This is a genomic window from Kitasatospora phosalacinea, from assembly GCF_000717185.1.
Taxonomy (GTDB): domain Bacteria; phylum Actinomycetota; class Actinomycetes; order Streptomycetales; family Streptomycetaceae; genus Kitasatospora; species Kitasatospora phosalacinea_A.
Window position 1 is genome coordinate 1 of record NZ_JNYE01000041.1, and the last position, 55,404, is coordinate 55,404.

Annotated in this window: 50 protein-coding genes and 1 pseudogene; 24 read left to right on the forward strand and 27 right to left on the reverse strand. The window is 75.6% G+C overall.

What is annotated here, in order from left to right; translation table 11 throughout:
* Positions 1-890 (forward strand): annotated as a pseudogene (locus OO57_RS18665) (hypothetical protein); the annotation flags it as partial.
* 145 nt (positions 891-1,035) lie between these two features.
* On the opposite strand, the gene OO57_RS18670 reads toward OO57_RS18665, so the two are convergent.
* Both OO57_RS18670 and OO57_RS18675 read right to left on the reverse strand, forming a co-directional pair.
* A complete protein-coding gene (locus tag OO57_RS18670) occupies positions 1,036-2,481 on the reverse strand; it encodes a hypothetical protein (protein ID WP_051777934.1) in 1,446 nt (481 codons plus the stop codon).
* 32 nt (positions 2,482-2,513) lie between these two features.
* On the reverse strand, positions 2,514-3,077 hold the full coding sequence (locus tag OO57_RS18675; RefSeq protein ID WP_033253674.1) for a GNAT family N-acetyltransferase: 564 nt from the start codon (positions 3,075-3,077) through the stop codon (positions 2,514-2,516).
* 71 nt (positions 3,078-3,148) lie between these two features.
* On the opposite strand from OO57_RS18675, the gene OO57_RS43935 reads away from it, so the two are divergent.
* Both OO57_RS43935 and OO57_RS18685 read left to right on the forward strand, forming a co-directional pair.
* Positions 3,149-3,706 (forward strand): hypothetical protein, encoded by a 558-nt coding sequence (locus OO57_RS43935; RefSeq protein WP_158715163.1) that lies wholly within the window; start codon positions 3,149-3,151, stop codon positions 3,704-3,706.
* Positions 3,707-3,959: 253 nt separating this feature from the next.
* A complete protein-coding gene (locus OO57_RS18685; RefSeq protein WP_234337398.1) occupies positions 3,960-4,346 on the forward strand; it encodes a hypothetical protein in 387 nt (128 codons plus the stop codon).
* Positions 4,347-4,362: 16 nt separating this feature from the next.
* On the opposite strand, the gene OO57_RS18690 is transcribed toward OO57_RS18685, so the two are convergent.
* The 17 genes from OO57_RS18690 to argC form a co-directional block, all read right to left on the reverse strand.
* Positions 4,363-5,166 carry a TrmH family RNA methyltransferase gene (locus OO57_RS18690; protein ID WP_033253676.1) on the reverse strand — a complete coding sequence of 268 codons (804 nt, stop codon included), beginning with the start codon at positions 5,164-5,166 and terminating at the stop codon, positions 4,363-4,365.
* Between the two features lie 44 nt (positions 5,167-5,210).
* Positions 5,211-6,443, reverse strand: coding sequence for a uroporphyrinogen-III C-methyltransferase (cobA, locus tag OO57_RS18695; RefSeq protein WP_051777936.1), 1,233 nt, complete (start codon positions 6,441-6,443; stop codon positions 5,211-5,213).
* A gap of 160 nt (positions 6,444-6,603) precedes the next feature.
* The gene (cobT, locus tag OO57_RS18700) at positions 6,604-10,143 is read right to left on the reverse strand and encodes a nicotinate-nucleotide--dimethylbenzimidazole phosphoribosyltransferase (protein ID WP_081973785.1); all 3,540 of its coding nucleotides are present in this window, start codon (positions 10,141-10,143) and stop codon (positions 6,604-6,606) included.
* Positions 10,144-10,569: 426 nt separating this feature from the next.
* Positions 10,570-11,808 (reverse strand): precorrin-6y C5,15-methyltransferase (decarboxylating) subunit CbiE, encoded by a 1,239-nt coding sequence (gene cbiE / locus OO57_RS18705; RefSeq protein ID WP_033253677.1) that lies wholly within the window; start codon positions 11,806-11,808, stop codon positions 10,570-10,572.
* An 89-nt stretch (positions 11,809-11,897) separates the two neighbouring features.
* Entirely contained in the window at positions 11,898-12,524 is a 627-nt protein-coding gene (locus tag OO57_RS18710) for a GNAT family N-acetyltransferase (protein WP_033253678.1), read from the reverse strand.
* A gap of 145 nt (positions 12,525-12,669) precedes the next feature.
* The gene (locus OO57_RS18715; RefSeq protein ID WP_033253679.1) at positions 12,670-13,506 is read right to left on the reverse strand and encodes a MetQ/NlpA family ABC transporter substrate-binding protein; all 837 of its coding nucleotides are present in this window, start codon (positions 13,504-13,506) and stop codon (positions 12,670-12,672) included.
* A 75-nt stretch (positions 13,507-13,581) separates the two neighbouring features.
* Positions 13,582-14,322, reverse strand: a complete 741-nt coding sequence (locus OO57_RS18720; protein WP_033253680.1) for a methionine ABC transporter permease — start codon at positions 14,320-14,322, stop codon at positions 13,582-13,584.
* A complete protein-coding gene (locus OO57_RS18725; protein ID WP_033253681.1) occupies positions 14,319-15,344 on the reverse strand; it encodes a methionine ABC transporter ATP-binding protein in 1,026 nt (341 codons plus the stop codon). Before OO57_RS18725 ends, OO57_RS18720 begins: the two co-directional genes overlap by 4 nt.
* A 429-nt stretch (positions 15,345-15,773) precedes the next feature.
* Positions 15,774-16,268 (reverse strand): GNAT family N-acetyltransferase, encoded by a 495-nt coding sequence (locus OO57_RS18730; RefSeq protein WP_033253682.1) that lies wholly within the window; start codon positions 16,266-16,268, stop codon positions 15,774-15,776.
* Between the two features lie 286 nt (positions 16,269-16,554).
* A complete protein-coding gene (locus tag OO57_RS46830; RefSeq protein WP_033253683.1) occupies positions 16,555-17,919 on the reverse strand; it encodes an FAD-binding oxidoreductase in 1,365 nt (454 codons plus the stop codon).
* Positions 17,920-18,170: 251 nt separating this feature from the next.
* Positions 18,171-19,592, reverse strand: coding sequence for an argininosuccinate lyase (argH, locus tag OO57_RS18740; protein WP_033253684.1), 1,422 nt, complete (start codon positions 19,590-19,592; stop codon positions 18,171-18,173).
* Positions 19,593-19,686: 94 nt separating this feature from the next.
* On the reverse strand, positions 19,687-20,880 hold the full coding sequence (locus OO57_RS18745; RefSeq protein ID WP_033253685.1) for an argininosuccinate synthase: 1,194 nt from the start codon (positions 20,878-20,880) through the stop codon (positions 19,687-19,689).
* Between the two features lie 111 nt (positions 20,881-20,991).
* Positions 20,992-21,543: an arginine repressor gene (locus OO57_RS18750; protein ID WP_033253686.1), complete on the reverse strand. Its 552-nt coding sequence runs from the start codon at positions 21,541-21,543 to the stop codon at positions 20,992-20,994.
* Positions 21,544-21,568: 25 nt separating this feature from the next.
* On the reverse strand, positions 21,569-22,771 hold the full coding sequence (locus OO57_RS18755; RefSeq protein ID WP_033253687.1) for an acetylornithine transaminase: 1,203 nt from the start codon (positions 22,769-22,771) through the stop codon (positions 21,569-21,571).
* The gene (argB, locus tag OO57_RS18760; protein WP_033253688.1) at positions 22,768-23,700 is read right to left on the reverse strand and encodes an acetylglutamate kinase; all 933 of its coding nucleotides are present in this window, start codon (positions 23,698-23,700) and stop codon (positions 22,768-22,770) included. Before argB ends, OO57_RS18755 begins: the two co-directional genes overlap by 4 nt.
* Before the next feature lie 24 nt (positions 23,701-23,724).
* Entirely contained in the window at positions 23,725-24,903 is a 1,179-nt protein-coding gene (gene argJ, locus OO57_RS18765; RefSeq protein ID WP_033253689.1) for a bifunctional glutamate N-acetyltransferase/amino-acid acetyltransferase ArgJ, read from the reverse strand.
* Positions 24,900-25,928 carry an N-acetyl-gamma-glutamyl-phosphate reductase gene (gene argC, locus OO57_RS18770; RefSeq protein WP_033253690.1) on the reverse strand — a complete coding sequence of 343 codons (1,029 nt, stop codon included), beginning with the start codon at positions 25,926-25,928 and terminating at the stop codon, positions 24,900-24,902. The genes argJ and argC overlap by 4 nt, the downstream gene beginning before the upstream one ends.
* A gap of 104 nt (positions 25,929-26,032) precedes the next feature.
* On the opposite strand from argC, the gene OO57_RS18775 reads away from it, so the two are divergent.
* The gene (locus tag OO57_RS18775; RefSeq protein WP_051777937.1) at positions 26,033-27,196 is read left to right on the forward strand and encodes a hypothetical protein; all 1,164 of its coding nucleotides are present in this window, start codon (positions 26,033-26,035) and stop codon (positions 27,194-27,196) included.
* Between the two features lie 11 nt (positions 27,197-27,207).
* Complete coding sequence (locus OO57_RS18780; RefSeq protein WP_158715164.1) at positions 27,208-27,849, forward strand: hypothetical protein; 642 nt, start codon at positions 27,208-27,210, stop codon at positions 27,847-27,849.
* Positions 27,850-27,874: 25 nt separating this feature from the next.
* Here the strand turns inward: OO57_RS18780 and OO57_RS18785 are convergent, their stop codons facing one another.
* On the reverse strand, positions 27,875-28,873 hold the full coding sequence (locus OO57_RS18785; RefSeq protein ID WP_033253691.1) for a LacI family DNA-binding transcriptional regulator: 999 nt from the start codon (positions 28,871-28,873) through the stop codon (positions 27,875-27,877).
* 282 nt (positions 28,874-29,155) lie between these two features.
* Between OO57_RS18785 and OO57_RS18790 the strand changes: the two genes are divergently transcribed.
* The 7 genes from OO57_RS18790 (at position 29,156) to OO57_RS18820 (ending at position 35,259) form a co-directional block, all read left to right on the forward strand.
* Positions 29,156-30,058 carry a ribokinase gene (locus OO57_RS18790; RefSeq protein ID WP_033253692.1) on the forward strand — a complete coding sequence of 301 codons (903 nt, stop codon included), beginning with the start codon at positions 29,156-29,158 and terminating at the stop codon, positions 30,056-30,058.
* Positions 30,059-30,105: 47 nt separating this feature from the next.
* Positions 30,106-31,452, forward strand: coding sequence for an NtaA/DmoA family FMN-dependent monooxygenase (locus tag OO57_RS18795; protein ID WP_033253693.1), 1,347 nt, complete (start codon positions 30,106-30,108; stop codon positions 31,450-31,452).
* Positions 31,453-31,494: 42 nt separating this feature from the next.
* Entirely contained in the window at positions 31,495-32,109 is a 615-nt protein-coding gene (locus tag OO57_RS18800) for a flavin reductase family protein (RefSeq protein ID WP_267884969.1), read from the forward strand.
* The gene (locus OO57_RS18805) at positions 32,102-32,521 is read left to right on the forward strand and encodes a riboflavin kinase (protein WP_033253694.1); all 420 of its coding nucleotides are present in this window, start codon (positions 32,102-32,104) and stop codon (positions 32,519-32,521) included. Before OO57_RS18800 ends, OO57_RS18805 begins: the two co-directional genes overlap by 8 nt.
* Before the next feature lie 190 nt (positions 32,522-32,711).
* Positions 32,712-33,404, forward strand: a complete 693-nt coding sequence (locus tag OO57_RS18810) for a nicotinamide mononucleotide transporter family protein (RefSeq protein WP_033253695.1) — start codon at positions 32,712-32,714, stop codon at positions 33,402-33,404.
* A 146-nt stretch (positions 33,405-33,550) separates the two neighbouring features.
* Positions 33,551-35,011, forward strand: coding sequence for a hypothetical protein (locus OO57_RS18815; protein WP_033253696.1), 1,461 nt, complete (start codon positions 33,551-33,553; stop codon positions 35,009-35,011).
* Positions 35,008-35,259, forward strand: a complete 252-nt coding sequence (locus OO57_RS18820; protein ID WP_033253697.1) for a hypothetical protein — start codon at positions 35,008-35,010, stop codon at positions 35,257-35,259. Before OO57_RS18815 ends, OO57_RS18820 begins: the two co-directional genes overlap by 4 nt.
* Before the next feature lie 26 nt (positions 35,260-35,285).
* Here OO57_RS18820 and OO57_RS18825 read toward each other — a convergent pair whose 3' ends face one another.
* Positions 35,286-36,794 (reverse strand): hypothetical protein, encoded by a 1,509-nt coding sequence (locus OO57_RS18825; RefSeq protein WP_033253698.1) that lies wholly within the window; start codon positions 36,792-36,794, stop codon positions 35,286-35,288.
* A gap of 197 nt (positions 36,795-36,991) precedes the next feature.
* Between OO57_RS18825 and OO57_RS18830 the strand changes: the two genes are divergently transcribed.
* Positions 36,992-37,366: a hypothetical protein gene (locus tag OO57_RS18830; RefSeq protein ID WP_033253699.1), complete on the forward strand. Its 375-nt coding sequence runs from the start codon at positions 36,992-36,994 to the stop codon at positions 37,364-37,366.
* Between the two features lie 6 nt (positions 37,367-37,372).
* On the opposite strand, the gene OO57_RS18835 is transcribed toward OO57_RS18830, so the two are convergent.
* Positions 37,373-38,605 (reverse strand): erythromycin esterase family protein, encoded by a 1,233-nt coding sequence (locus OO57_RS18835; RefSeq protein WP_033253700.1) that lies wholly within the window; start codon positions 38,603-38,605, stop codon positions 37,373-37,375.
* An 81-nt stretch (positions 38,606-38,686) separates the two neighbouring features.
* Here OO57_RS18835 and OO57_RS18840 point away from each other — a divergent pair, with 81 nt between their 5' ends.
* The gene (locus tag OO57_RS18840) at positions 38,687-39,451 is read left to right on the forward strand and encodes a MerR family transcriptional regulator (RefSeq protein ID WP_033253701.1); all 765 of its coding nucleotides are present in this window, start codon (positions 38,687-38,689) and stop codon (positions 39,449-39,451) included.
* Positions 39,452-39,771: 320 nt separating this feature from the next.
* Positions 39,772-40,989: a beta-ketoacyl-[acyl-carrier-protein] synthase family protein gene (locus OO57_RS18845; RefSeq protein ID WP_033253702.1), complete on the forward strand. Its 1,218-nt coding sequence runs from the start codon at positions 39,772-39,774 to the stop codon at positions 40,987-40,989.
* A 103-nt stretch (positions 40,990-41,092) separates the two neighbouring features.
* Here the strand turns inward: OO57_RS18845 and OO57_RS45690 are convergent, their stop codons facing one another.
* The gene (locus OO57_RS45690) at positions 41,093-42,049 is read right to left on the reverse strand and encodes a helix-turn-helix transcriptional regulator (RefSeq protein WP_033253703.1); all 957 of its coding nucleotides are present in this window, start codon (positions 42,047-42,049) and stop codon (positions 41,093-41,095) included.
* 63 nt (positions 42,050-42,112) lie between these two features.
* Here OO57_RS45690 and OO57_RS45695 point away from each other — a divergent pair, with 63 nt between their 5' ends.
* The 4 genes from OO57_RS45695 to OO57_RS18870 all read left to right on the forward strand — a co-directional run bounded on the left by OO57_RS45695 (position 42,113) and on the right by OO57_RS18870 (position 46,217).
* Positions 42,113-42,508, forward strand: coding sequence for a VOC family protein (locus OO57_RS45695; protein ID WP_033253704.1), 396 nt, complete (start codon positions 42,113-42,115; stop codon positions 42,506-42,508).
* A 430-nt stretch (positions 42,509-42,938) separates the two neighbouring features.
* The gene (locus OO57_RS18860; RefSeq protein WP_033253705.1) at positions 42,939-44,093 is read left to right on the forward strand and encodes a methyltransferase; all 1,155 of its coding nucleotides are present in this window, start codon (positions 42,939-42,941) and stop codon (positions 44,091-44,093) included.
* Between the two features lie 110 nt (positions 44,094-44,203).
* Complete coding sequence (locus OO57_RS18865; protein WP_234337399.1) at positions 44,204-45,163, forward strand: hypothetical protein; 960 nt, start codon at positions 44,204-44,206, stop codon at positions 45,161-45,163.
* 124 nt (positions 45,164-45,287) lie between these two features.
* Complete coding sequence (locus OO57_RS18870) at positions 45,288-46,217, forward strand: rhomboid family intramembrane serine protease (RefSeq protein WP_033253707.1); 930 nt, start codon at positions 45,288-45,290, stop codon at positions 46,215-46,217.
* Between the two features lie 54 nt (positions 46,218-46,271).
* Here OO57_RS18870 and OO57_RS18875 read toward each other — a convergent pair whose 3' ends face one another.
* Complete coding sequence (locus OO57_RS18875; protein ID WP_033253708.1) at positions 46,272-47,657, reverse strand: PLP-dependent aminotransferase family protein; 1,386 nt, start codon at positions 47,655-47,657, stop codon at positions 46,272-46,274.
* Between the two features lie 250 nt (positions 47,658-47,907).
* Here OO57_RS18875 and OO57_RS18880 point away from each other — a divergent pair, with 250 nt between their 5' ends.
* The 3 genes from OO57_RS18880 to OO57_RS18890 all read left to right on the forward strand — a co-directional run bounded on the left by OO57_RS18880 (position 47,908) and on the right by OO57_RS18890 (position 50,858).
* On the forward strand, positions 47,908-48,783 hold the full coding sequence (locus OO57_RS18880; protein WP_051777940.1) for a DMT family transporter: 876 nt from the start codon (positions 47,908-47,910) through the stop codon (positions 48,781-48,783).
* 186 nt (positions 48,784-48,969) lie between these two features.
* Positions 48,970-49,827 carry a polysaccharide deacetylase family protein gene (locus OO57_RS18885; RefSeq protein WP_033253709.1) on the forward strand — a complete coding sequence of 286 codons (858 nt, stop codon included), beginning with the start codon at positions 48,970-48,972 and terminating at the stop codon, positions 49,825-49,827.
* Positions 49,828-49,862: 35 nt separating this feature from the next.
* Positions 49,863-50,858, forward strand: a complete 996-nt coding sequence (locus OO57_RS18890; protein ID WP_033253721.1) for a ketopantoate reductase family protein — start codon at positions 49,863-49,865, stop codon at positions 50,856-50,858.
* A 35-nt stretch (positions 50,859-50,893) separates the two neighbouring features.
* Here the strand turns inward: OO57_RS18890 and OO57_RS18895 are convergent, their stop codons facing one another.
* Positions 50,894-51,712, reverse strand: a complete 819-nt coding sequence (locus tag OO57_RS18895; RefSeq protein WP_033253710.1) for an SDR family NAD(P)-dependent oxidoreductase — start codon at positions 51,710-51,712, stop codon at positions 50,894-50,896.
* A gap of 239 nt (positions 51,713-51,951) precedes the next feature.
* On the opposite strand from OO57_RS18895, the gene OO57_RS18900 reads away from it, so the two are divergent.
* A complete protein-coding gene (locus tag OO57_RS18900; RefSeq protein WP_081973786.1) occupies positions 51,952-52,818 on the forward strand; it encodes a 3-hydroxybutyryl-CoA dehydrogenase in 867 nt (288 codons plus the stop codon).
* Between the two features lie 129 nt (positions 52,819-52,947).
* Here OO57_RS18900 and OO57_RS39565 read toward each other — a convergent pair whose 3' ends face one another.
* Positions 52,948-53,343, reverse strand: coding sequence for a hypothetical protein (locus OO57_RS39565; RefSeq protein WP_051777941.1), 396 nt, complete (start codon positions 53,341-53,343; stop codon positions 52,948-52,950).
* A 242-nt stretch (positions 53,344-53,585) separates the two neighbouring features.
* Here OO57_RS39565 and OO57_RS18910 point away from each other — a divergent pair, with 242 nt between their 5' ends.
* The gene (locus OO57_RS18910; protein WP_033253723.1) at positions 53,586-54,077 is read left to right on the forward strand and encodes a GNAT family N-acetyltransferase; all 492 of its coding nucleotides are present in this window, start codon (positions 53,586-53,588) and stop codon (positions 54,075-54,077) included.
* On the opposite strand, the gene OO57_RS18915 is transcribed toward OO57_RS18910, so the two are convergent.
* The gene (locus OO57_RS18915) at positions 54,058-55,308 is read right to left on the reverse strand and encodes an MFS transporter (protein WP_033253712.1); all 1,251 of its coding nucleotides are present in this window, start codon (positions 55,306-55,308) and stop codon (positions 54,058-54,060) included. The genes OO57_RS18910 and OO57_RS18915 overlap by 20 nt on opposite strands.
* Positions 55,309-55,404 lie beyond the last annotated feature (96 nt).

Genomic DNA, 55,404 nt, shown 5'->3' on the forward strand with positions numbered 1-55,404 from the left:
AGGCTGCGGCGGGGGGCCGGGCGGTGGCCGCCCCGGCGATGCCCCGGCAGGACGCGGCGCGGCCGGAGGGCCGTCCGGGCGGCCCCGGGGTCCGGCGTCCGGCCCGGGACGGGGACACCGTCCGGGAGCGCCGCCCCGCGGCCGGGCGGGAGCGCACCCCGGTGCCCGGCCGGGACCGCACTCCCCCGCCTGGGCGCGCCCCGCACACCCTGGGCGGGCGGCCGACGCCCCGGCAGCGGCTGCTGCGGCAGCGGCTGGTGGTGTTCGTGACGGTCACCCTGGGCGTGGCGCTGGCCATCGCCGTCGCGCAGGGCTGCGAGAACCGCGGCGCGCAGGGCCTGGGCCCGCAGCCCACCGGGGTGGCGACCGCGCCGGTCGAGTCGGCCAGCGGGACGACGCTGTCGGTGGACGGCGCGAACGCCGCCGGGCACGGCGGCACCGGGCTGGCCCCGTCGTTCGGCACCCCGCCGCAGGTCGACTGGCCCAACCTCAGCTACCCGGACCCGTCCGGCGGCCCGGCGATCCGGCTGCGCGACGGGCGCTCCGCCGAGGGCGGCAGCCCGCCGGTCTCGCTCTCCGCGGTGCTGCCCGCCCGCTACCGGGACGCGCAGGCCACCCTGGTGGTGCTGCGCCGCCTGGAGGGCGCGGTGCCGGTCGACCTGGTCCAGCTGTACGGCTTCACCGACGGCTCCCCCGTCCTGCTGGCGGACCGGGCCTCGGCGGCGAACCCGGAGGCGGGCGCGGTGTGGCGGGTGGAGAACGGCGCGCTGATCCGCGAGGAGAAGGTCGACCGGACGGGCGCGGTCTCCTCCACCCGGTACACCGTCCGGGCGGACGGCGGGCTGGAGGAGTCCTGGCCGGGCTCGGGCGTCTCGGGGTCGGCGGACTGAGGCAGCGGCTCGCCGGGCGGACGTCGGCGGCGGGCTCCCCTGCGGCAGCCGCCGGTGCGAACGGAGCACAGCGGCCGGCCGTCGGCGCGTCCCCGTGGTGGCGCACTCCCGGGTGGACGCCCCTTCCCCCGCCGGGGCCGGAGCGTCACAGGCCAGCGGCGTCCAGGCGGGCCCGGGCCTCGTCGGCCGGGAGGGCCGGGTTGGCGGCGGCGGCCCGGTGGACGGACGGGGACGGGTCGTCGAGCAGGGCGCGCAGGAGGGCCGGGGCGAGGGCGGGGTGGCGCGCGGCGGCGTGGCGGACGTGTGCCTCGGGGTCGGTGGCGAGGCGTTCCAGCAGGTGGGCGGGCAGCTCGGGGTCGCGCAGGGCGAGCAGCCGCATCCGGGGCGCGGGGTCGGCGGCAAGGCGGCGGAGGGCCTCGACGGGCAGCGGGAACTCGTCGGCGGGGCGCCAGGACATCGGCTTGAACGGGCGGTACTCGCGGTCGAGGCGTTCGGCGGTGGTCGGGTCGATCGGGTCGGGGCTGCTGCCCGCGGCGGCGAGCGCGACCTCGTTGTCGGGGTCGGCGAGCAGCCGGGCGCGGGCCGCGGCGGGCAGGTCGGGCGAGGCGGCGGCGGCGCGGCGGAGGACCGGGTAGGGCGAGTCGAGGTGCGGCAGCGGGTCGGCGGTGACCCAGGGCAGGTGGAGCATCCAGAGCTCGATGCCGACCTGGATGTGGTCGATCTCCAGCTCGATGGCGGTCTCCTCGTCCACGTCCTCGCCGGGCGGTTCGAACGGGCCGGTGACCGAGGCGTACAGCGCGGCGCGGTCGGCGGCGGGGGTGTCGGGGCGCGCGAAGACGGCGAGGCGGACCCGGGCGCCGGGGTCGGCGGCGAGGCGGTCGCGCAGCTCGGCGGGCAGGCCGGGGTGGGCGGCGAGGGCGTGGCGGACCTCCGGGTCGGGGTCGGCGGCGAGGCCTGCGAGGTCGGTGGCGGCCGGGTCGCAGTGGGCGACGGCGCCGGCCCGGGTGAGCGGGTCGGCGAGCAGGGCGGGGACGAGGTCGGCGGGCGGGACGGGGTGCGGCAGGCGGCAGAAGTAGGTGGCGCAGGCGGCGGCGCGGACGCTGCCTTCGGGGTCGGTGAGCAGGCTGCGGCGGACGGGCTCGGGGGCGGCGGTCCACCACTGGCCGAGGGTCGCGCGGACCTCCGGGTCGGGGTCGTGGGCGAGACGGGCGCGCAGGTCGGCGGGGGTGTGGTCGCTCTGGGCGAGCTCCTTGCGCACCTCGGGGGCCGGGTCGGTGGCGAACCGTTCGAACAGGTCGCGCTCCTCGTCGGGGGCGGCGGAGACGACCAGGGCGGTCCGGACGGACGGGTCGGGGTGGGCGGCGAGGCGGCGGCGCACCGGCTTCGGCAGGTGGCGGCTGAGGGCGACGGCGTGCGCGTCGTGGGCGATCAGGGTGTCGAGGTGGGGCGCGGTCAGGTCGGGGCGGCGGGCGAGGGCGTAGCGGAGGTTGTGGGAGCGGTGCGAAGCGGCGACCAGGCGGTCGAGCAGGTGGGCGGGCAGGGCCGGGTTCTCGGCCAGGCCCGCCAGGAAGTCGTACGGGAGGTCGGGCATGCGGGCGGGTCCCCCTTCAGCGGGCGGCGGGCTCAGCGGGTGGTGAGGCGGGCGCGGGCGGCGGGCCAGTCGGTGGCGGTCATCGTGTAGTGGAGCAGGCCGTGCGGCGGGGCGCCGGGGTCGGCGGGGCGGGCGCCGAGGCGGGTGACGGCTTCGCGGGAGCGGGTGTTGGCGGCGTCGACGCGCCAGCGGACCTCGGTGAAGCCTAGGGTGTCGAAGGCGTGGGCCAGCAGCAGGAGCTTGGCCTCGCGGTTGGCGCCGGTGCGCCACCAGCGGCGGCCGAGCCAGCTGCCGCCGATCTCGATCCGGCCGGTGCGGACGTCCCAGCCGTGCAGGTTGGTGGTGCCGATCGCGGCGCCGCTCGCGCGGTCGAGGACGGCGAGCGGGAGGCGGACACCGCGGGCGGCGTCGGCGAGGCGGGCGGTGACGATCGCGTGCAGGTCGTCCTCGGTGTGCGGGGTGGGGGCGCTGAGGTGGCGCCAGACCTGCTCGTCGCGGCCCCCGGCGGCGAACAGGGCGGGGACGTGTGCGGGGGTGAGCGGTTCGAGCCGCACCCGACGGCCCTCCAGGACGACGGGTGTCGGGGTGGTCGGCATGGCCGGGACGTTACCGGAGGGCGCCCGGGCGGCGTTGACGGCTTGTCAGTACGGGGCGGCAGCATGTGCGCATGATGTGGACGACCGACGCGATGCACGTCGCGTACTGCCAGTACTTCCTGTACGGGCCGGAGCTGCCGGACGGCTGGGACGCGCACGCGCTGGACCGGCTGTTCCACGGGAACGGGGTGGCCGCGGGCTGCCCGGACCACCTGACGGTGCTGTGCGGCACGCACACGGGGCTGATCCGGCTGGGGGTGGAGCGCTGCGCGCAGCGTCCGCCGGAGCCGGGGGCGGAGTGGGAGAGCGTGGTCGAGCTGTCGCTGCACAGCAGCGGTGAGCTGCGGCTGCGCGCCTGGGACGGGGTGGACGTCGACGGGCCGGGGAACCTGGCGCACGCCGGGCCGGGCTGGTACCGGGTGCGGGTGCAGACCCGCGGCCGGGACCGCGGGCGGGAGGCGGACACCGCGGCCCGCCCGGTGGAGGAGCACCGGCTGACGGTGTGGCCCGCTCCCCCGGCACCGGACCTGGTGCTGCGGGTCGGCGACCTGACGGGCCGTCGCCACCACGACCCGCGGCGGCCCGCGCCGCTGCCGATCCGGCCCCCGGCGGCGCGCCGGGCGGCGTGAGCGGGGCGGCCTGAGCGGGGCGGCGGGCGTCGGGCCAGCTGTACCAGCCGTCGCCGCGTTCCTCGTGGGAGGTGACGGATTCGCCGCCGGGGTGCCGGGCGGGAAGCACGCGTAGCCGTGCGGGGCGGGGACGCCGGTGCCCGCGGCGGTGGAGGTGGTCCCGGCGTGGACGGAAGCCCGGTGGCCCGGCGGACCGCGGATAATGGCGGTGTCGTGCGCCGGTCCGGCGGCGGTGCGGAGCGAGGCGGGAGAGGTGGCGGCAGCGGTGGCCCTGGTGGAGGGAGAGCGCGTCAGGCTGGTCGAGGACCTGGCGCTGGGCGGGGCGGCAGCCGGGGAGGACGGCCCGCTGGTGGGGTTCCTGCTGCTGGGCGCGGGCGTCGAGGGCACCGTGGTCCGGGTCTCCGGGGAGCTGCCGCCGCCCGAGGAGGTCCGCGAGTACGAGCGGTTGCGGGCCCTGTTCGAGGACTACGGGCACACGATGCCCGCGGAGAGCCTGCGCCGCCTGGAGGCGCAGCTCGCCGAACTGGAGCCGCGCTGGCGGGAGTTCGGCGCGCAGGGCCCGCGGAGCTCGGTGCGGGTCCGGTTCGACAACGGCTTCGTGCTGGACGACGCGGACGCGGCTGCGTTCGCCCGGCTGTGAGGGAGCGGCCCGGCCGTCAGCCGTGGTTGACGGCGTAGAAGGCGATCGCGGCGGCCGCGCCGACGTTCAGCGAGTCGATGCCGTGCGCCATCGGGATCCGCACCCGCTGGTCGGCGGCGGCCAGCGCCTTCGGGGTCAGGCCGTCGCCCTCGGCGCCGAGCATCAGCGCGGCCCTGGGCAGCAGGTCCGGGCGGGCCTTCGTGAAGTCCTCCGCGCCGGAGGGCGTCAGCGCCAGCAGTTCGAACCCGGCCTCCCGGACGGTGCCGAGCGCCTCCGGCCACGGGTCGAGGCGGGCGTACGGCACCGAGAACACCGCGCCCATCGAGGTCTTGACGGCCCGCCGGTACAGCGGGTCCGCGCAGTCCGGGGAGAGCAGCACCGCGTCCATCCCGAGGGCGGCCGCGGAACGGAAGATCGCCCCCAGGTTGGTGTGGTCGACCAGCCCCTCCAGGACGGCCACCCGGCGGGCCCCGGCGAGCACCTGCGCGGCACCGGGCAGCGGCTTGCGCTCCATCGACGCGAGCGCGCCCCGGTGCACGTGGTAGCCGGTGACCCGCTCGGCGAGCGCCGGTTCGACCAGGTGGACGGGCGCGTCCGCGTCCGCGATGACGTCCGCCATCACGCCCAGCCACTTGGCCGTCAGCAGCATCGACCGCATCCGGAAGCCGGCCGCCAGCGCCCGGCGGATCACCTTCTCCCCCTCGGCGATGAACAGCCCCTCGGCGGGCTCCCGGCGGCGCCGCAGTTCGACGTCGGTCAGGTCGGTGTAGTCGCTCAGCCGGGGGTCGGCGGCGTCGGTGACGGTGAGAGGCTCGGACACCGGACGATTTTCGCACGTCGGCGGCCGGGGCCGAGCCGCCCGCCTCAGGGGTTCAGGACGCCGACCACGTCGCCGATCACGATGACCGCCGGGGGCTTGATCCCCTCCGCGGCGACCGTCTCGCCGACGGTGGCGAGGGTGGCGTCGACGCGGCGCTGGGCGGCGGTGGTGCCCTCCTGGACGACGGCGACGGGGGTGTCCGCGGCGCGGCCGTGGGCGACGAGTTCGGCGGCGATCGCGCCGATCTTGTCGACGGCCATCAGCAGGACCAGGGTGCCGGTCATCCCCGCGACGGCCTCCCAGTTGGTGAGGGAGCGCTCGCCGGGGCCGACGTGGCCGGAGATGACGGTGAACTCGTGGGTGAGGCCGCGGTGGGTGACCGGGATCCCGGCGGCCGCGGGGACGCTGATCGACGAGGAGATGCCGGGGACGACCGTGACCGGGACGCCCGCCTCGACGCAGGCCAGCAGTTCCTCGCCGCCGCGGCCGAAGACGTACGGGTCGCCGCCCTTGAGGCGGACCACGAACTTGCCCGCCTTGGCGTGCTCGACGAGCGTGTTGTTGATCGCCTCCTGCGCCATGTAGCGGCCGTAGGGGATCTTGGAGGCGTCGATCACCTCGACGTGCGGGGGCAGCTCGGCCAGCAGCTCGCGCGGGGCGAGGCGGTCGGCGACCACCACGTCGGCGTCGGCGAGCAGGCGGCGGCCGCGGACGGTGATCAGGTCGGGGTCGCCGGGGCCGCCGCCGACCAGGGCGACGCCCGCGTCCCGGGCGCGGTACTGGCGGGCCGCGAGGGAGCCGTCGCGCAGCCCGGCCACGATGGAGTCGCGCAGCGCGGCGGAGTGCCGGGGGTCGCCGGTGAGGACGGCGACGGTCGCGCCGGAGTCGTGGCCGGAGGCGGGCGTCCAGGCGGTGGCGGCGGAGGCGTCGTCGCTGCGGGAGCAGAACACCCGCAGGCGCTCGGCCTCGGCGGAGACGGCGGTGTTGACGGCCGGGTCGTCGGTGGCGACCAGGGCGTACCAGGTGTCGACGAGGTCGCCGTCCGCGTACGGGCGCTGGTGCCAGGTGAGCTCGCCGGCGTCGGCCATCGCGGAGACCGCGGGGGTGGTGGCCGGGGATATCAGGTGGATCTCGGCGCCGGAGGCGATCAGCGCGGGCAGCCGGCGCTGGGCGACCTGTCCGCCGCCGACGACGACGACGCGGCGGCCCGCGAGCAGCAGTCCGACGGGGTACGGGGTGAGGCCCTGGGTGGACGGGTGGGGCGTGGGCGCGGTCATGAGGGGGAGCTCCTGGGTGGGCGGCGGTGCTGGGGAGGTCCGACGGGATCGGCCGGACGGCCCCACGGGCGGGAGCCCGGTGCCGGCGCGCCCTTGAGCCGGTACGGGTTCGGCGGGGCGGCCGCCCCCTCGCACTGCGGGGGCGGCCGGTGCCGTCGGGTCAGGCCTTCTCGGTGACCCCGGCGGAGTCGAAGGTGGCTACATCGTGCATCGCCCGGGCCGCGCTCTGCACCAGCGGGAGGGCCAGCAGGGCACCGGTGCCCTCGCCGAGCCGCAGGTCGAGGTCGATCAGCGGGCGCAGGCCGAGCTTGGCGAGCGCGGTCTGGTGGCCGGGCTCGGCGGAGCGGTGGCCCGCGATGCAGGCGGCCAGCACCTCGGGGGCGATGGCCTTGGCGACCAGGGCCGCCGAGCCGGCGATCACGCCGTCCAGGATCACCGGGACGCGCAGCGAGGCCGCGCCGAGCAGGAACCCGGCGATCGCGGCGTGCTCCAGGCCGCCGACCGCGGACAGCACGCCGATCGGGTCGGCCGGGTCGGGCTTGTGCAGGTCGAGGGCCTGCCGGACGACCGCGACCTTGCGGGCGTGGGTCTCGTCGTCGATGCCGGTGCCGCGGCCGGTGACCTCGGCCGGGTCGGTCTCGGTGAACACCGAGATCAGCGCGGCGGAGGCGGTGGTGTTGGCGATGCCCATGTCGCCGGTGATCAGCACCTTGTTGCCCGCCGCGACCAGGTCGCGGGCGGTCTCGATGCCGACCTCGACCGCGCGCAGCGCCTCGTCCCGGCTCATCGCCGGGCCCTGCGTCATGTCGTCGGTGCCGGGCTTGACCTTGCGCGGCAGCAGGCCGGTGGTGCGGCCCTGCTGGATGGCGTCCGGGAGTTCGGCGGCCACGCCGACGTCCACCACGCACACCTCGGTGCCGATCTGCGCGGCGAAGGCGTTGACCACCGCGCCGCCCGCCAGGAAGTTGCCGACCATCTGCGCGGTGACCTCCTGCGGCCACGGGGTGACGCCCTGGGCGTGCACGCCGTGGTCACCGGCGAAGATCGCCACGCAGCCGGGCTCCGGCACCGGCGGCGGGCACTGCCGGGCCAGGCCGGACAGCTGGGCCGCGATCAGCTCCAGCACGCCGAGCGAACCGGCGGGCTTGGTCATCCGCTTCTGCCGGTCCCACGCCTCGCCGAGCGCCTTGGCGTCCAGCGGGCGGATGCCGCGCAGGGTGTCGGTCAGCAGGTCGTGCGGCTCCTCGCCGGGCAGCGCGCGGTTGCCGTACTGCTCCTCGTGCACCACCCAGGACAGCGGGCGCTTCTTCGCCCAGCCCTGCTGCTGCAGCTCCGGCTCGTCCGGGAACGCGTCCACGTAGCCGACGCACAGGTAGGCGACGACGTCCAGGTGCTCGGGCAGGCCCAGCTCGCGGACCAGCTCCTCCTCGTCGAAGAAGCTCACCCACCCGACGCCCAGGCCCTCGGCGCGGGCCGCCAGCCACAGGTTCTCCACCGCCAGCGCGGCCGAGTACGGGGCCATCTGCGGCTGGGTGTGCCGGCCCAGGGTGTGCCGGCCGCCGCGGGTGCGGTCGGCGGTCACCACGATGTTGACCGGCGTCTCCAGGATCGCCTCGATCTTGATTTCCTTGAACTGCTTCGCCCGGCCCTTGGGCAGCGAGTCCGCGTACGCCTCGCGCTGGCGCTCCGCCAGTTCGTGCATCTTGCGGCGGGTCTTCGCGGAGCGGATCACCACGAAGTCCCACGGCTGCGAGTAGCCGACGCTCGGCGCGGTGTGCGCCGCCTCCAGGACCCGGATCAGCACCTCGTGCGGGATCGCGTCCGACCGGAAGCCGTTGCGCACGTCGCGCCGCTCCCGGATCACCTGGTGGACGGCCTCCCGCCCGGCCTCGTCGTACCCGGGCGCGGCGGGCGGACGCTCCTCCTCCGCGGCGGGCTCGACGGCGGCTTCGGGCGCCTCCGCGACCGGCTCGGGCGCCTCGGCCGCCTCGGCGGCGGGCTCGGGCGCCTGCTCGGCCTCGGGCTGCTGCGGTTCGGCGGCCGGGGCCTCGGGCGTCTCCACCGGGGCCTCGGCGACCGGCTCGGCCGCCTGCTCCCCGGCGGGGGCCTCGACGGGGGCCTCGACGACCGGCTCGGCGACCGGCTCGGCCTCGGCGGCCGGGGCTTCGGGCGCCTCCGTGACCGGCTCGGCCGCCTGCTCCTCGACCGGGGCCTCCGCCGCGGGCTCCACGGCGACGGGCTCCACGGCGACGGGCTCCACGGCGACGGGCTCGACGGCCGCGACGGGCTCGACGGCCTGCTCGGCGGCGGGTGCGGCCTGCTCGGCCTCGGGCTGCTGCGGTTCGGCGGCGGCCGGGGTCTCGGGCTCCAGCAGCGGCAGGCCCGCGGGGGCGGCGAGGAACGCGGAGATGCGCCGGTGCGCCCCCCGGCCGGACGGCTTGGCGGCCGGGTCGGGGATCGGCTCCGCGACGGCCTCGCCGCTCACCGTCTCCGCGAGCTCGGGCTGCACGTTCTCGGCCTGCACGTTCGCGGGCTCGACGGGCGCGGGCTGCTCGGCCGACGGGGCGTCAACTGCCGCCTCGGCGGCGACGGCAACGGCAGCCGCCTCGGGCTGCGGCTCCGACGGCACGGCCTCGGCCTCGGCCTCGACCGGAGCAGTCTCGGCGGCCTGCGGCTCGACCGGCGCAGCAGCCGCGATCGGCTCGACCGGCTCGGCCGGCTCGACGAACACCGGCGCCAGGTTCGCGGCGGGCCCAGCCACCGGCTCGACGACCGGCGCCACGACGGGTTCGGCGACCGGCGCGACGGCGACCGGCTCGACCGTCACGGCCTCCGCCGCGTTCTCCACCGCGGGCGCCACGGCCGCCGGCTCGGCGACCGGCTCGGTCACCGGCTCCACGACGGGTTCGGCCACGGGCTCGGCGACCGGCGCGGCCACGGCCGCCGCCGCGGCGGCCTCCACCACCTGCGGCTGCACCGGCGCGGGCACCTGGACGGCCGGGGCCTGCACCGCGACCGGCACGCCGTGCGCGGGGGTGCCGGTGGCCGGGGCCTGCTGCTGCACCGTTTCGGCGGCCGGGACCGGCACCCCGTGCGGGGGCGTGCCGCCGGGCGCGGACGGGCCGCGTTCGGCGAGGGAGCGGACGGGGACGTGACCGGTCATCAGGGACGGGTCGGGGATCGGCGGCCCGGCGTGCAGCGGGCGGCGCGGCTGCGGCGGCACGGGCTGCTGCACGGCCGTCGCGGTCGCGGCGGGCTGGGCCTGCGGGCCGGCGAGGTGCAGGGTGCCGCTGCCGTCGGCGGACCCGGCGGGCTCGGCGGGCGGCTGGCCGCTCTCGGCGACCGGCGCGGCCCCGGCGCTCTCGGCGGGCGGGACGACGGTGAGGACGGGGGGCGCGAGCGGCGGCCAGGAGGGCGCGACGGGGGCGCCGGGCGGCTGTTCGCCCGCGGCGGCGTGCTCGGCGCCCTGGGCGGCCTCGCCCCAGGCGGTCTGCGGGCCGGGCATCAGCAGGACGTCGTCCTCGTCGTCGCCGTCGGGCTGGTCGAGGAAGGTGTACGCCGGCCGCTGGTCGCCGTGCCAGGGCCCGGCGGGCGCGGCGGGCTGGAGGGGCGCGCCGAGGTGGGGCTCCGGTACGGCTCCGCCGGGCCCGGGTTCGGGCGCGAGGGGACCGGCACTGGGGGCGTGTCCGCCGTCGGTCATGTCAATGCTCCTTCCAGGCCGCTTGCGCGTCCTCGGCGAGGTCCCCGGAGGCCCCGCCCACTTCGCCGGAACGGAACCGCACCGACCCGTCCCTTACTCCATCGGCCGTCACCCGCACGGGTGGCGTGCCATCAGAAACAACGACGGCCCCGGGCAACCGGCACGACGGCGCGGCCGCTCCGGACCCTCACGGCATTCTTCCGGGCGGGTGCGCACCGCGTCGAATGCCCGCGAAGCGGGCCGTTCGGGTTGCAACGCGTCAAATGGGTGGCAACCGTGCCGGATCGGACACGGTGCTGCTTCGACGGGCTGGTCCCCGGGGAAACCCTACCGGCCGCGGCCGGGCCGATCTCGAAACCCTGTCCGGATGCGACGGGGATCACCGTACCGCCCGGGTCGGACGGTCCGCGGGGGCGGAAACGGAGATCAGTCGTACGGTTCTCCCCAGATCAGCAGGGTGTAGTCGCCGCGGCCGAAGGAGGGTCCGGCCTCCTCGTCGGCCTCGGCCCGCAGGGGGGCGGACTGCAGCAGCAGGGCGTCGGTGCGGTACCCGGCGGCGTCCAGGACGCGGCGGGTCTCGGTGGCCTCGGCGAGGCTGCGGGCGACGGCGACGACGCGTTCGGGCTTGCGGGCGGCGACGGCGCGGACCATCGCGGGGCCGCCCTGTTCGACGGCGGCGGCGTCGGGTTCGGGGAGCGCGCCGAGGACTTCGGGCCCGGCTCCGGCGGCGGTCTCGACCTCGACGCCGGCCTTGCGGGCGTTGGCGGAGATCCGGGCGCAGTCGGCGGGTTCGGCCTCGACGGCGACCACGGCGGCACCGAACCGGGCGGCTTCGACGGCGAGCGCGCCGTCCCCGGCGCCGACGGTCCACAGCAGGTCGCCGGGGGCGGGTGCGAGCCGGGCCAGCGCCAGCGCACGGACGTGCGGCGGTAGTGCGCGGGGGCGCCTGCCCTCGGCGTCCGCTCCGGCGTACGCCCGGCTGGGGAGGGCCCAGCCGCGCTGGGCGCCGGGGTGGTCGAGCGGTTTGCCGGCCAGCCAGCCGGAGGCGGCGTCGGCGGGTGGGACGTTGCCGATGACCAGGACGACCGAGGGGTCGCGCCAGTCGTGGTCGGGGACGCGCTCGGAGGTGAGGACGGTGACGTCCTCCTCCGGGGTGCCGAGGGCCTCGCAGACCACGAAGGTGCGGGGGACGCCGCGGAGCATCAGGGCGAGTTCGCTGGGCCCGGCGCCGCCGGTGGTGAGGACGGCGACCTTGGGGTGGGCGCGGCAGACGTTGGCGGCGCGGCGCAGGCGGCCGCCGTGGGCGGAGACCACCTGGGCGTCCTCCCAGGCCATCCCGGCCCGGGCGAAGGCGGTGGCCACCGAGGAGACGGCGGGCAGGACTTCGAGTTCGAGGCCGTACTCGGGGCGGCGCAGGGTGCGCACGACGCCGAAGAAGCCGGGGTCGCCCTCGGCGACGACGACGGCGGTGCCGCGGTGGTCGGCGATCCTCCGGGCGGCGGCCCGCAGGTCGGCGAGGCCGATGCGTTCGGCGCGTGCGGGGACGGGGAGGGCGGCGAGCTGGTAGCCCGCTCCGGCGACCAGGGTGGCTCCGGCGAGCGCGCCGGCGGCGGCCTGGGTCAGCGGGGTGCCGTCCCACCCGATGACCGTGATCCGGTCAGCCATCTGCGGCAGTTCTCCCTACGCCGTCGTTCCGCCCCTGGTGGGGTGCGCCGCGGGCGCTCCCTCGCCAGAGGCTACCCCCTGACCGGGGTTCAGCGGCGCAGGGCGTGGTGGCGGTCGTCGGGGTGGGCGGGTTCGGGCGGGTCGAGGTCCTCGGGGAGCAGGCTCCACACGATCAGGTCGGTGTGCTCCTCGGGCCCGGGGCCCCATTCACCGCCGCGGACTATGGCGGCGTTGCGCAGCACGCCTTCGCTGATCGCGCCGCTCTTCTGGGCGACCTGCTGGGCGGCGGTGTTGCCCGCGGCGGTGCGCAGTTCGAGGCGCTGGAAGCCGCGGTCCTCGAACAGCCACTGGGCGGTGCCGAGGACGGCCTCGGGGGCGTAGCCCTCGCCGCGGGCCCAGGGGGCGGTGACGAAGCGGACCTCGGTGGCGCGCAGGTGCCAGTCGGTGCGGTCGAGTTCGAGCAGGCCGACCAGCCGCTGGGTGAGGTGCTCGGTGACGGCGAAGACGATTCCGCGTCCCCGGGCGCGTCGTTCGGGCGCGTGGCGGGCGATCAGCTCGTGGGCGTCGGCCTGGCGGTAGGGGCGGGGGTGGCCGGTCCAGGTCTGGACGAGTTCGTCGTCGAGCATGGCGGCCAGTCCGGGGGCGTCCTGCTCCTCAAGGGGGCGCAGCAGCAGCCGTTCGGTGCTGATGGCGGTCTCGGGGAAGTTCGCAACCATGCCGTCTCTCCTCGCCGGGTCGTGGACACACCGTACGTCCCGCCCTTCGTCGGGCGTGCCAGCGTACCCGCTCCGCACCTCACGGCTCGTCAGCACGGTGCCCCCGGCGGGGAGGCCGGGGGCGGCTCGGGGTGTCGGGCGGGGGTCAGAACGCCGGGATGACGGCGCCCTGGAAGTTGTCGTCGATGTACTTCTTGACCTCGTCGGAGTGCAGCAGCTCGGCGAGCTTCTGCACCCGCGGGTCGTTCTCGTGGCCCTTCTTGACGGCGAGGATGTTGGCGTAGGGGTTGCCCTCGGCCTTCTCCAGCACCAGGGCGTCGGTGGCGGGCTTGAGGTCGGCGCCCAGCGCGTAGTTGCCGTTGATGACGGCGGCGTCGACGTCGTCGAGGGCGCGCGGCAGCTGGGCGGCCTCCAGTTCCTTGAACTTGAGGTTCTTCGGGTTGGAGGCGACGTCCTGGACTGTGGCGGTGGTGCCGGCGCCGTCCTTGAGGGTGATCACGCCGTTGTCGGCGAGCAGCTTGAGCGCCCGGCCCTCGTTGGTGGCGTCGTTCGGGACGGCGACCTGGGCGCCGTCCTTGAGCTCGCCGACGCTCTTGACCTTCTTGGAGTAGACGCCGAGCGGCTCCAGGTGGACGGCCTCGACGGAGACGATGTCCGTGCCGTTCTTCTTGTTGAAGTCGTCCAGGTAGGGCTGGTGCTGGAAGTAGTTCGCGTCCGCGGAGCCGTCCTGGACCGAGGTGTTGGGGGTCACGTAGTCGGTGACCTCCTTGACGTCCAGCTTGAGGCCCGCCTTGGCCGCCAGGTTGTCCTGCACGAACTTGAGGACCTGCGCGTGCGGGGTGGGGCTGGCGACGACCACCAGGGGCTTGTTCGGGTCGGCGGAGGCGCCGGAGTCCGAGGAGCCCGAGGAGCAGGCGGCGAGGGTGAGCGCGAGGCCGGCGGCGGTGGCGGTCAGGGCGGTGGTCTTCAGAACGTTACGCACGAAAAGTGCCTTTCTGCGGGGTGCGAACGGCCCTGGTGGGGCCGGGGCGCCCGTCCCGTGGTGCGGGACGGGGAGTCAGCGGGAGGAGAGCAGGTCTTCCTCGGTGGCGTCCGGCTTCGCCGTGGCGGAGCGGAAGAAGCTGAGCGGGCTGCGGTAGTCGCCGCGGTGCGAGAGCCGGCGGGCGGCGAAGTCGCCGAGCAGTTGGATCGCGGTGACGATGACGACGATCTCGGCGACGATGACCCACATGAAGGCGGTCTCGAAGCGCAGGTAGCCGTAGGTGATGGCGAGGCTGCCAAGGCCGCCGCCGCCGACGGTGCCGGCCATCGCGGAGTAGCCGATCAGCGCGATCACCGTGGTGGTGGCGGAGGCGACCAGCGAGGGCAGCGCCTCGGGCAGCAGGGTCTTGCGGACGATGGTGCCGGTGCCCGCGCCCATCGACTTGAGCGCCTCGACCAGGCCGCCGTCCACCTCGCGGACGGAGGTCTCCACCAGCCGGGCGAAGAACGGGATCGCGCCGATCGCCAGCGGGACGCTGGCGGCCTGCCAGCCGAGCGAGGTGCCCATGACCAGCTTGGTGAACGGGATCACCGCGACGATCAGGATGACGAACGGGATGGAGCGGCCGACGTTGACGACCGCGCCGAGCACCCGGCTGACCGGCAGGTTCTGCAGCAGGCCGCCCTTGTCGGTGAGCACCAGCAGCAGCCCGACGGGCAGGCCGACCAGCAGCGTGGCGAGGCCCGCGATGCCGACCATCCCGAGGGTCTCCCAGGTGGCGGGCCACATCAGTTCCTGCATCTGGTCCCAGGTCATGCGGCCGCTCCGTTCGACGGGTCGAGGACGTCCACCTGGAGGCCCTGTTGGCGCAGGTAGCCGATCGGCACCACGTTGTCGGTGTGGCTGCCGGGCAGTTCGACCCGCATCCGGCCGACCAGGCGGCCCGCGATGGTCTCGACGGCCGCGCCGAGGATGTTGATGTCGATCTGGTAGGTGCGGGCCAGCTGGGAGACGAACGGCTGGGCGGGCGCGTCGCCCTGGAAGGTGATCTCCAGGACGGTGCGCTCCGGGTCCCGGGTGCCGAAGTCGCCGAGCGGGAAGAGGTCCCGGGCGATCCGCGAGTGGCCGTCGGAGAGCAGGTCGGTGAGCTGCCCGCTCTCCACGACCTTGCCGCCGCGCATCAGGGCGGCGGAGTCGCAGACCGACTTGATGACGTCCATCTCGTGGGTGATCAGCAGGACCGTCAGGCCGAGCTGCTGGTTGAGCTCGCGCAGCAGTTCGAGGATGGAGCGGGTGGTCTCCGGGTCGAGGGCGCTGGTGGCCTCGTCGGAGAGCAGCACCTTGGGGTCGCCGGCCAGGGCGCGGGCGATGCCGACGCGCTGCTTCTGGCCGCCGGAGAGCTGGGAGGGGTGGCTGCGGGCCTTGTCGGCGAGGCCGACCAGGTCGAGCAGTTCGGCGGCCTTGCGGCGGCGCTCGCGGCGGTCCAGGCCGGTGATCTCCAGCGGGAGTTCGACGTTCTGCTGGACGGTGCGCGAGGAGAGCAGGTTGAAGTGCTGGAAGACCATGCCGATCCGCTGCCGGGCGGCGCGCAGGTCGCGTCCGGCGCGCTGCTCGCTGCCGGACAGCGCGGTCAGTTCCACGCCGTCGACGGTGACGGTGCCGGAGGTGGGCCGCTCCAGCAGGTTGACGCACCGGATCAGGGTGGACTTGCCGGCGCCGCTGGTGCCGACGACCCCGAACACCTCGCCCTGCCGCACGTGCAGGTCCACGTCGTCCAGCGCCCGGACCTCGCGGCCCTGGGAGCGGTAGACCTTGGTCAGGCCCTTGGTGGTGATCACAGCTGCTTCCGTTGTTCGTCTGCGGACGGCCGCGGGGGCGTCCGCGCCAATGGCGGATGGGCACGCGGGTGCCTGGGAGGAGTGGGCCGCCGACGCTGTCTCGATCATGGCCGCCGGCCGGGCGGGCCGCCCGTGGGCGTGGCCCTAACGAGTCATCAGCGGGCGGGGCGCGAGCGGGCGTCGGGGCGGGGCCTCAACGGGGCTTCAGCGGCGACACATTCGACGGCCGCACATGCGCGACTCACCTGCCGGCGTCGCGCCGGTGGGGATGCACGTCGTCGTCGCGGTCATGGAACCCAGTAAATCAGACATTTGGTCTACGTCCCAATTCTCAGGACGCGCCGTCCACGATGTGGTCACGGCCCTTGCGGCACAAGCACTGCGGCGCCCGACCCCTCGTTCGGGTCGGGCGCCGCAGCGGGTGCGCGCTCAGGCGGCCAGGGAGGCCGCCACCGGCTTGGCCAGCGTCACGATCGACAGTCGGCGCGACACCTCGCGCACCTCGGTCTCGCGGTAGCCGAGCCTGCGGTACAGGCGCAGGTTGCCCAGGCTGCGGTGGCCGGTGAACAGTTCGAAGCCGCCCGTCGCGCCGTCGGCGGCCAGCTGCGCCTCCAGCGCCTCCAGCAGGCGGCGGCCCAGGCCGTGCCGCTGCATCCGCGGGTGCACCACCAGCCGGCCGATCTGGCCCACGCCGCTGGCGTCCACCCAGCCGCGGGCGCTGCCCACGACCTCGTCGCCGAGCCGGGCCACCAGCACCCGGTGCTCGGACATCTCGGCCTTCAGGCTCTCCAGGGTCTGGGTCAGCGGCTCCAGCGTCCAGTCGCCGTACAGCTCCGCCTCGCTCTGGTAGCCGAGGTACTGGAGCTTGAGGATCTGCTCCGCCTCTTCCGGTCGTGCCGCTGCGATGATCACACTCATGCCCATGTGCGGGGGCCTCCATCGTTAAGTGCCCGGCGCGTGCGAGTGAGGGTCCTGCACCGGTTCCTGTCCGAGGTGTGCCCGGACGGGGATCGGCCCGGCCCGGGAAAAGCGCGACGCGTCCCGCCGGACGGTGGTCCGGGCCGCCGGGACTGGCGCGCTCACGCTCAGTATCCGGGCAGCCGGGCGACCGTCAAGAGAGACGTTCGCCACCGCTCTACCCAGACGCCAACCGTTCTCAACCTCCCCGACGCCCGACGTGGCGAGCGTCACGCCCCGCGGGCGGCGCCCGTCACCCGCTCGGCCGGACGTTCTGGTTGACCCGGAACAGGTTCGCCGGGTCGTACCGGTCCTTCAGCGCCACCAGCCGCTCGTACTTCGCCAGCCCGTACGCCTCCACCACCCGGGCCGGGCCCTCCCGGCCCATCAGGTTCACGTACGCCCCGCCCGAGGAGAACGGCCGCATCGCCTCCCAGCACCCCCGCACCCACGCCACCTGCGGCTCCGCCGGGCCGTCCGTCCACCGGCCCACCGCGTGCAGCAGGTACGGCGCCGTCCGGTAGGTGTACGCGGTGTCCTCCGGGCCGACCCTGGCCACCGCGCCGCCCAGGAACGCCAGCTGCAGCTGCGCCCCCGGCCCCGGCATCGCCGCGGCCTGCTCGGCCAGCCGCCCGATCGCCGCCCCGTCCAGCACCGACAGGAACTCGGAGCGCGAGTAGTTGCCCGCGCCGGGCCCCCGGTCCGCGTCCAGCATCCGCTGCCACTGCACGTACGGCCGGGTCTGCACCGTGTCCACCAGCACCCCCGGCAGCGCGCGCAGCGGCGCCACCGCCTCCCGCCCCCGGTCGGCCCGGCCCGACCAGCACAGGCCGATCCGCAGCACCGTCCGGTCCGGCAGCTGCGGCACGCCCCGCGGCGGGCCGAACTCCACCCCCACCGTCAGGCCGTCCGGCGCCTGCGCCATGAAGTCCCGCACCGCGGCCAGGGTCTGCGCCGTCAGCTCCACCGGCAGGTACAGCGCCCCGCACAGCACGTGCGGGCCCACCCGGTGCAGCCGGTAGGTGAACGAGGTCACCACCCCGAAGTTGCCGCCGCCGCCGCGCAGCCCCGCGAACAGCTCCGGGTGCGCGGCCGCGCTCGTCGTCAGCAGCCGCCCGTCGGCGGTCACCACGTCCGCCTCCACCAGGTTGTCGCAGGTCAGCCCGTACGCCCGGGCCAGCCACCCCACTCCCCCGCCGAGCGTCACCCCCGCGACGCCCGCCCCCGAGTACGGCGCGCCCGGCGTCGCCAGGTCGAACGCCTGGGTCTCGTGGTCGAACGCCCCCCAGGTCACCCCCGGCTGCGCCCGCGCGAGCCGGCGGGCCGGGTCCACCCGGACGCCGCGCAGCCGCGACAGGTCGACCAGCATCCCGCCGTCGCAGGTGCCCATCCCGGCGATGCCGTGGCCCGCGCCCCGGACCCCCACGTGCAGGCCGTGCTCCCGGGCCACCGCGACGGCCTGCAGCACGTCCGCGACGCCCGTGCAGCGGGCGATCACCTCGGGGCGCCGGTCCACCGCCCCGTTCCACACCGCGCGCGCCGCGTCGTACCCCTCGTCCCCGGGCACCACGATCTCGCCCCGGAACCCCTCGGCGAGCGCCATGGCTGCTTTGGACATGGATCCAGCGTAGGACGGGGCGACCTTTCGGGCAGAACGGGCGGGAGGCACCAGGGGCCCGGGGAACTGTCGGCGGACGGGCATGCACCACCAGGGGCCCGGGGAACGGCGGGGCCGTGCGGCTGGCGGCCGGAGCCCGTCGGAGGTTCGTGCTGCTGCGCGTCTCCAACGGAACCAGAAGCCGATGCGCGCTCCGGCGGTGCACCGTCAGCAGACCCGGGCTCGCCGTTCCCCGAGCCCCTGAAGGAGCTCTAGCCCAGCCAGGACTGCTGGACCGCGAGGTCCTCCTTGATCTCGGCGAGCTGGACGGCGACGGCCGACGGGGCGGTGCCGCCGCGGCCGTTGCGGGAGGCGATGGCGCCGTGGACGGACAGGACGGTGCGGACCTCGGGGGTGAGGTGCGGGGAGATCCCGGCGAACTGGGCGTCCGTCAGGTCGGAGAGCTCGATGCCCTCGGCCTCGCAGACCTTGACGCAGGCGCCCGCCACCTCGTGCGCGACCCGGAACGGCACGCCCTGCTTGACCAGCCACTCGGCGATGTCGGTGGCGAGCGAGAAGCCCGCCGGGGCCAGCTCCTCCAGGCGCTCGCGGTGGACGGTCAGGGTGGCGACCATGCCGGTGAAGGCGGGGAGCAGGACCTCCAGGGTGTCGCAGGAGTCGAAGACCGGCTCCTTGTCCTCCTGGAGGTCGCGGTTGTAGGCGAGCGGCAGGGCCTTGAGGGTGGCGAGCAGGCCGGTCAGGTTGCCGATCAGGCGGCCGGACTTGCCGCGGGCGAGCTCCGCGATGTCGGGGTTCTTCTTCTGCGGCATGATCGACGACCCGGTGGAGAAGGCGTCGTGCAGCGTGATGAAGCCGAACTCCTTGGTGTTCCAGATGATGATCTCCTCCGCGATGCGCGAGAGGTTGATGCCGATCATCGCGGTGACGAAGGCGAACTCGGCGACGAAGTCGCGCGAGGCGGTGCCGTCGATCGAGTTGCCCACCGAGCCGCGCTCGAAGCCGAGGTCCGCGGCGACGGCCTGCGGGTCGAGGCCGAGCGAGGAGCCGGCCAGCGCGCCGGAGCCGTACGGGGAGACGGCGGTGCGGGCGTCCCACTGGCGCAGCCGCTCGGCGTCCCGGCCGAGGGCCTGGACGTGGGCGAGGACGTGGTGGGCGAAGAGCACCGGCTGGGCGTGCTGGAGGTGGGTGCGGCCGGGCATCGCGGTCTCCGGGTGGGCCTCGGCGAGGCCGACCAGGGCGTGCTGGAGGTCGAGGACCAGGGCGCCGATGGTCTTGGCGTGGTCGCGCAGGTACATCCGGAACAGGGTGGCGATCTGGTCGTTGCGCGAGCGCCCGGCGCGGAGCTTGCCGCCGAGGTCGGCGCCCAGGCGCTCCAGCAGGCCGCGCTCCAGGGCGGTGTGCACGTCCTCGTCGGCGACGGTGCCGGTGAACGCGCCGGACTCGACGTCGGCCAGCAGCTGGTCCAGCCCGGCCAGCATGCCGTCGAGCTCGGCCGCGCTGAGCAGCCCGGCCCGGTGCAGGACGCGGGCGTGCGCCTTGGAGCCGGCGATGTCGTACGGGGCGAGCCGCCAGTCGAAGTGGACGGAGGCGGAGAGCTTGGCCAGGGCCTCGGAGGGGCCGTCGGCGAAGCGCGCGCCCCAGAGGCGGACGTCTGCGGGCTGGTCGGCGGTCATCGCGTGGGCTCCTTCGGAAGGCGGGTCTGGGTGCGGCGGCGCCCCGGCCGCCCGTGCGTCGACGGGGGGCCGGGGCAGCGGTGCTGGCGGTGGATCAGGCCAGGTCGCGGCGGGCGGCGATCTTCGAGGACATGCCGAAGATCTCGATGAAGCCCTTGGACATGGACTGGTCGAAGGTGTCGCCGGTGTCGTAGGTGGCGAGGTTGAAGTCGTACAGCGACCGGTCCGACTTGCGGCCGTTGACCACGGCGCGGCCGCCGTGCAGGACCATCCGGATCTCGCCGGAGACGTGCTGGTTGGCCTCGTTGACGAAGCCGTCCAGGGCGCGCTTGAGCGGGGAGAACCACAGGCCGTCGTAGACCAGCTCGGCCCAGCGCTGCTCGACCTGCCGCTTGTAGCGGGCGAGCTCGCGCTCGACGGTGACGTTCTCCAGGGCCTGGTGGGCGGTGATCAGGGCGATCGCGCCGGGGGCCTCGTAGATCTCGCGGGACTTGATGCCGACCAGGCGGTCCTCGACCATGTCGAGGCGGCCGATGCCCTGGGCGCCGGCCCGCTTGTTGAGCTCCTCGATGGCCTGGAGCACGGTGACCTTGCGGCCGTCGACCGCGACCGGGACGCCCGCCTCGAAGGTGATGACGACCTCGTCGGCCTCGCGCGGGGCGGCCGGGTCCTGGGTGTACTCGTAGACGTCCTCGATCGGGGCGTTCCAGATGTCCTCGAGGAAGCCGGTCTCGACGGCGCGGCCGAAGACGTTCTGGTCGATCGAGTACGGGTTCTTCTTGGTGGTGACGATCGGGAGGTTCTTGGCCTCGGCGAAGGCGATCGCCTTGTCGCGGGTCATCGCGTAGTCGCGGACCGGGGCGATGCACTTCAGGCTCGGGGCCAGCGACTGGATGCCGACCTCGAAGCGGACCTGGTCGTTGCCCTTGCCGGTGCAGCCGTGGGCGACCGTGGTGGCGCCGTGCTTCTGGGCGGCGGCGACCAGGTGCTTGACGATCACCGGGCGGGAGAGCGCGGAGACCAGCGGGTACTGGCCCTGGTACAGGGCGTTGGCCTTGAGGGCCGGCAGGCAGTACTCGTCGGCGAACTCGTCGCGGGCGTCGGCGACCTCGGCCTCGACGGCGCCGCAGTCGAGCGCGCGCTGGCGGATGACCTCCAGGTCCTCGCCGCCCTGGCCGACGTCGACGGCGACGGCGATGACCTCGGCGCCGGTCTCCTCGGCGATCCAGCCGATGCAGACGGACGTGTCCAGACCGCCCGAGTAGGCGAGTACGACGCGATCGGTCACGGCTATCTCCATTCACAAACACAGGTTCCATGCGGCGTTAGGCATAAGTATGCACCACCGCGTATGAGTTCACAAACCAGTACCGCACACCGGGTTTGAAACGGGCGGGAACTACTGCGACTTGGCCTGGGCGAGTTGCATCAGGTGGTCGGCGAGCGCCTGCCCGCCGGCCGCGTCGCGGCTGATCAGCAGCACGGTGTCGTCCCCGGCGATGGTGCCGAGGATCTCGAACACCTCGGCGGTGTCGATCGCCGAGGCCAGGAACTGGGCCGCGCCGGGCGGGGTCCGCAGCACCACCAGGTTGCCGGAGGCGGTGGCGGAGACCATCAGCTCGCCCGCCAGCCGGGCCATCCGGGCCTCGCTGGCGGACTCGCCCATCGGGGCGCGGGGGGTGCGGTCCCCGCCCTCGGCCGGGACGGCGTAGATGAGCGCGCCGTCCCGGTTGCGGATCTTCACCGCTCCGAGCTCGTCCAGGTCCCGGGAGAGGGTGGCCTGGGTGACCACGAGCCCGTCGTCGGCGAGCAGCTTGGCGAGCTGGCTCTGCGAGCGGACGGGCTGACGGGTCAGCAGGTCCACGATCCGCCGGTGGCGCGCGGTGCGGGTCTGCGGGACCTGCGGCGTGGGGCCGGCGGCGGGGGTCGTGGGCTCGGGGCGTTCGGTCATAACTGATGATTCTCCTGAAGGACGCTCAGCTGGTCGCGTCGGGGGCGGCTTCGCGGACCGTCCGGAGGATCGCGGGAAGGGCGGCGAGGAAGGCGTCGGCCTGCTCCTCGGTGAGGACCAGCGGCGGGACCAGCCGGACGGCGTCCGCGACGGCGGCGTTGACCAGGAAGCCCGCCTCCTGCGCGGCGGCCTGCACCTGCCCGGCGACCGGCGCGGTCAGCACGATGCCCAGCAGCAGGCCCTTGCCCCGGACGTGGTCGACCAGCGGGTCGCCGATCGCCTCGATGCCGGTGCGCAGCCGCTCGCCGAGCTTGGCGGCGTGCTCCAGCAGGCCCTGCTCCTCGATGGTGCGCAGCACGGCCAGGCCCGCGGCGGCGACCACCGGGTTGCCGCCGAAGGTGGTGCCGTGCTGGCCGGGGCCGAGCAGGTCGGCGGCCGGGCCGAAGGCGAGCACGGCGCCGATCGGCAGGCCGCCGCCGAGGCCCTTGGCGAGGGTGACGACGTCGGGGTCGACGCCCTCGTACGCCTGGTGGGCGAACCAGTGGCCGGTGCGGCCGGTGCCGGTCTGGATCTCGTCCAGGACCAGCAGGGTGCCGGTGGCCCGGGTGATCTCGCGGGCGGCCTCCAGGTAGCCGTCCGGGAGCGGGATCGCGCCGTTCTCGCCCTGGATCGGCTCCAGGAAGACCGCGGCGGTGTCGGTGGTGACGGCGGCGCGCAGGGCCTCGACGTCGCCGAACGGGACGTAGCTGACGTCGCCGGGCAGCGGCTTGAACGGCTCCTGCTTGCCGGGCTGGGCGGTGAGCGCGAGGGCGCCCATCGTCCGGCCGTGGAAGGCGCCCTGGAGGGAGACCAGGTGGGTGCGGCCGGTCAGCCGGGAGATCTTGAAGGCGGCCTCGTTGGCCTCGGTGCCGGAGTTGCAGAAGAAGACCCTGCCCGGGCGCCCGGCCAACTCGACCAGCTTCTCGGCCAGTTCGACGGTCGGCTCGGCCGTGAACAGGTTGGAGACGTGGCCCAGGGTGGTGAGCTGGCTCGTCACGGCCTCGACGATCGCGGGGTGGGCGGTGCCCAGCGCGTTGACCGCGATGCCGCCGACCAGGTCGAGGTACTGCTTGCCGTCGGCGTCCCACAGCAGCGAGCCCTCGCCGCGCGCCAGCGGGATCCGCGGAGTGCCGTAGTTGTTCATCAGGCTGTGCTTGTACCGCGCGATGACGGCGTCGTTGCTGCTCATGCCAGGCCCCCCAGTACGGTGCTGTCGTCGTCGGGCACGACCATGGTGCCGATGCCCTCGTCGGTGAAGATCTCCAGCAGCAGGCTGTGCTGGACGCGGCCGTCCAGGACGCGGGCGGTGCCCACGCCGGAGCGGACGGCGCGCAGGCAGCCCTCCATCTTGGGGAGCATGCCGGAGGCCAGGGTGGGGAGCATCTCCTCCAGCTCGCCGGCCTTGAGCTGGCTGATCACGTCGTCGGAGTCCGGCCAGTCCTTGTACAGGCCCTCGACGTCGGTGAGCACGACCAGCATCTCGGCGCCGAGCGCGACCGCCATCGCGGCGGCGGCGGTGTCGGCGTTGATGTTGTAGACGTGGCCGTCGGTGCCCCGGGCGATCGAGGAGATCACCGGGATCCGGCCGTCGGCGATCAGCGCCTTGACCGCCCCGGCCTCGATGTTGACGATGTCGCCGACCAGGCCGATGTCGACCTGCTCGCCGTCGACCACGGCGTAGCGCTTGGCGGCGGTCATGGTGTGGGCGTCCTCGCCGGTCATGCCGACGGCGAACGGGCCGTGCGTGTTGAGCAGGCCGACGAGTTCGCGCTGGACCTGCCCGGCGAGCACCATCCGGACCACGTCCATGGTCTCGGGGGTGGTGACGCGCAGGCCCGCGGTGAAGGAGGACTCCAGGCCGAGCCTGTCGAGCTGGGCGCTGATCTGCGGGCCGCCGCCGTGCACGACGACGGGGTGCAGGCCGGCGAAGCGCAGGAAGACGACGTCCTGGGCGAACGCGGCCTTGAGGTCCTCGTCGACCATGGCGTTGCCGCCGAACTTGATGACCACGGTCTTGCCGTGGAAGCGCTCCAGCCAGGGCAGCGCCTCGATCAGGGTGCGGGCCTTGGGCAGGGCGGCGTTGCTGCGGGCCTGTTCGCCCTTGGGTGCGATCTGCATGGCGGTGGGACGACCCCCCTCGGGTCAGCTGGAGTAGGCGCTGTTCTCGTGCACGTACTCGGCGGTCAGGTCGTTGGTCCAGACGGTGGCCGAGGCCTGACCGGCCTTCAGGTCGGCGGTGATGACGACCTCGCGGTCCTTCATCGAGACCAGGTCGCGGTCCTCGCCGACGCCGCCGCTCCGGCAGACCCAGACGCCGTTGATGGCGACGTCCAGCTGGTCCGGGTCGAAGGCGGCGGAGGTGGTGCCGATCGCGGACAGCACCCGGCCCCAGTTGGGGTCCTCGCCGTGGATGGCGCACTTGAGCAGGTTGCTGCGGGAGACGGTGCGGGCGACGTCGAGGGCCTCGTCCTCGGTGGCCGCGTTGACGACCTCGATCCGGATGTCCTTGGAGGCGCCCTCGGCGTCGCCGATCAGCTGGCGGGCCAGGTCGGCGCAGACGGTGCGCACGGCCTCGGCGAACTCGGCCTGCTCGGGCGCGATCCCGGAGGCGCCGGAGGCGAGCAGCAGCACGGTGTCGTTGGTGGACATGCAGCCGTCGGAGTCGACCCGGTCGAAGGTGGTGCGGGTGGCGGCGCGCAGCGCGGCGTCCAGGCCCGCGGAGTCGACCGCGGCGTCGGTGGTGACCACGACCAGCATGGTGGCCAGGCCCGGGGCGAGCATGCCCGCGCCCTTGGCCATGCCGCCGACCGTCCAGCCCGCGGGGGCGGTGACCTGGGCGGTCTTGTGCACGGTGTCGGTGGTCTTGATGGCGATCGCGGCGCTCTCGCCGCCGGTGTCGCTGAGCGCCTGCACGGCCAGCTCGACGCCGGGCAGCAGCTTGTCCATCGGCAGCCGGACGCCGATCAGGCCGGTGGAGCAGACCGCGACCTCGATGGCGCCGATGCCCAGCTCGGCGGCGACCTTCTCGGCGGTGGCGTGGGTGTCCTGGAAGCCCTCGGGGCCGGTGCAGGCGTTGGCGCCGCCGGAGTTGAGGACCACGGCGGCCAGCTCGCCGTCGTTCAGCACCTGGCGCGACCACTTCACCGGCGCGGCGTGCACCCGGTTGGAGGTGAACACGCCGGCGGCGGCGTGCTGCGGGCCGTCGTTGACGACGAGGGCGAGGTCCGGGTTGCCGGAGGCCTTGATGCCCGCGGTGACGCCCGCCGCGCGGAAGCCCTTGGCCGCGGTGACGCCGACGTTCCGGCTCTGGGAGGTGGTCACGGTGCGACTCCGTTCAGCGGGAGGCCGAGCTCCTCGGGGAGGCCGAGGGCGATGTTCATGCTCTGCACCGCGCCGCCCGCGGTGCCCTTCACCAGGTTGTCGATCGCGCTGATCGCGATGATCCGCCCGGCGTGCTCGTCCAGCACGACCTGCAGCACGGCCGCGTTCGACCCGTACACGGACGAGGTGTGCGGCCACTGCCCCTCGGGCAGCAGGTGGACGAACGGCTCGTCGCCGTACGCCTTCTCGTACGCGGCGCGCAGCTCGGCGCCGGTGGTGCCGGGGCGCGCCTTGGCCGAGCAGGTGGCGAGGATGCCGCGCGGCATCGGCGCCAGGGTGGGCGTGAAGGAGACGGTGACCGGCTCGCCCGCGAGCGGGGTCAGGTTCTGCGCCATCTCCGGGGTGTGCCGGTGGCCGCCGCCGACGCCGTACGGGCTCATCGAGCCCATCACCTCGCTGCCCAGCAGGTGGGCCTTGAGGGCCTTGCCCGCGCCGGAGGTGCCGGACGCGGCGGTGATCACCGCCTCCGGCTCGGCCAGGCCCGCGGCGAACATCGGGTACATGGCGAGCGTGACGGCGGTCGGGTAGCAGCCGGGCACGGCGATCCGCTTGCTGCCGCGCAGCGCCTCGCGGTGGCCGGGCAGCTCGGGCAGGCCGTAGGGCCACGTCCCCGCGTGCGGGGAGCCGTAGAACTGCTCCCAGTCGGCGGACGACGCGAGCCGGTGGTCGGCGCCCAGGTCGACCACCAGGACGTCCTCGCCCAGCTGGGCGGCGACCTCGGCGGACCGGCCGTGCGGCAGGCCGAGGAAGACGATGTCGTGCCCCGCCAGCGTCTGGGGGTTCGTCGGCTCCAGCACCCGGTCGGCCAGGCCGATCAGGTGCGGCTGCAGCGCGCCGAAGCGCTGGCCCGCGTTGGAGGCGCCGGTCAGCGCGCCGATCTCCACCTCCGGGTGCGCCTGCAGCAGTCGCAGCACCTCGCCGCCCGCGTATCCGCTCGCTCCGGCGACGGCAACTCGCAATACCATGGCGTTCCCTCCTGAAGCCCAGCATGAATATACGCAGCCTAGCAAAATCATGCAAGGATGCGGCCGGTCCCGGCCCTGTCGCACCCACCTCCTAGAGTGCCGCCATGACCGATCTCGCCGCAGCGGCGCACCTGTTGACCGACGACGGCCCCCCGGTGGAACTGCTGGCCTGCCACCCGCGCCTCCCACTGGCCGCCGGGATCGCCACCGACGCGGAGGCCGACCGCTCGCTCGTCCGGGTCTGGGACTGCTCCGGCGGGCGGCTGCGCGAACTCGCCCCCTTCGACGTCGCGCTCTTCACCGGCGGCTGGGGCGACCACTGGCTGCCCCCGATCGCCTGGCACCCGCACGAGCCCCTGCTGACCGTCGCCGACGGGAGCCTGCTGCGCCGCTGGACCCCGGACGGCCCGGCCGAGCCGCTGCCCGCCCCCGACGGCTGCGAGGCGCTCGCCCACAGCCCCGACGGCCGCTTCCTGTGGGCCTCGACGATCGACGGCGACGGCACCTCGGCCGTCCTCGCCCCCGCCACCGGCGCCACCGCCACCGCCCGCTGGTGGGACACCGGCGTCGGCACGCACCCCTCCGGCGAGCTGGTCGCCACCCTGGCCGGCGAGCAGGGCGCCACCTACGTCCTGTTCGCCCGCCCCGGCGGCGCGGACGGCGCGATGCGGCAGCAGCGGCGGGCCCTGGTCCTGGACGTCGACGGCTACGGCACCCCGCTGTTCAGCCCCGACGGGCGCCACCTCGCCCTGCGCGGCAACGCCTACGTCGAAACGCTGGACGTCTTCGCCTTCCCCTCCCTCCGCAGGGTCCTGCACACCGACCTCGCCCTGGACGAGGAGTGGCCCCGCCACAACCTCGCCTTCGGCCCGCGACCCGGCACGCTGTGGCTCGGCACCCCCCGCGGCACCCTGCTCGAACTCGACGTGGAGACCGGCGACGCCGTCGAGCACCGGGGCCCGTCCGACGCACCGGCCACCGCCCTGACCGCCACCGCCGACGGCCACCTGCTGCTCGCCCAGGAGGACGGCCGCCTCACCCTGCTGGCAACGGCCCCCGCCTCCGCCGCCGACGCGCCGGGCGCGCACGCGGACGCCGCCGCGTTCCTGGCCGCCACCGAGGACGTCCCCGCCGACGGCGACCTGGAGGACCACCTCCTCCCCGCCGACGACGGACCGTCCCCGCAGGAGCCGACCGGAGTCGCCGACCCCGCCCGGCGCCAGGTACGCGTCCGCGCCGAGCGGTCGTTCGCGGAGGCCCTCGACTGACCGCGGGGCGCGTGGGCGGCGGGCCGTACGCTCCGGGCACGGATCCGGCAGGAGCGTGGAACGAGCGGCTGGCCGGGCTGGTGGAGGGACGGCCGGCGCGGCGGCGGGAGGTCGACTGGGCTGCGGTGGGGGCCCGGCTGGGGACGGGGCTGCCGCACGGCTACCGGCTGTTGGTGGAGCGGTTCGGGGCGGGGGCGTTCAACGGGCTGTCGCTGCTCGTCCCGGAAGCGCCGGATCCGCTGCTGGACCTGGAGCGGAACGCCGAGCGCCTGTCGGCGTCGGCGGCCGAGTGGCCCGGGCGGATCGCCCCGTACCCGGCGTTCCCCGCGCCGGGCGGGCTCCTCCAGTGGGCGGACGGCGAGGACGGCCACCTCCAGGCGTACTGGCTGACCGGCGCGGGCGACCCGGACCGGTGGCCGATCCTGTCGAACAGCACGGACGGCGCACCCGAGGAGTGGGAGCGCTTCGACGGCCCGGTCGGCCGGTACCTGTTCCGGCTGTTCACCGGCCGCCGCCCGAGCGCGTACGCCGGGCGCCCGCCGTCGGTCCGGTTCGAGCCGGTGGGGTCGGCGGCGGGGTCCGCGGTGGGATCGGCGGTCGAGCCGTGGGAGGACGAGGGGTTCGAGGGGTGGAGTCCCGACCCGCACCGGTGAGTTGACGCTGCCTCGGGCGTCCGCGTCAGGGGTGTGCGTCCGCGTCGGTGGAGGCGCGGACGACGAGTTGCGGGGCGAAGCGCTCGACGCTTTCGGTGCGGTCGGCGGCCGGGCCCTGGAGGAGGGCGAGGGCGCGTTCGGCCATGTCGGCGAGCGGGTGGCGGATGGAGGTGATCGGGGGGTCGAGGAGTTCGAGCAGCTCGGTGTCGTCGAAGCCGGTGACGGCGATCTCGCCGGGCACGGAGACCGCCGAGCGCTGCAGGGTGCTGACCAGGCCGACGGCGAGGACGTCCGCGCCGCAGACGACGGCGTCGACCTCGGCGCGGCGGGCGGCGATCCGGCGGCCCGCGGTGCGGCCCGCGTCGGTGGTGAAGCTGGGCAGCAGGACGGTGGCGGCGCCGGCGCCGCGGGCGGCGGTGAAGGCGGCGAGGCGTTCGGCGCCGGAGGAGGAGGCCTGGTCGGCGGCGACCAGGGCGATCCGGTGGCGGCCGAGGCCCTCCAGGTGGTCGAGCAGCAGGCGCATCGCGGCGGCGTTGTCGAGGGTGACGGCGGCGGTGCCGGAGCCGTGCGCCCAGCGGTCGAACAGCACGACGGGGGCGCGCCCGGCGGCGGCCCGGACGGCGGGCCCGGAGGCGGCGGCGGAGACCGGCACGACCAGCAGCCCGTCGACCCGTCCGCTCAGCAGGGTCTCGATCTGCTCGGCCTCGATGGCGGGCGAGTTGGCCGCGTCGGAGACCACCAGTTGGCCGCCCGCGGCCCGGACCTGCTGGGCGATGGCGTCGGCGAGCTGGACGAAGTACGGGTTGGCGAGCGAGGGGACGACCACGCCGACGGTGCCGGTGGTGCCGGTGCGCAGGGCCCGCGCGGAGTGGTTGGTGCGGTAGCCGAGGCGCCGGGCGGCCTCCTCGACCCGGCGGGCCAGGTCGGGGTCGACGTTGCGCGGGGTGCCGGCCAGGACGCGGGAGGCGGTGGCCCGGGAGACGCCGGCGGCCGCGGCCACGTCGAGGAGTCGGGGCGCTGTCACGTGGGGTCCTCCCCGGTCGGAGCGGTCTCGGAGCGGTCTGGCGGCGGTCTGGCGGCGGTCTGGCGGCGGTCTCGGAGCGGTCTGGCGGCGGTCTCGACGGCGCTTCGCGGGCTGCGCCGCGCGCTCCCGGCCTCGGAGCGGTGACGGCCGGGTCCCGTTCCGGCGGGCCTGAGCTGGCGGGCCTGAGCTGGCGCAATGTGCAGCACGAGGGTACTTGACGCCTCGTGAGTGCTGGTCCACAGTGTGGGAGATCGATCTCCCACGGCTCCCGAGGAGTCCCAGATGCCGCCCATCACCGTCGTCGGTTCGGTCAACCGCGACCTCGTCCTGACCGTCGAGGACCTGCCGCGGCCCGGCGAGACCGTGCTCGCCCGGGGCTTCGTCGAGGGCGTCGGCGGCAAGGGCGCCAACCAGGCCGTCGCGGCCGCCCGGCTCGGCGCGCAGGTGCGCCTGGTGGCCCGGATCGGGGCGGACGGCGAGCCGATCCGCCGGGTGCTGGCCGCCGAGGGCGTCGACCTGGACGCGGTGCTGACCGCGCCGGACGCCACCACCGGGATCGCCTCGGTGGTGGTCGACCGCGCGGGCGAGAACACCATCGTGGTCAACCCCGGCGCCAACGCCGTCCTCGCGGTCGAGGACCTGCCGCAGTGGCTGGCCCGCACGCCCGGCGAGGTGGTGCTGGTGCAGCACGAGGTCGCCGCCGAGGTGGTCGCCGCCGCGGTGCTGCGGGCCCGGGAGCAGGGCGGCACGGTCGTCCTCAACCCGGCCCCGGCCCGGCCGGTCGACCCCGCGGTGCTGGCCGCCGTCGACGTCCTGGTGCCCAACCTGGGCGAGCTGGCCGCACTGCTGGGCGCCGAACCGGTCTCCGGCCCGGCCGCCGCCCGCGAGCTGCTGGAGCGCGCCGACCTGCCCTGCGGGGCCGTGGTGGTCACGCTCGGCGCGGACGGGGCGCTGGTCAAGCAGCCGGGCCGCCCGGGCGTCCACCTGCCCGCCCCCGTGGTGGACGCCGTCGACACCGTCGGCGCGGGCGACACCTTCTGCGGCGCCCTCGCCGACGCGCTCGCCCGCGGCGCCGACCTGCCCGCCGCGGCGGCCCGCGCCGTCCGGGCGGCCTCGCTGGCCGTGACCGGGCTCGGCGCCCAGTCCTCGATGCCCAGCGCGGCGCAGCTCGACGCCGTCCCCTGACCCGTTCGACAGCTCCCCTGTACCACCTTGTTCAACGGAGAACACCCATGCGCAGCCTCAAGCTCGGCCTGTTCGAGAACGCCCAGACCAACGCCAGCGGCACCGCCACCTGGCGGCACCCCGACAGCCGCCGCCACCTGTTCGACACCCTCGGCTACTGGCAGGAGGTGGCCCGGCTGTGCGAGGACGCCAAGCTGGACTTCCTGTTCCTGGCCGACGCCTGGGGCTGGTCGGAGATCGACGGGGTGCGCCCGCCGATCGCCACCGAGGAGACCCTCGACCTGCCCCGGCTCGATCCGTTCGTGATCGCCTCGGCGCTGCTCGCCTCCACCACCGACCTGGGCCTGGTGGTGACCGGCTCGGTGCTGGTCGAGCCGCCGTACGGCTTCGCCCGCCGCCTGGCCACCCTGGACCAGCTCTCCGGCGGCCGCCTCGGCTGGAACGTGGTCACCACCGGCACCGCCGACACCGCGGTCAAGGCGTTCGGGATGGACATGGTCGCGCACGACGACCGGTACGCGATGGCCGAGGACTTCCTCGACCTGGTCTACAAGTACTGGGAGGGCGCCTGGGAGCCGGACGCCCTGGAGAAGGACAAGGACGGCCGGTTCGCCGACCCGGCCAAGGTGCACCCGGTCGAGCACGACGGCCCGTACTTCCGCTCGCACGGCTACGGCAACACCGCCCGCTCCCCGCAGGGCACCCCGGTGCTGTTCCAGGCCGGCGCCTCCCCCGCGGGGCGCCGGGTCGGCGGGCGGCACGGCGAGTGCATGTTCGTCGGCAGCGGCAGCGTCGAGCAGCTCGCGGGCCACGCGAGGGCGATCCGCGCGGAGGCCGTGCAGGCCGGGCGGAAGGCCGACGAGGTCAAGGTGATGTCGGCGTTCTCCTGCGTCGTCGGCGCCACCACCTCGGACGCCGAGCGCCGCTGGCAACGGGTCCTGGACGCGCAGCGCCCCGAGGTCACCGTCGCCTCGTACGCGATGTTCACCGGCCTGGACCTGTCCTCGTACGCGCCGGACACCCCGATGGCCGAGCTGTCCACCGAGATGTCGCAGACCCAGGTCGCCCGGTTCGCCGGGAAGACGGTCGGCGACGTGCTCGCCGACTGGCACACCCACGGCGTGGGCGCCCGCCCGGTGGTCGGCACCGCCGAGGAGATCGCCGACGAGATCTGCGCCCTCGCGGAGGGCGCCGACCTGGACGGCTTCCTGCTCTCGCCGACCGTGCAGCCCACCTCCACCGTCGAGTTCGTCGAGTCGGTGCTGCCGATCCTGCGCGAGCGCGGCGCGTTCCGCGGCGCGTACGCGGACGGCGAGTCGCTGCGCGAGCGCCTGACCGGTTCCGGCGGCCGGGCGCTGCCCGCCAGCCACCCGGCCGCGCGGCACCGCCACTGACCCGTCGATCCACCCCCGCACCACGAGAGGACGGCGACGGCCGTGACCACTCCCGCCCACCACCCCACCGAACCGGCCTCGCCGGCCTCGCCGACCTCGCCGCTCGGGCCGACCTCGCCGACCGCACCGACCGGGCCCAGCGAGCCGGGCGGGCCGACCGAACCGGGCGGGCCGACCGAGCTGGACGCGGGCGCGCTGCGGCAGGCCTTCGGGGCGTACCCGACCGGCGTGGTCGCGATCGGTGCGCTGCGCGGCGGCGAACCGGTCGGGTTCGCGGCCAGCTCGTTCGTGTCGATCTCGCTGGCACCGCCGATGGTCGCGGTCAGCGTGGCCCGCACCTCCACCACCTGGCCGCGCCTGGCCGGGGCCCCGGTGCTCGGGCTGAGCGTGCTCAGCCGCGGCCAGGGCGCGCTGTGCCGCAAGCTCGCCTCCCGGGCGGGCGACCGGTTCGACGGCACGCCCTGGCGGGCCACCGCCGACGACGCGGTGCTGATCCACGACGCGGCGCTGTGGCTGACCGCCCGGGTCGGCCCGGTGTACGACGGCGGGGACCACGAGATCGTCCTGCTGGAGCTGCTCACCGCCGAACTGTTCCCCGGCGTGGAGCCGCTGGTCTTCCACACCAGCCAGTTCCGCGAGCTCACCCCCCATGCCTGAGCTCCCCTCCACCCCCCTGGTCGGCACCGTCGTCCACGGCGCCGGCCGGGGAACGGGCCTCGGCTTCCCCACCGCCAACCTCTCCCCCGCCCCCGGCACGGCCGTCCCGCCACCCGCGATCTACAGCGGCTGGCTGACCCGCCCGGCGACCGGGGACGTGCACCGGGCGACCGTCAGCATCGGCACCAACCCGACCTTCGGCGACTTTGCCGAGGTGCACGTCGAGGTGCACTGCCACGACGCCCCGGACGGCCTCCACCTCTACGGCGAACGGGTCGAGCTGCGGTTCGTCGCCCGGCTGCGCGACACCGAGAAGTTCGCCACCGTCGACGAACTGCTCGCCGCCGCCCGCGAGGACGTCCGCCGCTCGGACGCCCTGCTGGCCGCCGCACCCCGCCCCGCCGCCCCCTGAACCCGGTCGGCCCCGTCCCTCTCCCCCGCTTCCCGGCGGGGTCGACCGTTCCCCACCGCTGTTTCCCGGCACGCACCCCCGCCCCCACCCTCGTCACTGCGCCCGATGCCCGCGTGCCCGACCGACGCCTCCCCCCGGGGTCGGTCGTCTCCCCCCACCACCTCGCTCCGTACGAACAAAGGTGTGAGTCATGAGCGCATTCCACTGGTTGAACGAGCAGTTCAGCTTCTTCGGCCTCCCCGTCTACTGGTCCGACTTCCTCGGCAACATCCTCGCGCTCGCCACCGTCTGGCTGGCCCTGCGCCGCTCGCTGGTGGCCTGGCCGGTGCAGATCCTCGGCTCGGTGTTCCTGCTGATCGCCAGCCTGAACGTGCACCTGGGCGGCAACGCCGCCCGGCAAGTGGTGATCATCGTCTCGGCGTCCTGGGGCTGGGCGACCTGGAAGCGCAGCCGCGAGCAGGAGGGCGCGATCAACGTCCGCTGGGCGAACTGGAACGAGCGCGCGGTGCTGGTGGCCGCGATGGTGTTCGGCACGATCGCGTTCGCCGCGGTGCTGAAGTGGCAGGACGCCTCGTTCTACCCGGGCGCGCCGATGTGGATGGTGAGCGCGGACGCCTGGATCTTCGTCGGCTCGATCATCGCGATGTACAGCCAGGCCCGCCGCTACATCGAGTTCTGGTTCGTCTGGCTGGCGGTCGACCTGGTCGGCGTGCCGCTGGCGGTGCACTCGGAGCTGTACTTCTCCGGCATCGTGTACTCGATCTTCTTCGTGATGGTGGTGATCGGCATCCGCGACTGGGCCTCGCGCAGCAGGCCGCAGGAGATCGCCTCGCCCCTGGAGCCCGCCCTCCTGGTGGAGGGCCGCGAGGAGACCACCCGCTGACCCCGTCCTCCCGTCCGGAGCGGGTCGCCTTCCCGACCCAGGGGGGTGGCCCGCTCCGCGCGGGCGGGTTGCACCGCGTGGGCGGGTTGCACCGCGCACCGAAAAGCAGCTGATCGGCTCGCCCGCGGTCTGCGACGATCACCGACGTGAACCGTGCGCTGCGCGTCCTGCGCGTCCTCGCCGACCGCCCCTTCGCCGAGGTCGGCGCGCCCGCCGCCGCGGTGGCCGACGACCGGCGCGGCCTGCTCGCCGTCGCCGGGACCGCCGGGACCGCCGGGACCAGCGGGTACCGGTGCGCCGTGCCGGTCGCCGTGCACCGCGCGTCCGACCTGGCCTGCGTGGCGCTGGTGCGGGCCCGCTTCCCGGTGCACGCGCTGGCCTTCCACCCGGAGCTGCCGCTGCTGGCGATCGGCACCGGGCGGTACGACGGCGGCTACCTCTTCGAGGGGGAGCTGCTCCTGCTGGACCTCGAATCCGGCACCGCCGTCCAGTTGTTCGAGCACTGGGCCGGACGCCAGGTGCTCGCCCTGGAGTGGACGGACGGCACTTCGCTGCGGCTGCTGCTGGCACCGCCGGACGACTGGCAGGACCCCGCCGCCCTGACGGAGGGCCACCGCGCCGAGCTGCACCGGCCCGACTGGCGGGGCCTCGCGGCGGGCTCGGTCACCCCGCAGGAGCTGGCCGGTCCGCGTGTCCCCGCACCCCGCCCGGACGGCCGGGCCGGGGCCCGCCGCCTGCTGGACGGCCTCACCGACGGGTGGCAGCCGCGCGGCCCGGTCCGCGCCGTCGCGGAGCTCGCGGACGGACGGCTGCTGGCCACCCTGCCCGGCGTGCTGCTGGAGTGCCGGACACCGACGGGCGAACTCGCCTGGTCGGTACCGGCGGACGGGGAGGGCGGCGCACTGGCGGTCTCCCCGGACGGCGAGCGCGCCTGGGTCTGCCTGGACCGACCGCCCGCCCTGGTGGAGGTCGCGCTTGCGGACGGGGCGGTGGTGGAACGGTGTCCGCTCCCGGTCGCCGCCGTCCTGTCGCCCGGCCCCGACGGCCTGCCCGTCCTCGCCCCGCGCACCGGCCACCGGCCCGCCGTCCGGCGCCGTGGCCTGGTCCCCCGCCCGCCCGCCGACGGGACCGCACCGGCTGCCGGACCGCGCCCCTACCGGCAGGTCGGTCCCGCCGGGTTCGGCTTCCCCCACTCCTGGGAGCCCGGCCGCTCGCACCTCGGCGGGCCCGGTGTCGAACTCCCGGACGGCGACCTGCTGTACGCGGGCACCGTGCACGACGGCCGGGGCCTGCAGGCGGGTGGCTCCTTCGTGGTCCGCCGCGCCCCGTCCGACGGCGCACCGCGCTGGGTGTTCCGCACCGACCGTCCCGCCACCGCCCTGGACGTGGACGTGGACGTGGACGGCGACCTCGCCCACATCGCCTATGACGACGGCGAGTTGGTCACCCTCGCGACCGCCGACGGCACCGTCCGCCGCCGCGCCCCGCTCACCCTGGGCCCGATCGTCCTACGCCCCACCGCACTCACCGTCCCCGCCCCCGGCCGCCTGCTGGTCGGCACCGCCGACGGCCGCGTCCTCGACTGCACCTACGGGAGCGCCCCGTGAGCCCGCCCGCCGCGCCGCTCGACGGTTCCGCCCTGCCCGGCACCCCCGTCCACCGGGACGCCGCCGCCCACCGCGAGGCCCGCGCCGTCCTCCTCCACCGCGCCGACCGGGAGACCGTCCCCGCCCACTCCCTCGCCCCCGAGCAACTGCGCGGCCCGTGCGGCCCGTTCCCCCGCGCGGACGGCCGCGCCGCCGCCCGCGCGCTGGTCGCCCGCACGCTCCACCCGCCGCGGCGCCGCCACGGCTGAAGCGCCGTCCGGGGTCGCCGCCACCGCTACTGCGGCGGGGGCACCAGGCGCAGCAGGTCCGCGGCCGGAAGCGACGGGTTCGCGACGGCGTGGTGCGCGGTCTCCGGGTCGGCCAGCAGTGCGCGGATCCGGTCGAGCGGCAGGGCGGGGTGCGCGGCGGCCCGTTCGCGGGCGCGCCGGTCGCGCAGGCAGGCGGTGAGGGTGGCACCGTCGGCGGCGGGGTGGACGGCGAGGGCGCGCAGGGTGGCCACGTTGTGCTCGCCGGTGACGAGGGCGCGCAGCAGGGCGGTGGGGGTGTCGGGGTTGGCGGCGATGCCGGGGCCGACGAGTCGGCCGTGGCGGTGGTGCATGGCGGTCAACTGCCCTTCTTCCAGGCCGGGATGGGGCGCGACAGCGTTGGCCACCTTGGCGTCCGGGTCTTCGGCGAGGCGGTCGCGGACGTGCGGGGGCAGGTCGCGGCGCAGGGCGAGCAGGCGGCGCAGTCCGGGGTCCGCGGAGGCGGCGAGCCGTTCGGTCTCGGCGGGGTCGGCGGCGGCGATCCGGGGCGGCAGTGTCGTGCCGAGCTTGAGGACGACGCCGTCCCGGGCCCGGTCCAGGAGGTCCAGCGGCACGGCGGGGTTGCAGACTACGGCCCGGCGCACGATCTCGCAGGGGACGGTGGCGAGTTGACGGATGAGTCGCTCACCGACCGCCGGGTTCTCGGCGAGCGCGGCAAGTACGAACGGCTCGGTGGAGGAGGCCAGTTGGGCGTAGGCGTCCGGGTCGAGGTCGGTGCGTTCGGCGAGTCGGGCGCGCAGGAATCCGCTCGGGTCGGACAGGTGGCGCCGGGCGTCGGCGGCGGGCGCGTTCGGGTGCGCGAGGGCGGCCTCCACGACAGTGTGCCGGGCGTACTGGTGGCTGCCGTCGCAGGCGGCGCCGCCGGGCAGGTCGCAGTCCGGGTCGGGGCAGTCCGGCGGGTGCGTCCACGGGACGGCGTGGCGTTCGCAGACCTCGCAACTCGGCAGCGGCGGAAGGTCGTTGAGCAGGTCGGCGAGGACACCGGGCGGGGCGGCCGGGTTCCAGGCGACGGCCTGCCGGACGCGCGGCGAGGGGTGCGCCGCGAGGGCGGCGAGGATGCCGGGGTCGGGCTGCGCCTCGGCGAGTTCGACCAGGACGTCCCGGTCCGCCTCGGCGAGCAGCCGCTGTGCGACCCCGGCGGGAAGCCGCTCGGTGGACGCCAACTCCGGCCACAGTTCCCGCCGTTGCACCAGCAGCTCCGCCCACCCGGCGGGTGCCCGCCCGGCCCGCAGCAGGGCCAGCGCGGCGATCGGCTGCCGCCGGGGGTCGACCCGATCCGCCGACACCCGGCCGGCCCTCACCAGGCGCCCGGCCGCTGCGGTCCCGCGCTCCGCCAGCAGCTCGACCTGCTGGTCGGTCAGGTCCGTCCGCTCGACCAGCTCCAACGAGAGGTCCGGCTCCACCAGCCGGACCAGCCGTTCCACCGCCTCCGCGGGCAGTGACGGGTTCCCGGCCAGCCCTTCCCACACACGACGCACCCGGACATCCTCGCCCCGCCCGACCCGCCCCCGCCACGCGTTTTCGACGCGGCCCGCTCCCCGCACGTCTCGGCGCGTTCCCGACGCGTCCCCGGCACGGTCTCGGCGCGTTCCCGGCACTGCACGACGCTGCACCGCACTGCACGACGCTGCACCGCGCTGCACCGCGCTGCCCGGCGCACCGGCATCATGGACGGATGCCGAAGCGCCGGAAGCCCGCCGCCCGACCCGCCGAGCCCGTGGAAGCCGATCGCGGCCCGTTCGTCCTCCCGCCCGTGGCCGCTCGGGGGTTCACCGACGCGGGCGGCTGTCGCTGGCGGCTCGTCCGCGGCCCGCTGGATCCGCGCCGGGCGAAGCGGCTCGCGGTGCAGGCCGACGTGATGTCGATGGGCGATCGCTACGACGAGCGGGCCGAGCGCTGGTTCCCCCGCTTCCTGCCGGAGGCCGAGCGCCCGGCCGCCTGGCTGGTGGCCCGGGCCGGGTACGGGGCGGAGGGGCTGCCGTCCTACCAGGCGTACGAGTTCAGCGCGGACGACGGCCGGGTACTGCTCTTCGTCGAGACGTACTGCTGATCCCGCTCACGCCTCCCCGCCCCCGAACAGGCCCTGCTGCCGGGCGATGCCGCGGACGAACACCACGGCGTCGACCTGCTCCAGGGCCGCCGGGTCGAGCCCGAAGTAGGTGTGGTCGGCCGGGACTCGGGCCTTGACGCCGCCCAGTTCCCGTACCGCCGGAGCGAGTTGCTTCGGGTCGAGGACGGCGCGCGGGTACGGGAGGGTGGCGAGGAGGCCTTCGAGGGTGTCGGGGGCGGGGTGGTCGTCGGGGGCGCGGTGGCCGAAGGTGGTGGCGAGGAAGGCGTAGCCGTCGCCGAGGCGGGATTCGAGCAGCGATCCGGCGCTCCACCACAGGAGTTGGTGGTCGCCGAGCGGGATGCGGCTGGCTTCGCGCTGGAGGTGGCGGTTGTGGGCGAAGGCGAGGGTCGGGCCGCGGCGGGCCTCGCGGCGGAGGACTGCTTCGAGGTTGTCGGCGATCATCAGGTCCCGTTGCCGCATCAGGGAGTTGAGCCGGTCGGGGCCGTCCCCGGCGGTGGCGGCGTGGTAGCGGAGCAGGCCGGTGGCGGTGCGGGCGTCGAGTTCGGCCCGCCAGAGCGCGTCCTCGTCCTCGTGGCACTGCGGGCGGTGCGCGGCCAGCAGGAGGCTCAACTCGTCGGCGAGCAGCCGCAGTCGGACGGCGTCCTCGGTGCGGCCGACCGAGCGGCTCGGGTCGCGGGTGGCGGCGGGTTCGGTCCAGCGCTCGTCCGGCCCGCACAGGAGGAGCAACTCCTCGCGTCCGGGCAGCAGTTCGGCCGGGAGCCGGTCGGCCAGGAAGTCGTGCAGCCGGAGCAGCGCGGGGCCGGGTGCGGCGGCGCCGGTGTACTCCAGCGGGCCGTCCGCCCCGTAGAACCTGATCCGCTCGCCCGCCCCGGCCGATGCATTGAACTCCCTTATCCAGCCGATGAGTTCGCGGTTCCCGGCGTAGGCCCCGAACCCGTGGCCCAGCCCCTCCCGCAGCACGGTGTCCAGTGCGCCGTCCGCGCCGCCCACGTACGCGTCGACGGTGAGCGCGGCCAGGCAGTCGCTCTCGACCGCGATCGAGCGGTAGCCGTGCTCGACGACCAGGTGGCGGAAGAGTTCGTTGCGGAGGTCGAGGAACTCCTCGGCGCCGTGGGTGGGCTCGCCGAGGGCGAGCAGCCGGGTGCCGGCGGGGACGAGGGCGGCGAGGGCGGCGGGCGTGAAGGGGCGGGCGGCGTTCCCGAGCGAGGCAGCGGTCATGGATTCCAACGTATCGTTGAAGTTCCGGTGTAAACTTTTCCGCTCCCGGCCCGCAGATCGACCAGGAAAGCTTCAACCACGATGCCGCTGCGCCCGATCGACCTGGCCCGCGCGCACGGCCTGTCCACCCAGGCGGTGCGCAACTACGAGGCGGCGGGCGTGCTGCCGCCCGCCGCCCGTTCCGCGCACGGGTACCGGCAGTACGGCGAGCGCCACGCGGCCGCGCTGCGGGCCTTCCTCGCGCTGCTCCCGGGGCACGGGCACCCGGCCGCCACCGCGATCATGCGGGCCGCCACCGCGGGCGACCTGCCCGAGGCGCTGCGCCTGGTCGACGACGGCCACGCCCTGCTCGCCGAGGACCGCCGCACCCTGGCGGCCGTCCGCACCGCCCTCGACCACCTGCCGTCCGCTCCGGCCGACCCGCCCGCCTCCCGAACGTCCACCTCCGGAACGTCCGCCGCCGACCCGCCCACCTCCGGAACGCCCGCCTCCGGCACGCACATCGGCCCGCTCGCCCACCGCCTGGGCCTGCGCCCGGCCACCCTCCGCGAGTGGGAGCGCGCGGGCCTGGTCACCCCGCGCCGGGACGCCCGCACGGGCTACCGCGTCTACACCCCCGCGCAGGTCCGCGAACTCCTCCTCGCCGAACAACTCCGCCGCGGCGGCCACGGCTTGGCCCGAACCGCCGAGATCCTCGACCGCCTGCGAACGGCCGGCTCCCCGGAAGCCGTCCGCCCCACCCTCGCCGCCTGGCAGGACCGCCTCACCACCCGCGGCCGCGCCCTCCTCGCGGGCGCGGCCGCCCTGCACGCCTACCTCGACCACCCGGACCACCCCGGTCGGTGACCACGCCGTTGGACACGTGGACATGGTGGGCGGCACCGCCGGGTCGGCGAACGCGTCCGGTGCCGAGACGATCCGGGGCCCGGGGCCCGACCGCCGACCGCCCCGCCGACCACCGCCCCGCCGACCCGGGCGCGCACCCTCCTGCCCTGACGGCACCTCAGACCGACTTGTAGCAACCCTACAAGATCACCACGTACGACTCGGTCACGCCCAGCAGCCTTCCGCACCCGTTTCCCTTGGCAGAGTGGGCCACATCGGATCGTCCGGCCGACCGCCGGACAACCCGCTCATTGTGCTGCCATCACAACGGGAGTATCGCCATGCGCACCGAATACGACACCGTCGTGGTCTCCGGCCTCGGGGCCACCACCCCGCTCGGCGGAACCGCCCCCGCCACCTGGCGGGCCATGTGCGAAGGACACAACGGCATCCGCACCCTCGACCGCCCCTGGGCCGCCGACCTGCCGATCCGGATCGCCGGACAGCTCGCCGTCGAGCCCTCCGAGGTCCTCGACCGGATCGAGGCCCGCCGCCTGGACCGCAGCGAGCAGCTCGCCCTGATCGCCGCCCGCGAGGCCTGGGCCGACGCCGGACGCCCCGACGTGGAGGGCGAGCGGCTCGCCGTGGTGATCGGCACCGGCACCGGCGGCGCGGTCACCATGCTCGACCAGGACGACGTCCTGGAGCGCTCCGGCGTCCGCAAGGTCTCCCCGCACACCGTCCCGATGCTGATGGCCAACGGCCCCGCCGCATGGGTCTCCATCGACCTCGGCGCCCGGGCCGGCGCCCACACCCCCGTCAGCGCCTGCGCCTCCGGCGCCGAGGCCGTCGCCCTCGGGCTCGACCTGATCCGGCTCGGCCGCGCCGACGTGGTCGTGGCCGGCGGCACCGAGGCCTGCCTGCACCCGCTGCCGCTGGCCGGGTTCGCCCAGGCCCGCGCGCACTCGCTGCGCAACGACGACCCGGCCCGCGCCTCCCGCCCCTTCGACGCCGGACGCGACGGCTTCGTCATCGCCGAGGGCGCCGCGGTGCTCGTCCTCGAACGCGCGGGCCTCCGCCCGTCCCGGCGGCGCTACGCCACCCTGGCGGGCGCCGCCGTCACCTCCGACGCCCACCACATCACCGCCGGGCACCCCGACGGCCAGACCCGCGCCGTCCGCGGCGCCCTCGCCGACGCCGGGCTGACCCCCGAGGCCGTCGGCCTGGTCCACGCCCACGCCACCTCCACCCCCAAGGGCGACCTCACCGAGGCCGAGACGCTCACCCGGGTCTTCGGCCCGCACCGCCCCGCCGTCACCGCCACCAAGTCGATGACCGGCCACCTCTTCGGCGCCGCCGGGGCGCTGGCCGCCCTCGCCACCGCCTACGCGCTCCACCACCAGCACGCCCCCGCCGTCCGCAACCTCACCGACCCCGACCCGGAGTTCCTCCCGCTGAACCTCCTCACCACCTCCGGCCCGCTCCCGCACACCGCCGCCCTCACCAACTCCTTCGGCTTCGGCGGCCACAACGCGAGCCTGGTCCTCACCCGCGCCTGAACCCGGCCCGACCCGGCCCGACCCGGCCCGACCCGGCCCGGCCCAACCCGGCCCAACCCGGCCCAACCCGGCCCGACCCGGCCCGCGGCGCGCGGACGGGGGCTCACTCCCCGTTCTCCTCCGCCACGCCCCGCAGGAGGCGCAGCAACTCCTGCCGCACCTCCTGCGGGGCCAGCACCCGCAGCGGGACGGCCAGCCCCAGCAGGTACCGGGCCAGCCCCTCCGCGTCGGGCCCGCCGATCTCGACCACGCAGGCCCCGGGCCCGTCCGGACGGTGCGTGCCGACGCTCGCCGGGACCAGCCGCAGCGCCTCCTCCAACGGCACCGGGAAGCGCACCGACGCGTACACCGGGTACCGGCCGGTCCCGGTGTTGCGCACCACCAGCAGCGCCGGGTCGGGCGGCTCCACCGGCTCCGCGACCGGCTGCCCCGTCCCCCGGACCTGCACCACCCGGTCCGCCCGGAAGGTCCGCCACTCGCCCCGCGCCACGTCCAGCGCGACGAAGTACCAGCGCCGCCCGTTGTGCACCAGGCGGTACGGGTCGACCTCCCGGACGCTGTCCCGGCCCCCGCCGTCGCGGTACGACAACCGGACGCGCTGCCCGCCCCGGCACGCCCCGGCCAGCTCCAGCAGCGTCCCCGGGGCGATCTGCGGCTCCCCGGGCCGGTGCGCGTGCACGAAGGTCGCGTCCATCCCGGCGAGCCGCTCCGCGACCCGCCGCGGCAGCGACTGCTGGAGCTTCAACAGCGCCGACAGCGCGGCCTGGTCGCCGCCGAGCACCCCGCTGGACGCGGCCCCGCGCAGCGCCACCGCCACCGCCAGCGCCTCCTCGTCGTCCAGCAGCAGCGGCAGCGCCCGGGCGCCGCCGCTGAGCCGGTAGCCGCCCCAGGGGCCCGGCTCGGACTCCACCCCGTACCCGAGCTCCCGCAGCCGCGCGACGTCCCGGCGCACCGTGCGGTCGGTGACCTCCATCCGCTCCGCGAGCTCCCCGCACGTCCACGACGGCCGTGAGGACAGCAGTGAGACCAGGCGCAGCAGGCGGGCCGAAGTGGTGAGCACGTCCGGAATTCTCCCCCACGACCAGGACCGAACCTGTCCTGGTCGGCTCCTAGCCTCGTCCCCATGAACACCACGGACACCAACGACGCCTCCACGCCCGCGATCCGCTACGTCGCCGTCACCTTCGACTGCCCCGACCCGGCCGAACTCGCCCGCTTCTACGGCGAGGCCCTCGACCTGCCCACCCTCTACTCCGGCGAGGACTTCGTCCTGCTCGGCCGCGAGGGCGCCCCCGGCCTCGGCTTCTCCCGCATCGCCGACTACCGGCGCCCCACCTGGCCCGACCCCGCCCACGAGAAGCGCGCCCACCTCGAATTCGGCGTCGACGACCTGGACGCGGCCACCACCCGCATGCTCAAGCTGGGCGCCACCGAGCCCGACACCCAGCCCTCCCCCGACCGCTGGCGCGTCCTCCTCGACCCCTCCGGCCACCCGTTCTGCCTCACCACCCTGGCCTGAGCAGGCCCCCCCCGGGGCCCGGGGAACGGCGGCGGGCCCGGGCCCGCCGCCGGTGCACTGCCATCGGTGCACCGCCATCGGTGCACCGCCGCTGCACCGCCGCGGTACGCGCACCGGCTCCGGGCCCCGTTCACGGCCCGGCCCCGCCGTTCCCTCCCAGGTCGCGCCGTCCCCACGGGTGAGCGCGGTGATCCGCCGGGCGGCGCCCATCACGGCCCCGCGTCCGTGCGGGGCGAACCGGACGGCGCCGGTGACGGCCCGCCCGAGGGCGCCGTTGCCCGCGGCGGCGAGGTCCCAGGGCAGTCCGCTGCCGAGCACGGTCCCGGTCCGGATGCCGATGTGCTCGCCCCCCGCGCCGCTCAACGTCGCTCTCCATCACCATACCCACACGTTCTGTCACCGCACCGCCCTCCGCTAGCCTGGGGGCACGATGAACTGTTTCACCACCGCCTGGGGCGAGTTCGAGCTGGCCCGTTTCCCGGAGGATCCGCGCGAGCAGCTGCGCGCCTGGGACGCCGCCGACGAGTACCTGCTGCGGCACCTGCACGAGGAGGCGGTGCCGCTGGACGGGGCCGTCACCGTCCTGGGCGACCGCTGGGGCGCGCTGTCGACCGCGCTGGCGTCGAAGGCCGCCGGCCTCACCGCGGTCACCGACTCGTACCTGGCCTCGCGCGCGATCGCCGCGAACCTGGCCCGCAACGGTCTCGACCCGTCCGCGGTCGCGGTCCGCAGCACCCAGGACGCCCCGCCGTCGCGGGTCGACGTGCTGCTGGTGCGCGTCCCGAAGAGCCTGGCGCTGCTGGAGGACCAGCTGCACCGGCTGGCCCCGGCGGTGCACGAGGGAACGGTCGTGGCGGGCACCGGCATGGTCACCGAGATCCACACCTCGACCCTGAACCTCTTCGAGCGGATCCTCGGCCCGACCCGCACCTCGCTGGCGGTCCGCAAGGCCCGCCTGGTCCACACCGCCCCGGCACCGGACCTCGCCCGCCCGGCCAACCCGTGGCCGCTGCGCTACCGGCTCCCGGACGACGTCGGCGCCCTGTCGGGCCGCCAGGTCGCCAACCAGGCGGGCGTGTTCTGCGCGGACCGCCTGGACATCGGCACCCGCTTCTTCCTCCAGCACCTGCCGGAGCCGACCGGCGCCCCGCGCCGGGTCGTCGACCTGGGCTGCGGCAACGGCGTCGTCGGCACGGCCGCCGCGCTCGCCGACCCGCGGGCCGAACTCCTCTTCGTGGACGAGTCGTTCCAGGCCGTGGCCTCCGCCGAGGAGACCTTCCGCACCAACCTGGGCCCGGACCGCCGCGCCGAGTTCCTGGTCGGCGACGCCCTGGCCGACGTCCCGACCGCCTCCGCCGACCTGGTCCTGCTGAACCCCCCGTTCCACTCCCACCAGGCCACCACCGACGCCATCGCCCGCCGCATGTTCACCGGCGCCCGCCGCGTCCTGCGCCCGGGCGGCGAACTGCGCGTGGTCGGCAACCGCCACCTCGGCTACCACGTCACGCTGCGCCGACTGTTCGGCGGCTGTCGAACCGTGGCGGGCAGCCCGAAGTTCACGGTGCTGAGCGCCACCCGCCGGTGAACCCGCCGGTGAACCCGCCGCCTCCCTGCGCCGCACGGTAGCCTCCCCGGAACGATCACCACGGGGGGCGAAGGATGACAGCGGTACGGACGCTCACGGTTCCGGGCGGGGTGCGGTCACTCCTCTGGGACGGGGACGACCTGCTCGACCTGGTCGGCGGCGGCCGGAGGTGGGCGCCGGACGGGACGGAGCGAGGCTCCCTGCTCCACTGGGGCTTCCCGTTCGACCGGGCGGCGCTCTCCCCTTCCGGCCGGTACGCGGCGGTCTGGACCGAACGCGGCACCAAGGGCCTGCTGCTGGAGACCGAGGAGCTGCGGGTCCTGCGGGAGGTCAACCGCAGCTACTACTGCGCGGAGGACTACGACTACCCGCTGGCGCTCGGCCGGTTGCCGGACGGCCGAGAGGTCGTGGTGCACTGTCCCGAGGAGTACAACGAACTGCAGGTCGAGGACCTGGTGACGGGCGAGCGCCTCACCACGGGCCCCCGCGAGCCCGTCGACGCCTTCCACTCCCGCCCCGAGGTGAGCCCGGACGGCCGGCACCTGCTGGTTGCGGGCTGGGTGTGGACGCCCGTCGGAACGGCACGCGTCCACGACCTCGCCGCAGCACTCACCGACCCGGCCGCGCTCGACACCGAGACGCTGTTCGAGCCGCACTCCGGCATCGCCGGGGAGGTCGGCGCGGCCTGCTGGCTGGACGCGCAGCGGATCGCGGTGTCCACCACCGATGACCCGGACGGTCCGGGGGCGCAGCTCGGGCCGCTGCACCTGGGCGTGTGGTCCGTCCCGGAGCGCCGCTGGCTGCACCTCAGCCCGCTGGACGCCCCCACCGGCGCCCTGCTGGCCCGCGGCGGGCAGGTGGTCGCGCTGCACGGCCACCCGCGCCTGCTCGACGCCGCGACCGGCACCGTGCTCGCCGAGTGGCCCGAGCTCGAACTCCCCCGGAAGGACCGGGCGTACGGCGTCACCCACGTCCCCTCCCCGGTCGCCGCGCTCAGCCCCGACGGCACCCGCCTCGCCGTCGCCCGGCCGGACGCGATCGCCGTGGTCGACCTCCCCGCCGCGGTCTGAACCACCGCCCCTCCCCTGGTGTACGCACTGTCTCCGCGGTGCTCTAAGGTGAGCGCCGTTTCGCTGTGGACCATCGCCGTGGACGCCTCCGCGGCCGAGCACCACCGCCAGGGGAGGCACCGTCATGGACACTGCACAGCCCGCCCCGGGAGCCACCGCCCCCGAGGCACCGGCACCCGTCTGCTTCCGGCACCCCGGCCGGGAGTCGTACGTCCGCTGCACCCGCTGCGACCGCAACGTCTGCCCGGACTGCCGGCGCGAGGCGGCGGTCGGCTACCAGTGCGTGGAGTGCGTCAAGTCCGGCCACCAGGGCACCCGCCGGGCCCGGACGGCGTTCGGCGGCCGGATCACCAGCCGCCCGTACGCGACGATCGTGCTGATCGTGCTGAACGTGGCCGCGTACCTGGTGGAACTGGCCCGGCCGGGGACGGCCGATCAGCTCGCGATGCTGGGCTCGGGCGTGGTGGTACCGGACGACGCCGACCCGTACACGTACGTCTACCACCTGTCGGGCGTGGCGCACGGCGAGTGGTACCGGCTGATCACCAACGCGTTCGTCCACCTCGAACCGACCGCGCCGCCGATCGGCGTGCTGCACGTCCTGAGCAACATGTACTGGCTGTGGATGCTCGGCCGGGTGGTCGAGAACCGGCTCGGCGTGCTGCGCTTCCTCGCGCTGTACCTGCTGTCCGCGCTGGGCGCGTCCGCCGTGGAGTACCTGATCGCCTCGGACAGCCTGTCGCTGGGCGCGTCCGGCGCGGTCTTCGGCCTGGCCGGCGGGTACTGGGTGCTCAGCCGCAGCCAGGGCTACGACCCGCTCGGCGGGAACCAGTTGATGGTGACGTTCGTGGTCTGGATGCTGCTGTCGGCGAGTTTCACCTCCTGGCAGGGCCACCTGGGCGGCCTGCTCACCGGCCTGGCCGCGGGCGCCGCCCTCGGCTACGCGCCGCGGCAGCAGCGCGGGCTCGTCCAGTCGATCAACCTGGTCGCGGTCCTGGGCGTGGTGGCGATCGTGATCGTGATCGCCGCCGACCGGATCACCCCCCTCACCTGACGGACGCCTCCAGCCCCGGCCCGGCCCCGGCTCCGGCCCCGCCTCCTGTCCCGGCTACCGCTCCAGCGCCAACTCCAGCTCCCGGTACGCCTCGCCGAGCAACGCCGCCGCCTCGCGCAGCCGCTGCTCGGCGAGCCCGGCGTAGCCGAGCGTGACGGCCGCCGGGCCCGGCCCGAGCCGCCCGGGGGCGACGGCGGCGACCCGCACCCCGCGCCGCAGCGCCGCGGCGGCGAACCCCGACTCGCCCACGCCCGGCGGCAGTTCGGCGTACAGGTGCAACCCGGCGGCGACGCCTCGCAGTTCGGCCGCCGGGAGGTGCTCGCGCAGGGCGGCGGCCAGCGCGTCGCGGCGGGCCCGGTAGCGGGGGCGGACGGCGCGCAGGTGGCGGTCGTAGCCGCCGCTCTCCAGCAGTGCGGCGAAGGCGAGTTGGTCGATCGCACCGGTGCCGAGGTCGGCGTACCGCTTGGCCTCCCGGAAGTCCTCGGCGAGCCAGCCGGGCAGCACCGCCCAGCCGAGCCGCAGCCCGGGCGCCAGGGTCTTGCTGAGCGAGCCCAGGTAGACCGTCCGCTCGGGTGCCAACCCCTGGACGGCGCCCAGCGGTTCGCGGTCGTAGCGGAACTCGGCGTCGTAGTCGTCCTCCACCACCAGCCCGCCGCGCCTTGCCCAGGCGGCGAGTTCGCCGCGGCGGCGGGCCGACAGCGCGACCCCGGTGGGGTACTGGTGGGCGGGCGTGACCAGGACCGCGTCCGCCCCGACGGCCGCCAACTCCCGTACGACCAGGCCCTCCTGGTCGACGGGTACGCCGACCGGCTCGACGCCGTGGGCGCGCAGCAGCTCCAGCGTGCCGGGCGACGCGGGGTCCTCCACGGCGATCCGCCGCCGCCCGTGCCGGGCCAGCACCTCGACGAGCAGCGCCAGCCCCTGCCCGACCCCGCTGACCACCGTCACCCGCTCCGGCCGCGCGGCCACCGCCCGCACCCGGCCCAGGTACGCCGCCAACTCCCTTCGCAGCTGCGGCAGTCCGGCCGGGTCCCCGTACCCGAGGTCCCGGTTCGCGGCGCCCTGCAGCGCCCGCCGCACCGCCCCCGCCCAGGCCGCCCGCGGGAACGCCCCCAGGTCGGGCGAGCCCGGCTTCAGGTCGTACCGCGGCTCGGCCGCCACCACCCGGACGTCCGCCTGCGGGTGCTCGGCCGCCACCCCGTCCGCGACCCTCGTCCCGGATCCCTGCCGCCCCACCAGGTAGCCCTCGGCGGCGAGTTGCTCGTACGCCTCGACCACCACCCCGCGCGAGACGCCCAGTTGGGCGGCCAGCACCCGGCTCGCGGGCAGCCGCGCCCCCGCCACCAGCCGCCCGTCCCGCACCGCCGCCCGCAGCTCCCGCGTCAGTCGCCCGGCCAGCTCCCCGCCGCCGTCCCCCAGCGTGATCAGCAACTCCCGCACCCCGCCCACCTCCTACTCGCCGAAGTGCCCGCCAGGGGCCCGCCGAAGGACCCGCCGAAGTGCCCGCCGAAAGGCCCACCGGGGCCCGGGGTGCGGCGGCCCCGAGCTGCTACCGGCCGGAGCCCGCCGGAAGTCCGAGCTGCTGCGTGCCGGACAGCAGGCCCCTCAACCTACCCGTCCCGATTGGTCCTCTCCAGCACCCCGCAAGTGGCCCTGGGAACCGAACCACCCCGCTCCTAGCGTGGCACCCATGGCAACCACCGCCCCCGACCCCACCCGCGCCCTGCCCGTCGGCTCCGCCCGCGCAGCCTCCGCGATGGCCCTGCTCGGCGCGTCCACCGGCGTCAGCGCCGCCTTCTCCGCCTACCCGGTGGCGGGCGGCCAGACCCTGCGCTACGCCCTGGCCGCGGCGATCCTGCTGCCGCTGGCCCGCCGCCGCCCGCGGCTCTCGCACCGCCTGACCGGCCGTGAACTGCTCCTGCTGCTGGCCCTGTCCGGCACCGGCCTGTTCGGGTTCAACCTGCTGCTGGTCGCGGCGCTGCGGCACACCGACCCGGCGGTGGTCGGCAGCGTGGTCGGCTGCACCCCGCTGCTGCTGGGCGTCGCGGGCCCGCTGCTGGCCCGCCGCCGCCCGGCGGGGCGGCTGCTCGCGGCGGCGGCCGTGGTGGTGTGCGGCGCGGCGCTCACCCAGGGCTTCGGCCACGGCGACGCGCTCGGCCTGCTGTTCGCGACCGGGACGCTGCTGTGCGAGGCGGCCTTCTCGCTGCTGGCCGTCCCGCTGCTGCCGCGGCTGGGGCCGGTCCGGGTGTCCGCCTACACCACCGTGCTCGCGGTGCCGCTGTTCGCCGCGGCGGCCGCGCTCTCCCCGTCGGCGCTGCGGGCGCCCACCGGCGGGGAGTTGCTCGCCCTGCTGTACCTCGGGCCGGTGCTGACCTGCGGCGCGTTCCTGCTCTGGTACTCCGCGCTGGCGGTGCTCCCCGCGGACCGCGCGGGCCTGTTCGGCGGCCTGATCCCGCTCACCGCGACGCTCTCCGGCGCGCTCCTGACCGCGACCGCCCCCACCCCGCCGCAGCTCCTCGGCGCCGCGCTGGTCACCGCCGCCCTGCTCTTCGGCGCCACCACCTGACACCCCCCCCGAACGCCCGCATCCCCGCACCCCCGAATACCGCCCGCGCCCCCGCACCCGCACCCGCACCCCCGAATACCGCCCGCGCACCACCCCTCCGTACACCACCGTCCCCCACCGGCCCGCCACTCGTCCGGGCCGCACCCGTTGCCACCCCGCCGAAATGTCCGCTTAGGCTGGGCCGCGATGACAGTCGACCGCCGCAGTGTTCTGCGTTCCGCCTCCCGCCTGGCCGCGTTGAGCGCCGCCGGCGGCCTCGTCGCCGCGTGCGGCGGCCCCTCCGACGGCCGCGGCGCGGGCGGCCCCTCGGTCGCGGCCCGTCCGCAGCCCGCGCACCTGACCGGGTCGCCGAGCCCGAGCACCTCGGCATCGCCCTCGCCGCCCCCGTCCCCGTCCCCCTCCCCGTCCGCGACCCCGTTCGCGCTGCCCCCGCTGGCCCCGGACACCCCGCAGGAGGTGGTGACCGGCCCGCACAGCAGGCCGCAGCTGGCGCTGACCTTCCACGGCCAGGGCGACCCGGCGATCGCCACCGCGCTGCTGGAGGCCGCCGAGCAGCGCGGCGCCCGGCTGACCGTGCTGGCGGTGGGCAGTTGGCTGGACGAGCAGCCGCAGATCGCGCAGCGGATCCTGTCCGGCGGCCACGAGTTGGGCAACCACACCCAGAACCACCTGGACATCTGCTCGCTGCCCGCGGACCAGGCCCGCGAGGAGATAGCGCAGTGCGCCCAGCGGCTGGAGCGCCTGACCGGTTCGATCGGCCGCTGGTTCCGGCCGTCCGCCGCGCAGTACGCCACCAGGACGGTCAAGGAGCAGGCGCAGCAGGTCGGTTACGCGCACGTGCTGTCCTTCGACGTCGACCCGCGCGACTACGCGGACCCGGGCGCGGAGACGGTGGCCCGCCGGGTGCTGCAGACGGCGGCGGCCGGTTCGGTGGTCGCCCTGCACATGGGGCACCCGGGCACGGTGACGGCGCTCCCCGCCATCCTGGACGGCCTCGCCGAGCAGGGCCTGCACGCGGTGACGGCTTCCGAACTCTGCGCCTGAGCCGCCCCGTTGCGGAACGTGGGATGCTCGACCGCATGCGCTACATCTTCCTCGGCGCCGGCGCGGTCGGCGGCACCATCGGCGGCCGGCTCCACCGCAGCGGCCGCGACGTCCTGCTGGTCGCCCGCGGCCCGCACCTGGCGGCGCTGCGCGCCGACGGCCTGCGGCTGACCGTCCCGGACGGCACCCACCGGCTGCCGGTCCCGGCGGTCGGCGGCCCGGCGGAGGTCGAACTGACCCCGGACGACGTGCTGGTGCTGGCGGTGAAGACCCAGCACTCGGCGGCCCTGCTCGACGCGTGGGCGCCCCGCCCGGTCGCGGGCGGCGGGACGGCGGGCGAGCGGCTGCCGCTGGTGTGCGCGCAGAACGGCGTGGAGAACGAGCGCCTGGCGCTGCGCCGCTTCGCCCGGGTGTACGGGATGTGCGTGTGGCTGCCGTGCACCCACCTGGAGCCGGGCGCGGTCTCGGCGGCGGGCTCGCCCCGCTCGGGCGTGCTGCACCTGGGCCGCTACCCGCACGGCACGGACGACACCGCCACCCGGATCGCCGCCGACCTCGACGACTCGCACTTCGACGGGTACGCCGTCGCGGACGTGATCGCCTGGAAGTACGCGAAGCTGCTGAGCAACCTGGGCAACGCGCTGGAGGCGGTGGCCGGTCCGATCGACGGCGAGCTGCGGATGCGGGCGTGGCGGCGGCTCCGGGCGGAGGGCGAGGCGGTGCTGGCGGCGGCCGGGGTCGCCTACCCGTCCGAGGAGGAGCAGCGGGCCAGGCGCGGCGACCGGGTGACGCTGGTGCCGCTGGAGGGGGCGGGGCGCGGCGGCGGCTCGTCCTGGCAGTCGCTGGTGCGCGGCACCGGCGACATCGAGGCCGACTACCTGAACGGCGAAGTCGTCCTGCTGGGCCGTCTGCACGGCGTGCCGACGCCGCTCAACGCGGCCTTCCAGCGCCTGGCCGCCGCCTTCGCCCGCGAGGGCCGCCCGGCGGGATCCCTCCCCGACGCCGAACTGGCCGCCCTGCTCGAACCCTGAGTACCCGGGCGCCCGGCCGGGGGCCCGAGCGGGTGTCACGCCACCGGGTCGTCCGGCCCGTACGGACGCAGCCGCAGCGTGCGGGCGTCGGTGGAGCGGATGGTGGGGGCGGAGGCGACCAGGGTCTCCAGGTTGTCGCGCCCGGCGTGCAGGAAGCGTCCGTGCAGCCCGTCGAAGCGGCCGCGGGCGGCGTCGACGGTGACGGCGACCATGTACGGGATGGAGCCCCAGGCCTTCATGTCGCGGAACATCTCCATGCCCGCGGTCATCTCGGTGGCGACCGCGCCGGGGCTGATGTCGAGCACCACGACGCCGTGCTCGCCGACCGAGTCGGCGATGTTGTCGGAGAGCTGCAGCAGCGCGCCCTTGGAGGTCGCGTAGGCGGTGTAGCGGCCGTCGGGGCGCAGCGCGAAGCCGCTGTTGAGGTTGATGACGCGGCCGCGGCCGCGCCGCACCATGCCGGGCAGGACGTTGCGCAGCAGGTTGTAGGGGCCGCGCAGGTTGGTCTCGACGACCTGCCACCACTGGGCGGGGTCGGTCTCCCAGATCGGCACCTCGGCCCGGTCGACCTGCCCGGCGTTGTTGACCAGCAGGTCGACGGGGCCGAGGTCGCGCTCGATCGAGCGGACGGCCTCCCGGACGGCGCCGGGTCGGCTGACGTCGGCGGTGACGGCGACGCCGCGGGCGCCGTGCCGGACGCACTCCTTGAGGGTGGCGATCAGCCTGTCCTGGGTCCGGCCGACCAGGCCGACGGCCATGCCCTCGGCGGCGAGTCCGACGGCGATCTCGCGGCCGATGCCGCGTCCGGCCCCCGTGACCAGTCCGACCTGTCCGGCGAGTGATCCCGTCCCCATCTGCCTGCTCCCTCCTCCGGCTGGACCTCCGCATTGTGGTCTCCGCCCGGGGGCGCACGGGGGAGCGCGCGCGGCGCACTGCCGACACTCACCCGTTCGGCCCAGCCGCCCGGCGGGCCGCCGTCGGCACGCACCGATGTGAACGGGCGTTAAGGCAGGTAGTACCGTCGTCCGGGCGGGCCACGGCGCCCGCGACACCCGGCCGGGTGACCCCCGGCTCCGTCCCGAAGGGCATTTGAGTGAGCGACATCGCGCGCGTCGGAGTAGTCGGCTGCGGCCTCATGGGGTCGGGCATCGCCGAGGTCTTCGCCCGTTCCGGCCTGGACGTGCTGATCTCGGAGGCCAGTGGCGACGCCCTGGAGCTGGGCCGGACCCGGCTGACCAACTCCCTGGAGACCGCGGTGCGGCGCGGCAAGCTGTCCGAGGAGGACCGGGACGCGGCGCTGTCCCGGCTGTCGTTCACCACCGAGCTCGCCGACTTCCACGACCGCGACCTGGTCGTCGAGGCGGTCGCCGAGCGCGAGGACGTCAAGGTCAAGATCTTCCAGACCCTGGACCAGGCGGTGACCCGCCGGGACGCGATCCTGGCCTCCAACACCTCCTCCATCCCGATCGTGAAGCTCGCCGCCGCGACGAGCCGCCCCGAGCAGGTCATCGGCCTGCACTTCTTCAACCCGGCGCCGGTGCAGAAGCTGGTCGAGGTCATCCCGACCCTGACCACCTCCGCCGAGACCACCACCCGCGCCGAGCAGTTCGCCGTCGAGGTCCTCGGCAAGGAGCCGATCCGCGCCCGCGACCGGGCCGGCTTCGTGGTCAACGCCCTGCTCGTCCCCTACCTGCTCTCCGCCGTCCGGATGTTCGAGTCCGGCGTCGCCACCGCCGCCGACATCGACAAGGGCATGGAAGCGGGCTGCGCCCACCCGATGGGCCCGCTGCGCCTGTGCGACCTGATCGGCCTGGACACCATCGTCTCGATCGCCGAGTCGATGTACGACGAGTACAAGGAGCCCCTGTACGCGGCCCCGCCGCTGCTCTCCCGGATGGTCGACGCGGGCCTGCTGGGCCGCAAGTCCGGCCGCGGCTTCTACGACTACACCGCCTCCTGACCTGCCGCCCTCCCCGACCGGCCACTGCCACTGCCGCCGCCGCCCACGGCAACCGACCGCCGGCCACCGACCGCTCCGACTTCGTGACGCGAGCGGTCGGCGCCCCGCCCGCCGCGCACGCGCGGCAGCTCAGGGGCTGGCGTAGCGGGCGATGTCGGCGACCCGGCAGCTGACCGGGCCGTGCGGGTCGGCGGTGCCCTGGGCGTGTTCGAGGGCGTCCTGGCCGGGCGGAAGGGCGGTGGCGGCGGCGACGCCCTCGGTGACGGGGCGGCCCTGGCCGTCCTCGAAGGCGATCTGCACCACGTAGTTGCTGGTGGTGGCGGTGTGGTTGGTGATCCGGACGGTGGCGGAGGGCCACTGCAGGTCGTCGTCCACCTTGCAGGAGGTCACCTCGACGTCGCCGAACGCGGCCCGCCCGGCGTCGTCCGCGCCCGGCGCCCGGCCGTCCCCGTCCGACCCGCAGCCCGCCGCCGCCGACGCCAGCACGGCGGCCAGGCAGGCGGTGGCGATCGCTCGGATGCGCATGGTCTCCCCTCGGGCCGGACACGGGTCGTGGCCGACGCTACGAGCCGCCGGGGCCGCCCGCCCGGGATGTGTCCGATCCGTAATAACCTTGCGGAGCAAGTGTGTTGACGGTGCGTCAGCGAATGAACGGCGGCCCGCCGGACGGCCGGACCCGCCCCGTGTCCCGCCCGGACCGGCCCGCCGCCGCCCGCGCCCCGGAAAAGCGCTGGCCACCGGGCCCGCGGACGGCCATGCTGGGGGCGATGGAGATCCGCGAAGCAACCCCCGAGAGCTGGGCCGCCGTCTGGCCGTTCTTCCACCGCATCGTCGCCGCCGGTGAGACCTTCACCTACCCGGTCGACCTGACGGCCGACGAGGCCCGCGGCTGGTGGGTGCTGCCCGCGCCGGACCGCACCGTGGTCGCCGTCGACGAGGCCACCGGCACCGTCCTCGGCACCGCCAAGATGAACCGCAACCAGGCGGGCAACGGCGCCCACGTCGCCAGCGCCAGCTTCATGGTCGACCCGGAGCACGCCGGGCGCGGCACCGGCCGCGCCCTGTGCCTGGAGGCCCTGCGCTGGGCCCGCGAACGGGGCTACCGCGCCATGCAGTTCAACGCCGTGGTCGCCAGCAACGCCCCGGCCGTCGGCCTCTACCGCTCCCTCGGCTTCGCGGTGGTCGGCACCGTCCCCGAGGGCTTCCACCACCCCCGCCTCGGCTACGTCGACCTGTACGTCATGCACCGCCCGCTGTAACCGCCCCCGCCGTCCCTGCCGCACCCGCCGCCCGTTCCGCCCCCGCCGCCCGCCCCTCCCGCACCACCGCCGGGCGCGAGAGCACGGTCACCAGCAGCGAGGCCGCCGCCAGCGCCCCGATCGCCCAGCGCACCTCCACCAGCTGCGCCAGGGCGCCCGCCAGCGCCGCGCCCACGCCCTGCCCGGCGATCCGGCCCGCCGACTCCACGCCCTGCACCTGGCCCCGCCCGGACGCCGGGGTCAGCGCCAGCAGCCGTTCCTGCAGCGGCAGCGTCGCCGCGAACCCGACGCCCGCCACGCCCACCGCCAGCGCCGCCGCCCACACCGGCGGCCGGGCCGCCAGCAGCAGGAACGGGCCCGCCAGCAGCAGCCGCAACCCGTACGCCAGCCGGGCCCGCCGCGCCGCGTCCAGCAGCCGCCCCACCAGCAGGCCGCCCGTCAGCATCCCGGCCGAGCCCGCCGCCAGCAGCGTCCCGGCGGCGCCCGGCGCGTACGGCAGGAACAGCGCCTCGCAGCCCACCACCAGCCCGTTGGGCACCCACAGGTTCAGCAGCAGCGCCCGCCGCCCCGGGCGGCCCAGCAGCTCGACGTTGCCCCGCCAGGTCTCCCGCAGCCCGGGTCGGCGCGGCGGCCGCACCGACCGCTCCCGCACCGTCGCCGCCACCACCGCCGTCGCCACCACCGCCGTCGCCGCCGCCGTCAGCGCGGCCGCCGCACCCATCAGCTGGTACGGCGACAGCACCGTCAGCAGCGCCCCGCCGAGCGCGAAGCCGAGCACCGCCGCCCCGCCCGCGGTGACGTTCAGCAGCGACCGGGCCGGCGCGTAGCCCTCCGGCGGCACGATCTCCGCCAGCAGGCCCATCCGCGTCCCCGTGCCGAGCGACTGGAAGAACCCGACCGCCAGCAGCAGCGCGAACCGCGCCGCCAGCGGCAGCCCAGGCACCGCCTGCGCGGACGTCGCCGCCAGCGCCAGCAGGTGCAGCACCACCAGCGTCCGGCGCGGCCGCTCCCCGTCCGCGGCCGACATCAGCGTCAGCGCGCCCAGCAGCGCCGCGAACGACGCCCCGTACATGCTCACCGCCGTCAGGAACGGCGACCCCGTGCGCGCCTGCACCAGCACGCCCAGCGCGAACCCGGACAGCGTCCCGGCCCCCGCCAGCAGCGTGGAACCTGCGTACAGCCCCGCGAACTCCCGCTGCCGCAGCAGCGCCAGATATCCATGACCAGTCATGAAAAAAGCCTCCGACGCTGCCGCGGGCGCGTTCGAAGGCTGACATCGAGAACATAGCACCCACCGCCCCGCCCCAGCCCCGCCCCGCCCCCGCAC

Excerpts from the sequence above, each read along its gene's own strand:
- OO57_RS18670 (WP_051777934.1), bottom strand. The coding sequence starts at position 2,481 with ATGCCCGACCTCCCGTACGACTTCCTGGCGGGCCTGGCCGAGAACCCG.
- OO57_RS18675 (WP_033253674.1), bottom strand. The coding sequence starts at position 3,077 with ATGCCGACCACCCCGACACCCGTCGTCCTGGAGGGCCGTCGGGTGCGG.
- OO57_RS43935 (WP_158715163.1), top strand. The coding sequence starts at position 3,149 with ATGATGTGGACGACCGACGCGATGCACGTCGCGTACTGCCAGTACTTC.
- cobA (WP_051777936.1), bottom strand. The coding sequence starts at position 6,443 with ATGACCGCGCCCACGCCCCACCCGTCCACCCAGGGCCTCACCCCGTAC.
- cobT (WP_081973785.1), bottom strand. The coding sequence starts at position 10,143 with ATGACCGACGGCGGACACGCCCCCAGTGCCGGTCCCCTCGCGCCCGAA.
- cbiE (WP_033253677.1), bottom strand. The coding sequence starts at position 11,808 with ATGGCTGACCGGATCACGGTCATCGGGTGGGACGGCACCCCGCTGACC.
- OO57_RS18710 (WP_033253678.1), bottom strand. The coding sequence starts at position 12,524 with ATGGTTGCGAACTTCCCCGAGACCGCCATCAGCACCGAACGGCTGCTG.
- OO57_RS18720 (WP_033253680.1), bottom strand. The coding sequence starts at position 14,322 with ATGACCTGGGACCAGATGCAGGAACTGATGTGGCCCGCCACCTGGGAG.
- OO57_RS18730 (WP_033253682.1), bottom strand. The coding sequence starts at position 16,268 with ATGGGCATGAGTGTGATCATCGCAGCGGCACGACCGGAAGAGGCGGAG.
- OO57_RS46830 (WP_033253683.1), bottom strand. The coding sequence starts at position 17,919 with ATGTCCAAAGCAGCCATGGCGCTCGCCGAGGGGTTCCGGGGCGAGATC.
- argH (WP_033253684.1), bottom strand. The coding sequence starts at position 19,592 with ATGACCGCCGACCAGCCCGCAGACGTCCGCCTCTGGGGCGCGCGCTTC.
- OO57_RS18750 (WP_033253686.1), bottom strand. The coding sequence starts at position 21,543 with ATGACCGAACGCCCCGAGCCCACGACCCCCGCCGCCGGCCCCACGCCG.
- OO57_RS18755 (WP_033253687.1), bottom strand. The coding sequence starts at position 22,771 with ATGAGCAGCAACGACGCCGTCATCGCGCGGTACAAGCACAGCCTGATG.
- argB (WP_033253688.1), bottom strand. The coding sequence starts at position 23,700 with ATGCAGATCGCACCCAAGGGCGAACAGGCCCGCAGCAACGCCGCCCTG.
- argC (WP_033253690.1), bottom strand. The coding sequence starts at position 25,928 with ATGGTATTGCGAGTTGCCGTCGCCGGAGCGAGCGGATACGCGGGCGGC.
- OO57_RS18775 (WP_051777937.1), top strand. The coding sequence starts at position 26,033 with ATGACCGATCTCGCCGCAGCGGCGCACCTGTTGACCGACGACGGCCCC.
- OO57_RS18790 (WP_033253692.1), top strand. The coding sequence starts at position 29,156 with ATGCCGCCCATCACCGTCGTCGGTTCGGTCAACCGCGACCTCGTCCTG.
- OO57_RS18795 (WP_033253693.1), top strand. The coding sequence starts at position 30,106 with ATGCGCAGCCTCAAGCTCGGCCTGTTCGAGAACGCCCAGACCAACGCC.
- OO57_RS18805 (WP_033253694.1), top strand. The coding sequence starts at position 32,102 with ATGCCTGAGCTCCCCTCCACCCCCCTGGTCGGCACCGTCGTCCACGGC.
- OO57_RS18810 (WP_033253695.1), top strand. The coding sequence starts at position 32,712 with ATGAGCGCATTCCACTGGTTGAACGAGCAGTTCAGCTTCTTCGGCCTC.
- OO57_RS18830 (WP_033253699.1), top strand. The coding sequence starts at position 36,992 with ATGCCGAAGCGCCGGAAGCCCGCCGCCCGACCCGCCGAGCCCGTGGAA.
- OO57_RS18835 (WP_033253700.1), bottom strand. The coding sequence starts at position 38,605 with ATGACCGCTGCCTCGCTCGGGAACGCCGCCCGCCCCTTCACGCCCGCC.
- OO57_RS18840 (WP_033253701.1), top strand. The coding sequence starts at position 38,687 with ATGCCGCTGCGCCCGATCGACCTGGCCCGCGCGCACGGCCTGTCCACC.
- OO57_RS18845 (WP_033253702.1), top strand. The coding sequence starts at position 39,772 with ATGCGCACCGAATACGACACCGTCGTGGTCTCCGGCCTCGGGGCCACC.
- OO57_RS45695 (WP_033253704.1), top strand. The coding sequence starts at position 42,113 with ATGAACACCACGGACACCAACGACGCCTCCACGCCCGCGATCCGCTAC.
- OO57_RS18860 (WP_033253705.1), top strand. The coding sequence starts at position 42,939 with ATGAACTGTTTCACCACCGCCTGGGGCGAGTTCGAGCTGGCCCGTTTC.
- OO57_RS18870 (WP_033253707.1), top strand. The coding sequence starts at position 45,288 with ATGGACACTGCACAGCCCGCCCCGGGAGCCACCGCCCCCGAGGCACCG.
- OO57_RS18880 (WP_051777940.1), top strand. The coding sequence starts at position 47,908 with ATGGCAACCACCGCCCCCGACCCCACCCGCGCCCTGCCCGTCGGCTCC.
- OO57_RS18885 (WP_033253709.1), top strand. The coding sequence starts at position 48,970 with ATGACAGTCGACCGCCGCAGTGTTCTGCGTTCCGCCTCCCGCCTGGCC.
- OO57_RS18890 (WP_033253721.1), top strand. The coding sequence starts at position 49,863 with ATGCGCTACATCTTCCTCGGCGCCGGCGCGGTCGGCGGCACCATCGGC.
- OO57_RS18895 (WP_033253710.1), bottom strand. The coding sequence starts at position 51,712 with ATGGGGACGGGATCACTCGCCGGACAGGTCGGACTGGTCACGGGGGCC.
- OO57_RS39565 (WP_051777941.1), bottom strand. The coding sequence starts at position 53,343 with ATGCGCATCCGAGCGATCGCCACCGCCTGCCTGGCCGCCGTGCTGGCG.
- OO57_RS18910 (WP_033253723.1), top strand. The coding sequence starts at position 53,586 with ATGGAGATCCGCGAAGCAACCCCCGAGAGCTGGGCCGCCGTCTGGCCG.
- OO57_RS18915 (WP_033253712.1), bottom strand. The coding sequence starts at position 55,308 with ATGACTGGTCATGGATATCTGGCGCTGCTGCGGCAGCGGGAGTTCGCG.